Consider the following 55,920-nt stretch of genomic DNA (forward strand, 5'->3'; position numbering starts at 1 on the left):
GATCCGGCCTGCATAGGATCTATTATGATCTCGAGCTTGCCTGGGGCTCACCCGATCCAGCCAATCCCGACGTCACCACTCGGGTTCTGACGATCCTACTCGCCGAAGAATACTGATCGGCACGGCCATCCCCCTGACCGGGGGGATGGCCGTGAAAAGTCTGCTTGAGCAGACTGCGCGCAAAGGATGTCCACGCACCAAGTGCGCTCGGGGAGGGGAGGGTGCACCGGAGCATCGCCCCCGGGCCGGTGCAAAGCCGTGAACCGCCGCGAGATCAGACCATTTGAGGAGTTAACGCCATGTCCGCTTATTTCGCCGCCCATCCCGATCACGCGATCCTCTTTGCGTTCGGCTGTTTTGCGCTCACCGTCTACCTGTTCCGCTATGTCGGTCCGGGCATTGGCGGTGGCGGCGACTGGTCATCGCGTGACCATTATGAGCGCAATCTGCGCGACGGTCCGGAAGACTATTGTTGAGCTGGCCGCCCCGATGAGGACGATCGCTGTGAGCCTTCTCAAGGGCGGGGTAGGCAAGACCTTCCTCGCCACGCATCTCGCCTGGTATCTGGCCGAAGCGGCGGGACGCAGGGTCGTGTTTGTCGACCTGGACCCGCAAGCTAGTTCGTCACGCCGTCTGGCCCGCGAGCGGCCGGGGGGCTTCGCGGCGGATCTCTTCGATCCATCGGCGGCTCTTGCCGCCGATGGCCAGGTCGGGCTCACTTTGCTCGCTGCCGACCAGCGTTTGCAGATGATCAAGGCGGCACAGGATGTGCGCGACTTTCTCGGCCGCTTTCCTGCGCTCGCGCCTCATTTCGACCTGTGCGTGATCGATACCGGTCCCAAATGGGACGAGCTTACCCTGAGCGCTCTCGCGGTCGCCGACGCAGTGATCGCGCCCGTTCAGGTCGCCGAAGATTCGGTCGAGTGCGCCAAGATGCTGCTGACCGCGCTGCGCAAGGCCGAGGCGGCGAGGGCGGGGCGCAAGATCGATTTCCTCGGATTGCTGCCATCGATGGTCAACCCGTTCGACCGGCGCGAAATAGACAATGCCGTCAAGCTCGCCCACGCGGTGGGCGAGCGGCTGATGTTCCCTGCCTTCATCAAGGCGCGACCGACCTATAAGCATGCCGCGGAAAATCATCGACCGGTCTGGATGGAAGGGGGTGGCGGCGCCAAGGCGGCGGCCGAGGAAATTCGGCCGATCCTCGCCGAGATCGAACGGCGACTGGGTTCAGCGCCAGCGGCCGCCGCCTGATGGGTAAGTTCGATGAACGCATCGAGGAGTTTGGCCTGTTGGTCGGCGCGCATGAAATGGCGCGCCGGGTCGAGGATATTCTTTTGGAGCGGGTCATCCCCGACCCCGGCAATCCCCGGCGCAGTTTCGACGACGACGCCCTGGCCGAGCTTGCGGCGTCCATAGCGGCCCGCGGGGTCTTGCAGCCGATCACGGTTGCTCCCGCCGACGCCGCTGGCCTGTATCGCATCCGGTTGGGCGAGCGGCGCTTTCGTGCCTCCGAGCTCGCGGGCCGGGTGACGATCCCGGCGATTATCGTGGCCGAGGGCGAGGGAACCCATCTGCTGGCCGATCAGATCGTTGAAAACGATCAGCGTGCGAACCTGTCTTCGGTCGAGCTCGCTCATGCGATTGCCCGTATGCTCAAGGGCGGCATGAGCCAGGTCGAAATCGCTGCTGCGCTGGGACGCTCCAAGCAGTTCGTCTCGCTCTATGCGGCCTATGGTGACATGCCTGCCTATCTCAGGGAGGCGCTCCCGCGCGCGCCGATCCGGCTGCTCTATGACCTGCATCGCACAGCCAGGGATTATCCTGCGGAAGTCGAGGCCTATGTGGGCGCCTGGGATGAGAGCGGCGCGACATTGGCGGAAGGCGCGCGGTTCATTGCCGGGCTGAAGGGTAAGGCGGACATTCCCAGCATCGAGGCAACGCCGATGCAGGCCGCGGCAGTGACCGTCGCTCGTCCGGAACCGCGGGGAGGGACTGAGCCAGTCGCGCGACCAGGGGAGCAAACGCCAGAGGCCAGCCTTGCCGTTGAAGTTGATGGCCGTCCCGCGCGTCTTGTCCTTGGCCCGCGTGTCGTCGTGATCTTCGGCGATGGTTCTCGGCAAGAGGTGGCGACCGAACGACTTTGCTCCGCGTCTGAGGGACGCCCCGACGCCGCGATGCTCTGACCCTCTTCCTCCGCGTTCGCATATCCTGTTCGTGTGTATGTCGGCCGCGCCCCTTTCGGGGTGCGGCCTTTTGCGCAGGTCCGAGCTGGGGCGGCGCCGTTGGCGCCGCCCTTCGTGGATCAGGCGTGAATGATAGGCGCATTTTCCCAAATATGGTCGAAGTCTGCTCAAGCAGACTATCAGATGAGTTGAGTGAAGGTGAGGGCCGGATAGGCGTGACGCCGGGGATGTATGACAATAGCCTTTGATGCATGCCCGTCTTCACCTTCCGTCTCGACGATGACATCGCCCAGCGCTTCGATGCTGTGGCGGAGAGCGCCGGTGGCCGCTCGGTTTTGCTGCGGCGCCTCGTCATGAATGCAGTGGACGCGGAGGAGGGCGAGAGGTCGGGGCCAGTCCGCCGGCGGGAGCGAGCAACACGGCGGTTTGAGATCCGGCTGACCGAAGCGGAAATTGCCGCGCTGGATGCCGAGGCCGATGCTTTGGGTATGAAGCGAACCGACTGGGTGACGAGGCTGGTGCGCTGCCGGCTGCATTCGGCGGCACCGCTGCCGCTTGAAGAACGGGCGGCAGTGGCCCAGGCGTGGCGCGAGCTCAACCGGATCGGCATCAATCTCAATCAGGCGACGCGGGCGCTCAACGCATCGGTGATGGTCGAATCCGGGCTCGATGTCGCGCGCGAGGCGGCACGGGTGGCAAGCTTTCAGACGGAAATCCGGATGGCGCTTGCCGGTCTCGGCACCGCGCTCAAGGGCGATCTTGCCTATTGGGATAGCCTCGATGCTTGAGGAGGAGGGCATCCTGCCGCTGCCCAGCCTCATGGAGGCATGGCGGCCGCCCACCGGCGGTAAACGGACACTGCGGGGGGCCTATGTCCGCATCGGACGAGGCGCACCGGGCCGGGGAGGGCAGGGGCGGTCCGTGCCGCTGAGCCAGGCCGAGGCTCGGGCCAAGCTCGAGCGGATCGTGCGCAAGGCCCCGGAGGTCATGGTCAAGGTCTCGGGCAAGCAATATGGCGCGCATCATCTATCGGAGCATTTCGGCTATGTTGCGCGGCACGGGAAGCTTGCGGTGCGCTCGAGCGAGGGTGAGATCATCAATGATCCCAAACGGCTGAAGGAGATCGCGCAGGACTGGGCCATGCTCGACGAGGCGATGAACGAGCATGGCCGCGACCGGCCGACCTCGCTGTCGCTGGTCCTTTCCATGCCCGGCGGTTCGACCGATCCCGAGACGCTGCAGGATGCCGCCCAGGCGTTCGCCCGCATCCTGTTTGAGGACAATCACGCCTATATGCTGGCGCTCCACACCGATACCGATCATCCGCACATCCATCTGGCGGTGGCCACCGAAGGTGCGGACGGCACGCGGTTCAATCCGCGCAAGGCCGACCTCCATCATATGCGAGAGACATTCGCGCATGAGCTACGGGCGCGCGGCATCGCGGCTGAGGCGACGCCCAGACGCGCACGCGGTCACGTTCAAAAGCGTGTGCGCTCTGCAGCGCTGCATCTCGATGCTCGGATCGGTCAGGAGGGGCGCCGGCTCAATATGGATGAACTCAACGTGCTGCGCGCCCGGGCCTTTGCGCACGCGCGCGATGAGGAACGGCGGCCGCAAGACGTGATGGCGCTGGTTCGCCAGAAGCAGATACGCGGTGCTTATGCGGAGGCGGCGGTGGCGCTTGCACGTACCGGCGAGGCCGACGACCAGGCGCTTTCCGACGAAATTGCGGGTTTCCTGGCGGCTATGCCGCCGGCGGTCTCCCGACGTCTGGCCCTGGCCCGCGAGATGATGCAGGGGCGGCAAGCGACACAGCCGGCGCGCGAGCTGGAGGGTGGAGCTGGTCCCGAGCGGCCAGTGCCGGAGCGTGGGCGGGAGCGTTGATTCGCATGGGTGGTTGATCTTGCGAAGGGATGCTCCCACTACCATGTGCTAGAATGTCTTGGAAAGTCGAGGGAACTGGCGCTTTCTGTGGTCATGGCTTGTTAGAAAAAACCATGCTATTATCTAACAGACAGGAGCATGGACATGTCTGCGGTGGCTGATCGGATTATGAAGCGTGTGCGCGGCAAGGGCCGTGGCTGGGTGTTTACGCCCAAGCAGTTTGTCGACTTCGGCACGCGCGGCTCGGTCGACATGGCGCTGTCGCGTCTCGCGCATGCCGGTGACATCCGTCGGATCGGCCGTGGTCTCTACGACTATCCCCGCCAGCATGACAAGCTTGGTGCCCTGAGCCCGGATCCCGGGCAGGTGGCCCAGGCGCTCTCCGCGCAGAGCGGCGATGCGCTCGCGCCGTCGGGAGCGGCGGCGGCCAATAGCCTTGGTCTCTCGACGCAGGTGCCCGCCCGGGCGAGCTACGCCACCAGCGGTCGCACCCGCACCGCCAAGGCTGGCGGCCGCAGCGTTACCTTGAAGCACAGCCGCGCGCCGGTGCTCGACGCGCCGGAGTCTGTGAATGCGATCGTTCAGGCGCTCGCGCATCTGGGGAAGGGCAATATCGACGCGGATGCGATCGGGCGCTTCGCCGCGCGGCTCGACGATGCCGGTACGCGTGCGCTCGTCGCGGGCCGCCCGGCCATGCCGGGCTGGATGGGCGACATTGTCCTGAAGATTCAGGCGTCGCGGAGAGATAGGTCATGCAGGGAGAAAGGGTAGCGCCGCTGGCGCCACCAGCAAATCTCCAGATGCAGGGTCGGGCACAAGGATGGGTACGGCCGGATAAAGTGTCGGCCATGTCGAATACTTGGCGATCCATGTCGCGGCGCTTGGAGACAGCCAGCCCGTCAAGGTCGTGATACTCGCATAGCGCTGCGCGAGCGGAAGCGCGATGATGGGTTCATAGTGGGCGACGCGGTTGCGCAATATACGCAGGTCGCGCAAGTCCCGCGCGATCACACCGCGCTGTACGCCTTTGGCCTGAAAGATGGGTCGCAGGCTTTGCCAGAGGTGGTGTGACTTGGGGCCGAAGAGTGACGCCCAGAAGCCGAAGTTCAACTCCGCTACGATCTGCGGACGGGTCGCTGCCTTCCCGTCTTTCTGTAGCGTTTGCCGTGCTTTTGCGATTGCGCCCGTCTGATAGTTCGTCACAAGGATCGCAGGATCGTCGATCCAGGCGGCGCCATGTTGGGCCGCAAGCCGCGCGTCCGCCATGTTACGCAGCACGACCTCGAGCATGTGTAGAGGGCCATAGAGGGCTGCGGAAAGCTGCACATTATAGGTGTACAGGCGCTCTGCGAGCGTCTGATCGGCTCCGGCCCACTTCAGATAAGTGTCGAAGCGGTCAGCGGACAAGGCATGAACGAACGTTGGCACGGGAACCTTTTCACTTGATTTTTAGGCACCCTTGCGCCATATGAACTGGGTATCCCCCGGCGGTCCCTGCTTTGCAAACCGTCGGGGCACTTTATTTCTAGACATCGTCGATTCGATCTTCAATGCCGTTGCTGGAGCAGCGCAGCGTGAATGAACTCGCGCGCCGCCGGCATGCGACGAGATTTTGCGTGATCACAGCGAAATACATCCCGTGGGACCCGATTGGCGCGATGCCCGACGACCGAAAGGACGGTCGCCTCATGCTGCTCTGGGAAGGAGATCGCCCCGTAATCGGCCGATGGGATGACGGGCGTAAGGGATGGGAAGCTCCGGAAGGCATGCACCTTTTCGAGGAGATCACCTATTGGGCGGATATCAATTCACCGGAATGACCCTTGCTCTTTCAGATGATAAATGATTGATATAAAACGATAAAAGTTTGATAATATATCTTATGTTAAATTGCCGTAGTTTGAGCTTCAGTAGTGGGGTGCCCACGTTCGACGGCTGCCAGCTTTCTTGCACGGCCGCGATAACGCAGGGCGTTCACAAGCCTGACATCAATTCTCGCGCGTCGCTTTTGCCATTGCGATAGCAGCTTCAAACCGCTTCCTCGTAGGCTCCCGCAATCGAGCCAAGCTGAAAGTCCGTGCAAAATGGGCAAGGACATCGGCTTCCGCCTTGCCTCTTCGGACAAGAGGCAACGCCAGGCTCGCGAGTTCAATGAGAGGAATGTCGCGGTGAGATCGCCAATCTGATCGGGCCGGTCGATACGCAACCAACTGGCCAGTATCCATCGTTTCGTGGAATACCACGTTCCGGCCATCTTCTTGCACCGATGGATGACGATCGGAAATTGCCTGTGTAACGATATCCTGAATAATCCGGCCTGCTCGCTCCTTTTTGTGAGCGCGGGCGATCCTTTCAATCAGGATGTCTTCATACATTGGCCCCTCGGCCTGAAGTGTGGCGTCGATCAGCCTTTCAAGTCTTGGCTTATACTCTGCCTGATAGATCTGTTCGACCTCTTCCAATGGAACAACCAGAGAGGCGATTTGGTATTCGGTGCCGATTTCGATTGCAGGAGGCGAATAACTTTTCTCGCCATCCTCGGGGCTGGAGGGGCGGACCACGGCGGCTTTGTCGACGGGCCCTGCCATATCGTCATCAGACAGGACATGCAGGCCGCGCCCTGCGCTCTTGACCAAGCCCTTTGAATGAAGCGAATTTCCACGAGAAGGGGAAAGGGCATTGTTTACCAGTTCTTCCCACTTTTCCTCGCCCGGGCGAAAGTTGGCGGGTGCCCGATCAGCATCGGACAGAGCCAAGACGTCCACGAGCGCCCTTTTTAACTCACCATTGGACCAAACGAGCTTATCAGACATCAGATTGAGAATGGCATCCTGAACTTGTGACTCGGTGACACGCGTCAAGTTCATATTGAAATCAGGCGCTTCGGCGGCGCTGAGGACACCCGTATTTTGAGCTGGCGCCGGCCAAGCATCATCGGTTTCACCATCATCAGGCGGTGATTGCCCTACGGCAGGTGCAGGCTCAGCATCTTCAGGCGACGGAAGCCGCCAAGTCCGCAATTCTGTATGGCGGCTTATCCATTCTTCGCCATCGTTGATCGGTTCAATTCCCCGCGCGGCAAGAAATGCGGCAACTTCATCGACTACTACCTGCCGATTGCGAACGAAACGCGAGGCAAAACAACGCCAGATCGTCCAACCGGCACGCTCAAGGATACGCTGGCGCATCATGTCATCTGGCCACTTGTCGGGCCCGTGGTAGCGATCCCCGTCGCATTCGATGGCAATGCGCTGGTCGTTGTCACCCTCGACCACGAGATCGATTCTGAAGTTTCCGACACGAACCTGAGTGTTGACCCGGAAGCCGCGTTCGCAAAGCAAGTCGAACATTTCCCGCTCGAAATCGGATTCGCACCGATCACGCCGATCCTTCAGATCAGAAGTTTCAGCCGGGTAGGGGCATCGAAAATGCTCCAGGAGGGATCGACGCAGTTGATCGCTCGTGCGCAGCTGATCGAGCTCAACCGAGCGAACAAGGTAGGTTCGATCTCGAGCCCGCGACAAGGCGACGTTGAAGCGCTGTTCATATCGATTGCCTGAGAGCGGGCTATCCTCCCGCTGTGCCACCAACGAGACGAACATGATGTCCCGTTCATCACCCTGGAAAGCGGTCGGATCACCAACCCGAATTGTGTGGCGCTCCATCACCTCAGTTCCGAGACGCTGCTCGATCTCCTTGTAAATGTGCGCGGCCTGGTTCTGACCCAGCAATGTGGTGACGCCGATCGTTCGCTTCGACATCCTTTCGTCTTCCGCGATCGCCGCGATCTCAGAGACGATGAATTCCGCCTCGGGAACATTCACGTCTCCCTTGCGGAAGCCGTCCTCCACGAAAACGTCAATCAAAGGCGGATCCAGCCGCTCGGATGCCATCGGCAAAGTCCCATCCCTGAGCGGCTGCAACCGCGCCAGGAGAACACCATCGAGGCTCTGGAAATCGCCGCTCGCGCAGCCCGTGATGAGAACCGGCTCCGCCATGCCCGTGCGCTGGAAGATCTAAGAGACAGCCTGATCACGCGCCTCTCCCCGCGCGACGCGCTGCGCTCGGAAGCCGATGCGGAGGCGGTGCTATCGGCTTTGGGCCAAGTGGCGCGGCCAGGCCCAAAGGTCGCGATGAGACCTGAGGTCACCGACGTTCTGATCGAGGCGCTGCGCGGACCGTTCAAGATGCGCATTGTCTATGGCGACACCGATGCAGAAACCCGGACGGTCGAGCCGCATGGGCTCTTGCTGGGATTGCGCAGCTATCTCGTTGCTCGCCAGGCTGATCGAGGCGAGAATCTCCGCCATTTTCGCCTGGACCGCATTCACAGCGCCGAATGTCTCGATGAGAGTTTTCCCATCCAATCCGGCTTTTCCTTGAACGATCATGCGGCGCAGGCCTTCGGCGCTTATCAGGACCCCGCCCAATATGGCGAGATCGTCTGGCGGTTTCTTCCCGAGGCAGCCTCGCGTGCGGCGGAATTCCAGTTCCACCCCAACCAGTCGGCCGAATATCGGGACGACGGCAGTCTGATTGTCCGGTTTAAAGCCGCAGGCTGGCTGGAAATGGCCTGGCATCTCTATCAATGGGGCGACAAGGTCGAGGTGCTGGAACCGGCGGGGTTGCGGGCGCTGGTCGAAGGCCACGCGCGTCCCGACTTCCCGGCCCTGCCCTGATTGACCGATTTGTATCGCCCTTCGTGGCGGCGGTTTTCAATTGAGCTCGGCGAGGAAGCTGGTCGCCGTCAATTGTGCGTGATCGCTCAGGGGCGAGCGCAGCGTGAAGGCGCTTGGCGCACGGGCGAAATTCCACAGCCGCATGAGGCACCATTCCTCGCGCCTCGTATCGGCGACGGCCAGCTCATTGCGAGAGATATGAAAAGGCGTGCGCTCCCATCCGTTGGTGGTCTTGACCTCGATCAGCTTCTCGCGCCCGTCCGCCTCAAAGCTCCGGATATCGAAGCCAAAACCATCGCCATCCTGCACGGATGTCCAGGGGACTTTGTCCGCGAGATCGTCGCGGCCCGCGGCAGATAAATGACGGCGCTCGTGATGCAGCACACATTCTTCACCCGCCTTGCCAAGCGCCCGGTTGCGCGCGTCGCGCTCGGCGACATCATATTTGCGGCCGATCGCGGCCATGAACGCTGGATCGATCGGCGACGGTTCGTTGCGCACCGTGGGCGGCGGCCCGATCCGCAGTGATCCTTGCGCTTCCGGTACGTTCAGGGCAGCTCGTGAGAGCCTGTCGGGAGCCAGCCATTCGGTCCGCGCCTCCAACCACCGCAGGACGCCATCGACCAGCGCATTCTGGAAATTGGCGGCCGGCTTATAGCCCTCGATCCAAGGCTGACCAAGGCCGAGCAAGACCGCGCTGATGTTCTGATGCTTGAACTCGATTGAGCCCTTGCTACGGTCGATCACGGCTTGAAGATCGCGGTTTCGCGCCGCTTTATTGAAGGAGCGACCAACCAGCTCGTCGGTGAGCATGGCGAAATAGTCGGCGACGATGTGATCAATTTCCTGATCGGACCAGACTTCCGCCACGCCCTACTCCACCACCGGGTAGTTCGGCATCGGCCATTCATGCCCGGCATTGTCCATCATGAGATCGATGAAGATCGGCAGCAAGCAGCCGAGCAGCGCGGCGCCATCCCTGACCTGGGCGCGATTGACATCGCTGTTCCATGTCGAGCCACCATGCACCAGTTGGTTGCGCAGCACATAAAGCCGGTCGAACAGGATCGAGAGTATCCTGGCCGTGTCATGATCGCGCAGTGCGGCGCCTATCGCTGTCCGCGACCGCTCGAGCCTGTCAGCCCAGTCGGCATAGCCGGACGCACCATTGTGATGCTGCCAAAAGGGATGGAAGACATAGCGGTTTGCGAGCAGCACCCGGATTTCCTGAGGGAAGCGCTGCCAGACCATGTCGTAGATGCGATGTTTGCCATCAAAGCCCACAAGGGTTGCGAAAAAGGCCTGGAACAATCCCCGCTCACCCTCGGGGATACCAATCACCCGCGATGCTTCAACGTCGCCGGCATAGGCAGCGTTGAAGCCGATCCAGAGCAGGATGAAACGTACATCCTCATCGGCCTGCTCGGCCTCGGCACGGCGCAGCCACGACAGCGCGCGATGCACCCTGAGCGTCAGCGGCTCCGGAAAATCGCCACGCAGCTCGCGCTGCTTGGCCTTCAAGATCTCATGGTGCAGCGGGCTGCCGGGCGGATAGCGATAGGCCATGACCGATATGGTAAAGCCTTGCTGGTCAGGCTCAATCCCTCTCGATCAACGGCCTCGAGATCGTTGCAGCGGCGCTCGTTCCTTGCCGGGTTCCTGCCGGTTCCGGCCTGACGGCTCAACCGCCCGGACCGAGGTGTCCCGCACCTTGGCTGCCTGAAACTGCCGACCTGCCTGCAGATGCGTTTGCACCTTGTCGTTTGCCACCTTCATTACCCTGGCAACGGCATCGGGATTGTCGAACAAGGCCGCGCGCACCACCGTCTCAATCACGCGAAGCTGGCTCTGGGCCGCCCGCGCATTCTTCACCCGGCTTTGCTCCGACGATGTTTGCCTAGACGCCTCATCGGGCTGGCGTCGATCCCGCCCAGGTTCGCGCGACGCCGGCGCAGTGACGGCAGGGGCGATGCTGTTGCGACTAGCATCGCGCCGCACGCGATCCAGCTCCTGCAAATCCCGTTCGCTCGGCCGATATCCCCGTACTTCCAAACCTTGGCGACTGGCTTCGAGCCACGCTGCCCTTCGGAACGTCTCACTGCCGGTAACATGGACGTGTGACCACCCGCGATGGCGAGCGATGGCAACGAGATCGCGCACAACTTCGTCGCTCTCGCTGGAGGTGATGAGCCGTCTGCCCTGGTCACGGAACGCCGGTTCCTTAGCCTGCGCACTCGTGAAATAAGCAGGCTCGCCCGACCATTTGTTCGTCGTGGAGAAATAGCGCTTTCGCAAGGCATCAGGAATGTCACCAGACGACGCCGCCTGGAGAACGGACGGATCGATCGACTTCCCCTTCTTGGTTGCTTCGGGCGACGATTGCGCCGCGTTCGCCGACTTGGCTGCCGCGTCCTGAGCGATCGTATTGCTACGCTTGCTCATACCGCGTGGCACCACAGGTTTTTCAGCGGCCATGATCTGTCCTTTCCTGGATGAGGGGTGAAGATGACGCCCCTTCCGTCTGCACGAGCGCCCGCTCGATCATCGATGACACAAAAGCGATGGCCGCTGCCTCATCGCCGGGCGGCGGCAAGTCGGTCAGGTTGCCCAGGACCAACATATCATCGGTAATCTTAGCCGCGCCCGCCAGTTCACCATCGGTCATTTCCCGCATCTTGGTCTCTTCCAGCAAGGCCCCGCCCGTGCTCTTCGCCGTTGATTTCTCCGCGTCATTGTAAGGGGACACCACCTGATGCTTGCCTGGCGGCAGAACAGTTGGGGGCTGAGCAGCGGGGATAGGCCGCGACGGCAGAATGGGCGGCGCCAACACGCGCCTTGTGAAGCGCGGCATTCGATAAAAGGCGATCTTCCTGCCACGAACCGGCGCGATCCCGCCGCGCAGCAACAAGAGCTCGGTCTTGGGCATCTGCATCAGCTCCTGCGGCAGCAGGAGGGCGCGGCGCTGATCGGATTCCGATATGCTGCGATTGGCCAACAGCCCATGAATCGTTCGGCTGCGCGATTTTACATTCATCGTGAAGAAGCCGAGCCGCTCTGAAAGCTCGTTCGCGACCTTCAGCTCCTTGGGCGTGAACACCACCTCAAGCCCGCAATTGGCGATGATTTCGTCGGTAACATCGGGACCATAAATGGCCCGCAGCTGCGCCCGGCTCTGGATCACCGGCAGCAGGCGCAAGCCGTATCCAGCGACATAGGAAAAGCCGCCCGCGATGACCGAGGCCTTCCCCAGCCTTGCGAATTCATCGAGCAGGATCAGGACTGGGACATTGCTGGCAGCGTCGGGCAAATCGCGCGTGTTGAGATCCACCAGCTGCTGCAGGAAGAGGCTGTAAACCGGCGCGATCCGGTCGATATTGTCGGGCGAGACACCGAGATAGATCGACATGCGCCGCGCCCGGACTTCGCGCAGGTCGAAATCGCTTGCCGAGGTCGCGGCATCGACCACGGGGTTGAGCCAGAGATTGAGCCGCGCCGTGATCGTCTGCTTGATCCCGGAAAAGGTGTTGTCCGAAGCCGAGGCGAAATCCTGGATTGCCGAGACGCATGCCTGACTTAGGCGCTGTCCTGCCCCCCTCGCCTCTTCCAGGGCCTTGGGAAGATCGCTCTTGGGATCCCCAGTGGTCAGCCGTCGATAGATCTCGCCGATCGTGAAGGGCATGCCAGGATTGGCAGCAACGAGCGCGCCGACGCCGATGAAGGCCGCCCGCGCCGCTTCGGCCCAAAACGGGTCCGATCGTTCCGGCGCGGGGAAGAGCATGACTGCGATTTTCTGAAGCTCGTTGACGACTTCGGTGTCATCGGCTCGCCGGATATGCGCCAGGGGATTGTACCGTGCCGTCCGCCCTTCAGGGTCCAACGGATCGAAGAGGTAAACCGATTGACCGGCACGTTGGCGATAACCGGCGCTGGTACTCCAATTCTCCCGCTTCACATCGAGCACGACGACCGAATCCGGCCAGGTTAGCAGATTGGGGATGACAACACCGACGCCCTTCCCGGCGCGCGTCGGCGCTTCGAGCAGGACATGCTCGTTTCCGCCGAAAATGAGGAAACGCCCTGCTTTGCGTCCAACGACAATGCCAGACGGGGCACGCAGCCCCTCGCGTCGGATTTCGCCCTCGCGTGCAAACCGAGCCCTGCCGTGCAAGGATGGGCCTCGCCGCAGGATCGTGAGGACAAGAAGCGCGATTACGGCGGCGCCGGCCATCGCACCCCGCTTGATCCAATCCCCGAGCAGTGGATCACCACGATAATACCAGAGCCAGGCCGGCAGAGTGCCGAGATCGATATTAGGTCCGATCTGCCCGAGTCCGAACAAGGCAACGAACAGGGTAATGACAGCCCACAACAGAATTGCGCCGATCACGCACAGGCCAATCGCCCAGGGACTACGCTGCGCCAGCATCGCCCATCCTCGGCTCGAAATAGATCTCGTCGACCTCAAACCGCCCGCCGTGACGGCGTGTCTGCACAACGACGTCGACGAGCATGCGAAGGAGTCCGCGAATATCGTCGCGGGCGAGATCGCGGCCGCCTTCCGATTCCTTGACGAGCAGCGTCAGCTGTTCGAACGCGCCGGCGGGTGAACCGGCGTGGACGGTCGTGATCGATCCGGGATGCCCGGAATTGACGTTCCTTAGATAGAAGAAGGCGGTGCCGTCACGCAGCTCCTGGAGCAGGATGCGGTCGGGCCGCATGCGCAGCGCGCTTTCGAGCAGCTGCTTGGCGCCAACCTTGGCCAGGCCCTGCCCCTCGCTCGAATAGACCATATGGACGACATTGCGATGAGGCACGACCAGCTCACGGGTGTCTTCGATGGTGAGCAACCGCTCCTCCGGTGGGATAAGCTGGATGAGCGCTTTCGCGAGGGTCGTCTTTCCCGAACCCGTGGCGCCACTGACCAGAATGTTCTTGCGTGCCGGAACGGCGACCTTGAAGAATTCCGGCCAGTCGCCCGCGTCGCGCAGCGCCACTAACCGCGCATCGACATCGGTGAGACCCTTGGCGCTGGCGCGCGTCATCCGGAACAGCCCGGCCCCAGCCAGTTGGTCGATCGGCAGGGTCACGGTCGACGGTTTGCGGATCGTGAAGGAAGGGCAACCGCTTGGGGTGACCGACGGTATGACGATCTGGCAGCGCTCGCCGCCCGGCAGGACTGTCGAACAGATCGGAGACTGACCATCGATATCCTGGTGCGTGAAGCTCGCCGCGGCAACAGCCAGGGTAGAAAGCCAGTCGCTGTCCAGCTCCGGCATCTCCTGCCAGCGCCACCCTTGGCGGTCCTCGATCCCCGCTTCTCCCGGGCGGTTGACCACCAGCTCCGTGACATCCTCCGGTTCCAGGAGGGGCAGGAGCGGCGCGAGATAGTGGCGCAGGACGGCGGTATCGCGCATGGCTTACCGCCGCAGTTCCAGATTGTAGACGTCGGCGAAGTTGAAATCCTTGGCGACGAAGATGCCGACCTCCTCGCCCTGATTCTTCTTCAGGACCGGCCGGATATTGATATTGTTCTGCAAGGCAATCGCCGCGCCTTCGCTGGGCGCCCGGGTCACATTGTTGAAATTGCCATTGCCGCTCGAGGCGGCCTGTCCGGCGATATAGGCGGCATCATCGACGAGTGAGAGGAGCAGGGCGCCGCCAAAACGCGCCCAGAAGAAGCTGTCGACCGCGCCTGCAAGCCCGGCTCGGCCGAGTGCATCGGAGCCAGGCGAGGCAAGATCGATCCGCACGCCCTGGGGCGTTACCGCTCGCGTCCAGAGGACGAACAGGCGATTTTGCCCTTGCTGGATGCCGCCGCGATATTCGCCGAGAACGCGCGTGCCCTTTTCCATGAGTACGACCCGGCCATTCTCGGAATAGACGTCTCGCGGGATCAGGCAGGACGTGTAACCGGGCTGCGCGGAATTGATGGCGGTTTGCAGAATGCAGGGGATCAATGTGCCCGCCGTAATCAGAAAATTGCGGTTCGGCAGCATCGAGGCCCGCGCTTCCCCGGTCGAGGAGCTTTGCCGCAAAAGATCGAGCGCGTTGGGCGCCCTGCCCTCGCCGCTCTCTGGCGCTCCGGCAGCGTTGTCGGGCGCTTCCCCGGCAGCCCCTGCAGCTGTGGGCGCGCCGGCCTCGCGGCCAAGATCGCGACCTCCATAGGCGATCAGCGTGGACCGCCGCGCCTGCTCGGCAAGCGTTGGCCGAGCGGCACTGGTCCCGCTCGGTGCCGCGCCCGGCTGCATGGCGGGCACAATTTGGCCTTCAGGTCCGGGAACGCCAGCGGCAGGATTGAGCACCGGCGCGTTGGGGTCCGCGCGGGCAGCCCCGAGCGGTCGGCGTTGAGGGGCGACCGCGGCATAATCGACTGTTTCCCGAGCGACGATATCGGGTCGTTCCCGGGCTGCACCTGCCGGCGCGGTGAGGTCACGAGACGAGGATTGCTGGCCCGTGCCGGAATTCACCCAGAGAATGCCCAGGACCATTGCCGTGCCGGCGAAGATCAGCGCGGTGTTGCGCCGCGCGGGCGTCGTGCCGCCGATCGGCTCGATTCCACGCTCGTGAAGAATTTCGTGCCTTTCGGGCGTTGGATCGGCACCGGGCAGCGGGCGCACGACAGGGGACGGTTCATCGGCCATGGTTCATTCCTGCGGATGGGAGATGGTGCGCTCGACGTGAGACGATCCGGTATTCGTTCCATGATCGACGCCATAAGGTTCGGGCGCCTGGTTATAGATGCACAGCACCTCGCCGCCCCGGCGCAGGCGCAGTTGGCGCGCCACCAAATGAACGACGACGAATTCATCGCGAACGTCGAAGGGAACCAGGGTTTCGGACCCGTCTGGCCTCACCAGATAAATGGCAGGAACTTCCCGGTTCGCCGGAAACCGCAAAACCGTGAATTGGCCATTGTCGGAGACCTCCGACGGCTGCAAATCGCTCGAACCCTGCACCTTATAATTCATGTTGCGCGGACCCTCGATCACCGCATGGTCGAGGGCACCGCGAACAGCCTGGGCCTCCAGCGCCGCCGCTTGCATCGCGATCTGTGCCGCTCTCAGGCGTTCGGCCCGCGCCACCTCGTCCCGCGGATAGCGGAAGCGGACCTGGAAATAGGCCTGGCCGTTGCGGCCGATGATCGGACCACTACGAGCCGTGAGTTCAAAGGCATAGCTTCTTAAGGTTCCGCCGCGAGACGTGGTGACGATAAGGTTGGTCGGTCCAGCGCGTTCGCGCGGCTTGAGGAACAAGATGTGGCCGGCCACCGCCACCTCCCAGGAGACGGTGTCGCCCAGCGCTACGTGCTGAATCGTTTCGTCCTCGCTGAGGACAATCTGGGTTGCTGTCCGGAAGGTCCCGACGATGCGATAGACCTGCGCTTCCTCATAATCGACGAACTTGACGCGTGGGTCAGACGCAGCGCCACGCGGGACCTCAACCGCATGGGCAGCAGAAAGGGATGCAAACGCGATGAAAACCGCAGCGACCAATGTTTTCATCGGACTACCTCCGGGTCGGAGCGGTAATTCTCGACCTGGAAGCCGAGCGGGTTCCGAAAGCGATCACCTTCGGCCATCGGCGCGTTGGCATAGGCGAAAGTGACCGTGGCGATCCAATCGCTGCTCTGCGTATCCGTCTCGGTCTGGACGATCCGTGTGAATCGCACATTGGCAACCCGATCATTGATGAAGGCGATGTTGCGCACCCGCGCCTGGACGACTGCGTTTTTCCCCCAGGCGTTCTGGGGACTGGCAGCATTGTTGTTGCTGAAGAAGCGTGCCCAGCGCTGCTGCTCCGCCGGCTGCGACAGGATTGTCACGAAGCGGAAATTCTCCTCGGCAGCCGCCGGTATCCAGCTTTCACGCGTCCGGACATATTGCGCGAGAAAGTATTTGGTGACCGCTTCATCATAGCGCATCGGCCGCTGGGTCAGCGCCGTCTGGACATCCACCGCGCCCGTAGTCTGATTGACCCGAATGACATAGGGCACGACGGTCTTGAGCGGGGCCAGCGCGGCGACAGCAAAAATGGATGCGGCCGCAAGGATCGAGGTTACCGTCGCCACGGTCCAAGCAATACGCGTCGATCGCAATGCCGATCGAACCCTGTCCTGGTCCCAGCTTCGCGCTTCCTGGAAATAGCGTTTGAGCCCGGAAGTAGGCACCGCCTCCGCGTCATCGTCAGCAACTCGCATAACGAATGTCCTTTGGCGCAAAGGAAACCTTGTCGTCCGGAGGCGCTGGCACTGCGGGCGGAGGCGGTGGATCGCCCACCTGCGGATGAGACAAGGGAGGAATGGGCGGCGCAGGGCGCGGCGCTGTAGTCGCCCGCACCGGCGATCCGGGCAGAACGCTCCCATAGATGTTCACGTCACGCAGATGGTGCCCGTTGCAAACGGCCAGCTTCTTGGGTCCGGACGCGCATGCCGCGAGGCCCAGCAGTGGAAGGCTGCCGATCAGGCAGAAAGTAACCTGGCGGATGGTGAACGTCGATTTTTGAGGACAGGGCAAGGTCATGGTGATGTCTCACTATGCCGCTTCGATGGAGCCGCCCCGACGAGCGGCGCGCTCCAGATTGCGGCTGTTGCGCGCAATGCGGCGTTGTCGGAGGGGAGATGCCATCGTCCCCCAGGCGGTCCCGGCGAAGGCACCAACCCCCGCAGCGGCGCCGCCCGCAATGCCGGTGGCAATGGCCGGAGCCTGGAAAAAGAAAATGGTCCCGAGGAAGAGATAAACGGCGAAAAGAACCGCACCGATTGTCACATCAGCTTTTGATTCTGCAGCCGCGATTGCGATGCTGCCCAAATCAGAAATGAGCGTCGTGATCGCGATGATCACTCCCATGAGGACTATGTAGTTGAAGACCTGCCCGAGCCATCCATGAAAGAAGCGGCGCGTAGGTTCGAACAATGCAAGTGCAATGAAAATTGGCCCGAGAGCTATAATAATGGCCAGCGCTATTTTGGCAAAAATAGTAATTGAAAAACCGATCGCGGCAGACAATCCTGCCAGCGCGTAGAGGCAAACGGCTAGAGCGATCAGCACCAAACGCATCGGATTAATTTCAATATACGTCGCAGCTTTGGCGCGAATTATGAGAACTATGCTGTCGACTTGATTGAAGTAGTCATCAAATGCAGCGCCCACGCTGGTGATGGTCCGCCCGGAGAGTGCCTGCGAGAGTGCGTCCGGCATCCCATGAAAAAGAGGCGTGGTGATCCACTCGGAATAGGCGACCGTCGTTGCGGCAATATACAGCAGGCAGAGCTTGACCATTCGGTAGAATAGTTCGCCCCAGGGTTCGCTAATAATGCCGCGCATCACCATGTAGCCGAACAAAGCGATATAAATAACAAGCCCAACGGCGAGCGGCCCGCGAACAACCTCAACGACGTTTTGAAGACGCTCGTTGAGGAACAGGTCTAACTGATTGTCGACCTGCATATAGAAATCGTTGAACAGTGTAGAGGCCATTGCGGGTCAGCTCGCCGTCAAAGTGACCGCTTCAGGTCATCGAGATCTTTAACGTCCTGAGCATTGACGCACTCGCGGGAACTTGGATGGGTTCCGTTCGCGCAATCCCTGAGCGTTTGATTCCGCAGATCGGAGTTACTGCGATACTCATCTTTTCCGGTCGGCGGTTTGCACCCGAGCAAGCCAACCAAAGTAACGCTTACGACAATGGCCCGGAGCATTACGAGCCTCCCAAACTTGCCGATAGGTCGGCTAAATCCTGCTCATCGTCGCGCTGCATCTGAAGACGACGTCCTGACTCCTGCCGCATCCGCAGCGCCTGCAACTGCAGGGCATCATTTTGGATATGGGCGTTTTCGACCCCTACCCTTGCCTGGATGTCCATGACCTGTTTGGCGTCCGAAGCCGTATCGAGCGAGGTGCGCAGTTCTTCCAAGCCTGCGGTGCGCTGGGCCGAGACGCGGTAGGCCGACTCCGCTATCGCAGCATCGCGGGCGGCCAGATCGCCGTTTCGCAACAGGTTGTCGCGCGACGCCCGTTCATAAGCGGATGCGCCAGGCCGCAGCTCCGGCAGTGCAATGCGGTTGGCATCGCGAATGCGGGTCGCGGCACTGCCAAGCGATCCCAGGCTGGCATTTTCCGACGACATCAGCCTGCCGAGGTCGCGGGCCTCAGGCGGCAGAAGATGGCGCATGGCATCGGTCGATAGCGACGGGGCAATGCCATTGACGTCGGTGACCTGATTGAAGCTACCGTAGAGCTGCTTGGCCTCGGCGATCTGCTCCTTGCCCTGGTCGATCATGGACAGGGTGTTCTTGACCGTGGCGAGCGCCTGCAAATAGCCGGAGCTGTCATAGACCGGTATGCCCTGGGCGGCGGCCGGACCCGCCGTTCCCAGGATAATCGCACCGATCGCTGCGAATCCGCCTTTACGCATAGCTCATCCTTTCCTGCTCGATGGAGATCGACGCTGCTGGTGAAAGAGGGGCAGCCAGTATTCGGGATCGTCGCCGACCTCGGCGCGGATGGCATCGAGCAGCGTCACCGTTTCCGTGGTGCCCGAGAGAACTGCCAGCTCGTCGGAGAGACCGCCAAGATCGAGCTCGACGACGATTGAGTCATGGCCTTGCTTGACCAGGAACCGGCGGGATTCCGGATTCAGATCGTGGCGGATGAGCTTGAATTCCGCCTGGGTCAGACCCAGTCCATCGACATAGTCCGTTTCGCGGCCATAGGGGTTGGGAAGCAGTATCTTGGTCGCAACCTGCTCCATGATGCTGTGCGAAATGTCCGAACGCAGCGCATCCGCAGGGCTTTGCGTGCCGAAGACAAGAAAGGCATTCTGCTTGCGGTAGGTCTTGAGGCCGTCCTGCGCGAAGGCGCGGAACGCATCGTCCCCCAAGGCTTTCCAGAATTCGTCGATATCGATCACAAGCCGCCGGCCGTCGAGGAGACCGTCGATCCGGTGGAACATGTACATCATGAGCGGCGTGCGCACTTCGGGGTTGTCGAGAAAATCGGTCATGTCGAAGCCGACGAACGGCGCCTCCAGCGACAAAGCGTCGATCTCATTGTCGAACACCCAGCCGAGCGAACCGCCCCGCGCCCATTTCTCCAGCCGGGCACCGATGCCTTCCGGGTCGCGCTGACCGAGCAGCTGGCGAAGCGCGAGAATGGAGCGGTCCTCCGGCGCAAGGCGTCCGAGCGAGGCCAGCCCCTCATCGATCATGCGCTCCTGCGTGACGCCGAGTTGGCCTCCAACCGGCGTCACCAGCTGCCGGATCAGGCGCCCCAGGAAGACAAGATTGCGCGGACCATAGTCGAGTGCCCGCAGCGGAGCGAAACCCGTAGGCTCACCATTCTTCAGCGTCAGATAGATCCCGCCCGCGGATCGGACATAGATCTCCGCGCCGCGGTCCTTGTCGATGAAGATCTGCTGCGCGCCCGTCTTCTCGAGCTGCGCCATCAGAAAATTCTGGACGACGGTCTTGCCCGCGCCGGAAGGACCGATGATCAGTGTGTGACCCAAGTCGCCAACATGGAAGTTGAAATAATAGGGCGATTGCGCGGCCGTCTTCATCATGGCGATCGCAGGCCCCCAATGGTTCCCCTTGGCCCGGCCTGCGGGATAGGTATGGAACGGCGCCAAGGCAGCAAAATTGCGCGAGGTGATCGCCGCTGGCCGCGCCCGCCATGCGAAATTTCCGGGCAGCTGCGCCCAAAACGCTGCTTCGAGCGCTGGTCCTTCGCGCGCCGCCACCAAACCAGCATCGGCCAGTGCCGCGCGCGCGGCCGAGAGATTGTCGGCAAGTCGCCTTTGGCTGTCGGCGAAGACCGCCAGCGAGAAATGATGCTCCCCGAGCACGAACCGGTTGCTTTGCAGATCGTCGGCTGCATCGGCGAGATCGAGCGCCTGGCTCGCTGCGGCATCCTCGGTCGAGGCCATCTGGTTTTGCCGGCGGCGCAGACGTTCGGCTGCCCGCGCTTTGCCCATGAAGGTGAAGGATTGCGAGACGACGAAGGCGAAATCCTGGCCGAGCAAGGCATTCATCTGTCCCGGGCGCGTCAGCGCGGGATATTCCCTGATGCCGAAGATTCCCTGCCAGCGGCTCGTGTCATGGGCACGGATCTCGACCGTCTCACGTCCGAAGATCACGCGCTCGCCGTAAAGCGCGGATCCCAGATGCCCGCGGACGAGCGGAACCCTGGATCGCGCACCCATCATCACTTGCTCGAGCACCTCAAGCGGGGCGGAGAAGATCAGGCCATTATGCTCGTAGAGAGCAAGGCGCGCCGGACTGCAGCGGCGGAGCAGCTTCTCGATGTCGCGCGCCTTCTCCTCGAAGCGCGCCAGTTCATCGGGATCGACCTCCTCCTCTGCGGCCTTGGCTTTCGCGATCCGCTTGAGCAGCAGCCCGGTCCGGTCGGCCGATCCGACTGCCGGACGCATGAGAAGCGTCAGATAATGCTCATTGACGAACATCCGCTTGGCGGTGACGCGCGCCCGATATTTAGCGTCGAGCTCGGCGGCGAACTTTGAGCGGAACTGCCCTTCGGGATAGTCCCCTACGGCTGAGCGGACGATGTGGGTCCAGATCGCAAGCCGATCGTCGGCGATGTTGCGCCAAGTGCCGTTGAGCTTCTCGTGCCAATCATTGAGGTGGATCGGATCAGCCGTCTCGAAAGCCATGCCTTCGAGGCGGAACATCATCATGAGATCGCCGCTATCAAGCGCAATCACATCGGGCGTCACATGGCGGGCATAGGGAAGATAGCGCCCGGGCTCCGCTTCTCGGGTCAGAACCCGCCAAGGCGTCTTGCGCGGCGGCAGCTGGGCGGCGGCGCTAGCCACGCGCGAAACCCTTGCGCTTCATCCCCGCGACCGGCAGCGGCGAATAGGAACTGCCGCCCCACCAGCCGCGGTTCCGGCAGCGCGCCTTGGTCAAAGTCCATAACCATAGCAGGCGAAAGGCATTGGCGTCGTGGCGCACGATGAGGCGCGCCACCGCGAGGCACGCGCCGCCGATCGCCCCCGCGTAAAGCGGATTGCCGCTGACGATCAGGGTGAGACAGGCAGCAAGCGCAATCGGCAAGGATGCTTCGAGCGGCACGCCCAGCCACATCGTCGGCCGGGTCACCGCAAGGAAAAGCGTTTCCTCGCGCAGCCGCTCGTTCGAGGGCGCGGCCTCCTTCACGCGCCACCGGTGATGGTATCGACGATCCACTGCGCGCTGAAGACGATGAAAATGCCGACGATGACCGTCACCAAAAGGCCGAGGCTCGCCCGTCCGGTGAAGAACATGAAGCCGACGATGACGACGGCGATCACCGCAATCGTCTTGGCAAAGGTTCCCGTTAGCCAGGTCTTGATGTTCTCGGCCATGGAGGTGATGCCGTCCGCACCTTGCGCATGAGCAGGATCACTCAGCAGCAACGAGAGAAGCATCGCCAGGCCGACGATGCCGGCGATGCGCAGCAGAAGACGCGCCCATTGGGGCTGGGAGCCCAGGCGGGCGGTGATCGCTGTCATGGATGCTGTCCTTTCTGAGAAGTTGTCCCGTCCCCGAAGACCATGAGCGAGGCTTGCCGGGCATCTGCGGCGATGTTCCAACCAGCGGCCTGCGTCGCAGCGAGCGCAGTGGGTTGCGGTTTGGCGATCACCGCATCGGCAAGCCGGACAGGCGCGGTCATCACCGACGCTGGGTGCCTGCCGCGGATCAGGGGAATGACGGTTGACGCGCTGGCATAGACCCGGGCGACATAACCATTGCGAAAGCCGCGCCGCCGATCGCCAGTATTGTAGAGCGAGAGCGCTGTTGCGATCGCATGGTCCGAACTCTGGGCGGAGTGCGCCACCGACTGATAGTTGGTCGTCAACACCCGCGCGGCGGCGGCAAGGTTGCGGCACGGCTCGAAGGCATCCTCCACCGACAGACCCAGCCATCCGAGGTTGGCGCTGTTGATCTGCCCCAAGCCCAAATCGATGTTGTAGCCTTGGCGAATGAGGCGACGCGCGGCGGCAATCGCCTGTGCCCTCGTCGCCGGCACCGGCTTGCGCGCACCCGGACTGTTGACCCCGATCGCCAGCGTGTTGAATCGGCTTTCCGTGTGAACGATCGAGATCAGCGTCTCAGGCGCCACGCTTGGCGCGCATGAGCCTGCAAGGGCGAGAAGACTGGCGACGTCGAGGATCATCGAGCGAGATCCTGCAGCCGCTCGATATGGGCCAGCGAGTAGGTCTCGCGGCGTCCATCGCTGAAAGTCATGACAACCCGGCGCCGCGTTGCGGAATCGCGATCGTGGACCTTGGTACGAGCAACACCGCCGCCGCTACAGCCGGGAAAAGAGCCGCCGGTGGCCAAGCGCTGCCACAACTTGGTCATGGGCGCGACGCACTGGGCATATTGCGTCGCGCCACCAGGATTAGAAAGGCACAGGAGAACCTGGCAGCCCAAGTCATTCGCTCGCGCGGGAGTCGGTTGAAGGGCGGTGCCCATGGCGAGCACCGCCAGGCTGAGAGTCACGCGTTGCATCGGGTCATTCCCCCGTGAGAGACACCTCCCGCGTCGGGAATTGGCGTCAGCTATCCGTTGGATTTCACCTCTCTTTTGTTCCGCCCGGCCCCGATTTCGGCAATCCCCCCAGCCGGGGGGAGTAGGCTCGTGCGTTGCTGGTCCAGAAATTCGGCCAGCGCACTTTCCTGATCGGGTCGCAGAGCATCGGTGGCAGCCAGATATTCCGGCGGTTCGCCCCGAAGCAGGACGGACGGACACTGGCCATCATAATTGCCGAGATTGGGACGGTGCTGCTGGTAGCCGACCAGCGCGGCAAGGTCTGGATCGAACGCACGGGCCGCATTGGGCGGATAGGTCAGCCATTGATTTTCGTAGGGCTTCAGCCAGCCCAGGCAATAGCTGACGATGATGCCACGCCGGATCGCGCCGGTCATGTTGGCGCCGGCACCATGCAGCGTAGAACCGAGGAAGAGGATCGCCGAGCCCGGCTCCGCCTCAACCGCCATGGGCTGCGCGTCCTTGACCATGGAGCCGGCATTATGGCTCCCGGACCAGATCAATGTGGCGCCGTTTTCAGCCTTGAACGGAGAAATCGGCCACATCACGTTGACGAGATATTCGAGCTCGCCGGCCGGGCCGCGCCACATATCCTGGTCCCTGTGAGGAAACTGCGCCGGCGCTCCTGGATGCAGTTCGAGCGCCTGCGTGAGGTTGAGCTGGATGGTATCGCACCAGGGGTCGAGAACCGACCGCACCAGGCGCATGATCGCAGGATGGCGCACGAGTCGCTCGACAGTGGGTACGCGTTTCAAAAGGCCGCCAAAGCGCTTGGTGAGCGGACCGTAGAAGCCGCCCTGGCAAAAGGGTGTGGCGGCAAACCGCGGATCGAGGGCCTGATCGATCTCCGCGACCTCTGTCTTGGATGCGATGTCCCGCAACACGCAGAAGCCGTGCCGCTGTAAATCGTCATCGACCGCAGGTTCGGCAGCTGGGCGATAGGGGGAGAGATTTGTCATGGTGCCCTCTTCAAGCAGCCTTGGCAAGATCGGCAAGGCCGACCGAGCGCCAGATGCCGCTGGCCTGCAGCTGCTCGCGGGTGCTGCCATTGATGTCGATCTGTAAGGCGATAAGGCAGCGGCTGCTTGTTGAGGCGGGCAGGCCGAGGGGACGGCATGCCCAGCCAAAGCTCAGGATCTGTTGGAACCAGAACCACTCAGCAACGCCGGTGTAACTGTCGATATGATTGCCGAGCGCATATTCGACGAGCGCGGACACCAGCCGATTGCGCACCTCCAGGCGCTCTCGTGCGCGCAATCGTCGTGCAAGACAAAAGCGCGTGATCTCGAGGATCGCACCACCCCGGGGAGGCACTTGTTCGCACAGCTCGGGGAAAATGGTGCCGAGAATATGGTCACCGGTCGTCGGAAGCAGCCGCGCCGAGGCAAGATGCTCGCCCTCGGCGTCGGCTATCACGATGTAGACGGCACGGTCATTGTCGAACTGGTCGATTTCATAACGACCGGCAAAGACCGGCACGTCCCAGCGCAGAAGATCGACGAATACCCGTTTGCGTTCCTCGAACATCGAACAGAACAGGCGGTTTTCCATGGCGCGGGCAGCGCCGGTTGCGATATGCATGACAGCCTCCTTTGGTGAGGCGGTCAGTCGATCAGGCCCGCGTTCTTTCGGTTATCCCCTGTCCTGGGGAGATCATCGCCCGAAAACATCTGCGAAGCTGATCTGTCCATCGAACAATGCGCGGATCGCCAGCAGCGTGCGCTTCGTCACGCCGTAGCGGTCGCGTGCATCCTTGACATGCTGGATCACCGTTTCCTGCCCAATGCCGAGGATTTGGCTAATCTCCCAGTCGGTTTTCCCGCGTGCTACCAGCGCCACACATTCGGCCTGCCGCTCAGTCAGGCACGGGCCTTCGCATGGAGCTGGGGTTTGACGGGAAAGCCTGCGCGCGGCTTCGAATGCGAAGCTGCCGATCAGCTGGACGAGCGGGAGCTGTCGTTGATCGAGCACGTCGCCTGACCCCATGGCGAATGAGCAGGACCCATTCACTTCCCCCGGAATATGGGCAGGAACCGTGAAACCATCGCCCAGCCCGGCGTCGTGCGCCTCCGCCAGGATCGACCGATCAGCAGCACTAAGCGTGATAAGGGATTGCACCGCCGACCAGGCAAAGCCGATATTAGTGCGATGGCTGGCCCGGTGGATCGGATCACTGGCATAGAGGCGACGCGCCTGGAAACGCTCCACCCATTCTGGTGGATAATCGACGATATGGACAGAGCTCACCGCTGGCTTGAGGTCGATATGGTGGACCAGAGAAACGTACCGAAAGCCCATCGCACGCGTAATTTCGGCCATCAGGCCGGCCAGTGCTTGGCTGTCCTTGATTATCGCGGCGACCGCGCAGAAGTCCTGAACTTGCCCAAGCCCGATCATCACGGCCCGAGCGAGATCACAGGAGCGCGTCCATATTGAGATGACCGTCGCGAACCGCGCGCAGCACCAGCTGCGTTCGGCGCCGCACACCGTAGCGCCGACGCGCGGATTCAACATATTCATGCACGGTGTCGCGGCTAAGCCCGAGAATCTGGGCAATCTCCCAATCGCTCTTACCCTGGGCCACGAACGCGATGCACTCGACCTGGCGCGGACTGAGGGAAACGAACGCCAAGGTCCTTATCTCTTCGCCGAGCAGTTCGCGCGCCCGGTCATAAGCGACCGATCCCAGCAACCGGGCGGTGAGAATTTCCGCCGCATCCAGCGGTTCATCACGCGGTCGGGCGACGGTGAAAATCGCCTCAGGCTCACCCGGCGTCCTGATCGGCAAGCTATAGCCCGCTGCAAGGTCATGATCCCTGGCGCGTTTCAGGATGCTTCGCTGGCGCGACGAAAGCTCAAGCACGTCGCCCACCCGATCCCAGGCGAGCCCCGATGGCGTGCGGGCGCAGGCCGCGTGGATGGGGTCCTCGATATAGTGGCGCTCCTCGAGCACCTCTTCGAGCCAGGCCGGCGGATAGGTGGTGAGGAACAGGCGCTGCCCGCCTCCGTGCCGAAGATCGACATTGTGGAGCAGCGTGAACCAGCGGAAGCCGAGTTCGCGCACGGCCGCATCGATCGTGCCTTGCAAATCGCCGAGGTTTCCAGCACGCGCACATTCCTGTGCGAAACGCGTGAGGTCGTCCAGGCGGCCGCAGTCTCTTATCCTGTTCGCCATAGACGGTCGAAGCTCGTCGCCAAAAGAACTTCTCGTCCAGCGTTAAGCGGCCAGCTCCGCGATTATCACGGTGAGTTGAGAACGATTCGCAACAAACCTGCTTGGATGAATCGCCTATGACACTTTGCCTGCTGGTAAAGTGTCATAGGCGACAAAGGACGCTCCACGGTGCGAATTTCGGATTCACATTGATCCTTGTCTGTGCTTGATTCAGTCGCGTTATGTTTCATCCCGGCGCTCCTCTCCAATCTTCCAGCAGCTGCGATATCGCAGCCGTGCTCGAGAGATTGGCGCAGGTCTCAAGCCGTCCCCGCTATGCCTTCATGCTGCTCAACTTGATTGCGCAGGTCGCCGGCCCCGACGGGAGCGCCGGTCCCTGGATCAAGCGGGACAACGAGCTTGTTTCGCTGCGCGACTGGCTCTGCGACGCGCTCACACCGATGTCTCATCGAGTATCCCGCAGCGCAGCGTTGGCAGATCGCGTTCGTAGGGATCTGGACAGAAGTGGAATGCTCACCGGCGATGCACAGGAAACGCAACGAACGATCGCAGAGGAAATGCGCGCACGCATGCGAACCACCGGGAAGAGTAACCTCAGCCGCGCCGTCTCCGAATTGGTGAACGCCGATCTCATGCGCCGTCATTATCAGGGCTATCACGTCGACCATCGAAACCGCGGCGGGCAGCGCCACGCCGTCTATACCTTGATCGGCGACGCCCGGGGCCTCGTGTCTGCGACCAGTCTCACGAAACATGCCGCACAGGGCGAACTCGCTCTTATGAGGTGAGGATACGCCAGTCCGCCCTGCACCACCGGCAGAGATCCTGCCGATGGCTTGGAGTTTTCAGAGCTAACTGTCGTCGTGCTGTTACAACGGCAATCCGCGAAGCAAAGCGCGCCCGCTTCATTAGAAAAGCCAAGATTGCTTTGCTCATGCCGAGTTGGCTTGCCTGAAAACAAGCGGACGGTTAGTGACTCAATGTGCAAACCAGCGAAACCTCCATCGTAAAGCGGTTGACCGCGATGCTCTGCATCGCGCTCGTCTTCGTGTTTGCGGGGATGTCGCTGTCTAACTCCATGGACCGAATCCAGCATGCGCCGGGCGCGCCGATCGCCCATGAGCACATGCTCCTGGGCGATCTTTCGCTCGAGCTGGATCATGCCGACGATCATCACAGCCCGCAGCCGGACGACAGCGACGACGATCCTGTCGGGCATCTTGCCGGCGGTCATCACCACCATGCCGATGGCGGCTCCGGCCTGATCGTCCCCGATCAGGCGCCGGCGGCGATACTCGCGCTGGCCGCCAGCGCGGGCACTTTCGAGCCGCAGCGACGGCCGCTCGGCGTGAAGGCGCGCGGCCCCGAACGACCTCCCAAGGATCTCGGCCCAAACGCCTGAGCCCCGCGTCGCAGGTTCGGCGCGGATGTGTCGTGCCGTCTTGCGAGGCCTTTCATGTTTTCATTCGATCGCGCGCGTGCCCACGCGCGCCTTGCCAAGATGCCGGTGCTCTGCGCCGTGCTTCCACTTTTCCTCTACGCGCAGGCGGCTTCGGCCCAAAACCTGACGCTTTCCGATGCGCTGGCCCGGGTGGCGAGCGGCGATCCCGTCGTCGCGGCCACTGCGGCCCAACTCCAGGCGGCGAACGCCGCTATTGCCCAGGCCGATGTCCGTCCCCGCGACGTGATCGGCGTCGACGTCGAGGATTTCGCCGGCACAGGCCCCTATTCGCCGATCGACCGTTCGCAGACCACGGCCTGGTACGAGCGCACCTGGGAACGCGGCGGCAAGCGCGAAGCCCGCATCGGCGCCGCCCGCTCGTCGGTAGGCGTGACGTCGGCGCGTACGCGGCTACGGATGCTCGACCTTCTCGCCCAGGTGCAGGCGGCATGGGTCGAGGCGCTTTCCGCCGAGGCGGCGGTGGCGGTCGCCGGACAGCGGCTCGCCGAGGCCGAGCGGGTTGAAACCGAAGTCCGTCGCCGGGTCGCCGCTGCGCTCGATCCGCTGTTCGCGGCCGAGCGCGCGAAAACGTCGGTGGCGCAGGCGCGGATCGCGCTCGACCAGGCCCAGGCGGCCGCCCGCATCGCCCGCGCCTATCTCGCCGCCTGGTGGGGCGGCACGGCGGACTATCGGCTCGACACCGCGCCGTTCACCAATCTCGCCGCCGCTCCCGCCGCCGAGGGCGATCTTCCCGATCTCGCCTTGCTCGACGCCGAGCGCGCCGCAGCTGATGCGCGCGTTCGCCTTGCCGAGACCGGCAATGCGGGGGATCCGACCGCGCGGGTCGGCGTGCGGCATTTCGGCCAGGGCAACGACGTCGCGCTGGTGGTCGGCGGCTCTATCCCGCTCGGCAACCGTTCCGCCAATCGCGGCAATGTCGAGCGCGCACGTGCCGATGCCCAAGCGGCCGAAGCCGAGATCGCGGTGGCACGGGTCGAACGGCGACGCGAGATCGACCGGCTCACGGCCGAACGCGCCGCGCTCGCGACCGAAATCGTTCGGCTCGACCGCGAAGTGCTGCCGGGCGCCGAACGTGCGGTGGTCATGGTGCGCGACGGCTTCCGGCGCGGCGGCACCGCCTTCACCTTTCTCGAGGTGAGCCAGGCGAGCCAGGCGGTGATCGAGCTGCGCTCGCGCCGCATCGACCTGCTGCGCCGCTTCCATCTCATCGGCGCCCGGCTCGACCGGCTAACCGGCCGCCATCTTCCCCTCATCGCCAGCGCGGAGAACCGCTGATGAAGACCTCCTTCCTTGTACGCGGCGGCATCCTCGCCGCTTGCGCCTTGCTGGCCGCCTGCAGCGGCAGCCCCGCCGCCAACGAAACCGGGGAAGAACCCGCCGCCAAGGCCGCCGACTATGAGCGCGGCCCGCATCGCGGACGAATGCTGCGCGATGGCGATTTCGCGGTCGAGATGACCATCTTCGAGGATGGCGTCGAACCCGAGTTCCACGTCTACGCCTATCGCGGCGGCAAGCCCGTGACGCCGGGCGAAGTGCAACTCGGCGTCGAACTCACGCGGCTCGGCGGCCGGATCGACCGCTTCGCCTTCACGCCGCGCGAGGACTATCTGCTGGGAGGCGGCGTCGTGCATGAGCCGCATTCGTTCGACGTCAAGGTGCGCGCGGTCGAGGGCGGGCGCACACATAGCTGGTCCTATGCCTCCTACGAGGGCCGCACGACGATTTCCGCCGAGGCGGCGCGCGCCGGCGGTGTGAAGTCCGAACGGGCAGGACCCGTCGCCATCGCCGAGCTCATCGACATGGCCGGACGGATCGAGATCACGCCCGAAGGCAAGGCCGATGTCCGGGCGCGGCTGCCGGGGCAGATCGTCTGGATGAGCGGGCAGCTCGGCCAGCAGGTCCGCAAGGGTCAGGCCCTGCTCCGCGTCGAATCCAGCCACTCGCTCCAGACCTACGCGGTGCCGGCGCCGATCAGCGGCACGATCATCGAAAAGAACGCCAATGTCGGCGACGTAACCGGCGATCGCGCGCTGTTCGTGATCGCCGACCCGGCGAAGCTCCACGCCGAGTTCTTCGTGTATCCGCGCGATGCCGAGCGCGTCCGTGTCGGGCAGACGGTGCGCGTGCGCAGTCTTTCCGGAGAGGCGCGGATCGAGGCCGCGGTCGAGGCGGTCCTGCCGACCGCCGATCTCGCCAGCCAGACGCTGATGGCCCATGTCCACCTACCGGAATCGGCGGCGCGCATGTTCCGTCCCGGCATGGGCGTCGAGGGACAGTTCGCAGTCGCGTCGGCGAATGTCCCGCTCGCGGTCAGGACCAAGGCGATCCAGCGCTTCCGCGACTTCGAGGTGGTCTATGCCAAAGTCGGCAACACCTATGAGGTGCGGATGCTCGAGATCGGGCGGCGCACGCCCGAGTGGACCGAGATCCTCGGCGGGCTCGAACCCGGCACCGAATATGTGACCGACGGCGCCTTCCTGATCCGCGCGGATGTCGAGAAGTCGGGGGCGAGCCATGACCATTGAGGCTCCCGCCCGTCCGCCGCTGTTCGAACGCCCACCGATTCTGGAAAGGCTCGTCGCCGGCGCGATCCGGTTCCGCTGGGCGGTACTGGCCGCCGTCGCGCTGCTCTGCGCCATCGGCATCTGGGCGTTCCAGCGCCTGCCCATCGACGCGACTCCGGACATCACCAACGTCCAGGTCCAGATCAACAGCGAAGCGGCGGGCTTCTCGCCGCTCGAGGCCGAGCAGCGCGTGACCTTCCCGGTCGAGACCGCAATTGCGGGTCTGCCGGGGCTGCAATATACCCGCTCGGTCTCGCGTTACGGGCTCTCCCAGGTGACTGCGGTCTTCGCCGATGGCACCGACATCTATTTCGCGCGGCAACTCGTCAACGAACGGCTGCAGAACGCGCGCGACCAGTTGCCCGAAGGGGTGGTGCCCGAGATGGGGCCGATCGCGACGGGCCTGGGCGAGATTTTCATGTACACGCTGGAGGCGCAGCCGGGTGCGCGCAAACCCGACGGCAGCGCCTACAGTCCCGAGGATCTACGCACGCTCCAGGACTGGGTGATCCGCCCGCAGCTCAGGAACACGCCCGGCGTCACCGAGGTCAACAGCATTGGAGGCTACGAGCGGCAATATCATGTGACGCCGCTGCCCGAGCGGCTCTCCGCCTACGGCCTCACCCTGAACGATGTCGTGCAGGCGCTTGGACGCAACAACGCCAATGTCGGTGCTGGTTATGTCGAGCGCTATGGCGAGCAGTATCTCATCCGCGTGCCCGGCCAGGCGTCGGGTATCGACGATCTGAAGTCGATCATCGTCACCAATCGCGGCGGCGTGCCGATCCGCATCGCTGATGTCGCCGACGTGGGCCTGGGAGAGGAGCTGCGCACGGGCGCCGCCACCGAGAACGGCCGCGAGGTTGTGCTCGGCACCGTGTTCATGCTCGCGGGCGAGAACAGCCGGATCGTTGCCCGCGCAGCAGCCGAACGGCTTGCCGAGGCGGCCAAAGCGCTGCCGGCCGGCGTCAAAGCCGAGGCGATCTACGACCGCACCGAGCTCGTCGAGCGCGCGATCGGCACGGTCGAGAAGAACCTCGCCGAGGGCGCGCTGCTCGTCATCGTCGTACTGTTCCTGCTGCTCGGCAATATCCGCGCGGCGCTGATCACCGCCGCGGTCATCCCGATCACGATGCTGATGACGATCACCGGGATGCTCCAGGCGGGCGTGTCGGGGAACCTGATGAGCCTCGGTGCGCTGGACTTCGGCCTGATCGTCGATGGCGCGGTCATCATCGTCGAGAATTGCCTGCGCCGATTCGGCGAGGCGCAGCATGGGCATGGCCGGCTGCTGACGCGCACGGAGCGGTTCGATCTCGCGGCATCCGCCACATCCGAGGTGATCCGCCCGTCTTTGTTCGGCGTGCTGATCATCGCGCTCGTCTATGTGCCGATCTTCGCGCTGACCGGCGTCGAGGGAAAGATGTTCCATCCCATGGCAATCACCGTGGTCATGGCGCTCAGCGCCGCCTTGATCCTGTCGCTGTCCTTCGTGCCGGCGGCGGTCGCGCTGTTCGTCACGGGCAGGGTCGAGGAGAAGGAAAGCCGGCTCATGGTTCTCGCGCGCAAGGCCTATGCCCCCGCGCTCGACATGGCGCTCCGGCTGCGCGTCGCGGTCGTGGTCGGCGCGGTGGCGCTGGTCGCGCTCGCCGGCCTCGCCGCCAGCCGCATGGGATCGGAGTTCGTGCCCAATCTCGATGAAGGCGACATCGCGCTCCATGCGCTGCGTATTCCCGGCACCAGCCTCAGCCAGGCAATCGAGATGCAGAGAGCGCTGGAGGCGCGGCTCAAGCGCTTCCCCGAGGTCGAGCGGATCGTCGCCAAGATCGGCACCGCCGAGGTCGCGACCGACCCGATGCCGCCTTCGGTCGCCGATACCTTCGTGATGCTAAAGCCTCGCGACGAATGGCCCGACCCGCGCAAGCCCCGGACCCAGCTCGTCACCGAGATGCACGCGGCGGCCCGGACCATCCCCGGCAACAACTACGAGTTCACCCAGCCCATCCAGATGCGGTTCAACGAGCTCCTGTCGGGGGTGCGCGCCGATGTCGCGGTCAAGGTGTTCGGCGACGATCTCGACCAGCTGCACGAAATCGGCCAGGCGATCGAGAAGGTCGTGGCGGGCATCGATGGCGCGCAGGACGTGAGCGTCGAGCAGGTCACAGGCCTTCCAGTGCTGCAGATCACGCCCGACCGAGCCGCGCTCGCCCGGCTCGGTCTCAATGTCGGCGACGTGCAGGACGTGGTCGCGGTGTCGATCGGCGGCGCGCCCGCCGGACAGATTTTCGAGGGCGACCGCCGCTTCGCGATTATCGTCCGCCTGCCCGAAGATCTTCGCACGCGGGTCGACGAGATCGGCCGGCTGCGCATCCCGCTGGGAGCCGGCGGCGGCGAACCACGCGGCTTCGTGCCGCTCGAGGACGTCGCCAAGGTCGAGGTGGTCATCGGCCCCAACCAGGTCAGCCGCGAAGACGGCAAGCGCCGCGTCGTCGTCACCGCCAATGTCCGCGGCCGCGACCTCGGTTCGTTCGTCGAGGAGCTCCGCAGCAAGGTCGGGGCGCAGGTCGAGATGCCCGCCGGCTACTGGGTGAGCTACGGCGGCACCTTCGAACAGCTGATCTCCGCTGCCAAGCGGCTGCAGCTGGTGGTGCCGGCGGCGATGCTGTTGATCTTCGGCCTGCTCTATGCGCTGTTCCGCTCGGGTCGGGACGCCGCGATCGTCTTCTCCGGGGTGCCGCTGGCACTCACCGGCGGCGTTGCGGCGCTGTTGATCCGGGGGCTGCCGCTCTCCATCTCGGCAGGCATCGGGTTCATCGCGCTCTCGGGCGTGGCGGTGCTGAACGGAGTGGTGATGCTGAGCTTCATCCGGTCGCTGCTGGCCGAAGGCCGCAGCCTTGAGGACGCGATCCGCGAGGGCGCGCTGACGCGCCTGCGGCCGGTGCTGATGACCGCGCTGGTTGCGAGCCTCGGCTTCGTGCCGATGGCGTTCAACGTCGGCGCGGGGGCCGAGGTGCAACGGCCGCTGGCGACGGTGGTCATCGGCGGTGTCATCTCGTCGACGCTGCTCACCCTGTTGGTGCTGCCCGCGCTCTATCGGCTCGTCCGCCGCAAGGAAGGCGAAGCGGATCGGCCTTTGGTGACGGAGGCGACAGCATGAGCCTCAGATCCTGGGTCGCCTGGCCGGGCGCGCCGTTCGGCATTGCCTCGGCGGCATTGTTCGGGGCGAGCACGCCGCTCGCCAAGGCGCTCCTGGGCGAAGGCGTGAACCCCTGGCTGCTGGCGAGCCTGCTCTATCTGGGATCGGGGTTAGGGCTGGCGTTCGTCTGGGTGCTGCGAAGACGGGTGAGCAACGAAGCGCCGCTCGTTCGTGGCGACTGGGGCTGGATGGCACTCGTGGTGCTTGCCGGGGGCGTTGCCGGCCCGCTGCTGCTGATGCTTGGCCTGACGACCACGCCAGCCTCCTCGGCCGCACTACTTCTCAACCTCGAGGGCCTCGCGACGATGGGCATTGCCTGGGCGGTGTTCCGCGAGAATGTTGATCGCCGACTGCTGCTCGGGGCGTTAGCGATCCTGGCGGGCGCGGCGCTGCTGGCCTGGCAGGGCACCGGCAGCGGATTCGGACTGGGCGCGGTCGCCATCGCCGGCGCCTGCCTCGCCTGGGGGATCGACAACAACCTCACACGCGGCAAGGGTACGAAACTCACGCTCACCGCTGGGCGCATGACGCTCAACCTGGGATCGCGCCGGCTGGTCGCGGCTGACGACTATCGCAACACGACCAATGGCTACACCGGCCTGCGCGCCGACATCGCCGCGCCGCAGGGCTGGAAGACGACGCTGATCTACACTCTGCCGCAAGTCCGTCTGCCCGACGACACCCAAGGCATTCGCGATGCCAAAGTGCGACTCGACAGGGAAAGCTTCGATCTCGTGCTGTGGGGCGGGCAGGTCAGCAAGGCCAAGGCGATCGGGGCAGCAATGGCGGAGCTAAGCTATTTCCATCTCGGCGAGCGCGATGCACCCGGGCGGCCCACACGGGACCGCTCGCTCGACACGTTCGGTGGGCGGATCATTGCCGAGCCGCGGGCCAGCAAGTTCGACTACGAGATCGAGGCCTTCTACCAGACCGGCCATGTCAGCGCGTCACCGGCGCCCACTGCGGCGCGGCAAAGCGTCGGCGCGAGCTTCATCCATGCCGACGTCGGCTACAGCTTCGCCGGCCCTTGGAAGCCGCGCCTATCGGTCGAGTTCGACCGGGCCAGCGGCGACAAACCCGGCGGCAGGTTCGGCCGCTTCGACACACTGTTCGGCATGCGCCGCGCCGATCTCGCGCCGGCCGGGCTCTACAATGCCATCGCCCGGACCAATATCATGACGCCCGGCATTCGCATCGAAGCGACACCGAGCAAGCGGCTCGACTGGTTCGCCTTATCGGCCGATGTGGCTGGCAGCGGATCAGGACAGCTTCTCCTCCACCAGCGTGCGCGACGCCTCGGGGCGCTCCGGTGATTTTGCCGGTCACCAGATCGAGGCACGCATTCGCTACTGGCTCGTGCCCACGCGGCTGCGCTTCGAACTCGACGGCCTGCTGCTCGCCAAGGGGCGCTTCCTCCGCGACGCACCCAATGCGCCGCCGGGAGAATGGACGCGCTATGGTTCGTTCAACTTGACGGCGAGCTTCTGACGGGCGGTCGGCTTGCGATCGCGTGTATTGGACGCCCACCCAACCTGACGAAGGTCATTTTGAGAGCAGGCAAATAGGGTTCTGTCAGCTCATCTTGGAAACGGACTTCCTGGAAAGTTCGCGCAGCGATGCTCACGGTAGCCGACGGCGGTCCCGCAACCTGTAGTAACGATGTACTGCCCAAAAGACTAAGCCGCGAGTGCGTCATCCGCCAAAGAGAAGTCCTCAGGACTTAATTTTCGGCCCACTTCATCAAAGGCGTAGACGGCCGAAATACGCGATCCGTCCCATGCAAAACGATAGTGAACCGTCTGGATGGTTCGCCCCAGCCTGTCGCCTCGCAAAACCGCGTAGCAGCGGTGCGACGGTCGCTCAGGGGGGCAGTAGATGATGCCATCCGCCGCTTCTGGCAAATCTCTTGCTATCTCCCAGCGTTTTTCCCGCTCCAGGTTGGGCGAAACTTCCGAGAGGTCCGCAAACTTTCCCGCCACCGGGGTCTTGAGCATCCGCATGTCCAAGCCAAGGGCGGCCTCACTCGTTCGCCGCAGGAATCCTTCGCGCCGAGCGACCGCTACAGCAAGCGCCGTCTGTTGATCGTCGGAAAGTTCCAACGCTGGCCAGGTAGACGGGAAGAAGCGGCTCCCCTCAGGGTTGAGGTATTTGAACGGAGCGAGATTCCAGTTTTGAAGCTGCGGCGACCCGCTATCACCATATAAGGCTCGTAGCCGCTCATCTGACTGTAAACGCGGATTGGTGCGCGCCTCGATCTCCGCGAGTTGATCGAGCCTGTCGTTTGCCACGAGGCCGTCGAAAACTGAAACGGGCGGGAAACGCGAGGGAATAAGCCTGTAAAGCTCACATTCGATGTCGACCAACTCCATTGCGATCAACCCCCGCGCTGAGCATCCAAATATTGCCGAACTCGATATATGTCTGCGACTCCCCCTCGCAACATGATAGCCAGGGCAGACTGACCATCAAAAAATTCGTTGGGCTTTTGCATCCACGCGTCGCCGCGTTCGTCGACCGTGAACAGGATACGCAGGGCCTTCCAGATGGCCAAGATGTGAGAGAGGCGTTCTGTCGTATCATTCGGAAGCGTTCCGCCCTCTTTCTTCCATTTGAAGAATGTCGACCTGCCCGGTGAGCCCAAGAGCCTGATCTGATCGTCAGTGGTCAACTCCCAGCGTTCCGCGATCTGGAAAAAGGCCTCTAGCTCCACCGGAATCCGGGTCGTTCCCATGCCCGCGCGAGCATCGGCTTGCGAATTGCCCATAAAAAGCTCCCCGGTCCATTTCTGGACTTGATTTTCAAATCAGTCCTAATGCATACAGTTCAAATCAGGACTCGAACGCGATTCTAGTCCATGATGACACGGCGTCAAGAGTCCTCTCAGGAGATCATGATGAACAGCAACAATGGAAATCCGCCGGGCCACCCGGATCATCCGCAGCACCCCGATGTGCCCAAAGGCCCGCCGAGCCATACACCCGGCCGTCCGGATGGTCCGCCGGTGCCGTCCAACCCGCCACCCCACCGCCCGGTTGGTTGAACAGATGACCGCAACCGAGGGCTGGTGGGACTCGTGGGACGGCCTGTACCGGGCCGAATTGGCCGCGTTTGAACGCCACGGCGCTGCGGTTTTGGTTAAGCACAAGTCAGATGGCTTCCTCCTGTTGGAAGCTATCTGGCCGGCCAAGGAGCGAGGAGATATTCGGCTACTTGTCGGGTTCTCCTCGTTACACCCCTATTGCCGCCCCGAAGTGACGGCACCCGATCTTGAACTCGAGCGCCATCAAAATCCGCACAGCAAGGCCCTTTGCCTTTTGATCCAAGGCAATGACCAGTGGGACCCGAACGAACTTGTGGCTGACATGATCGACCGCCAGTTGCAGCAGCTGTTCGATGCCATCGGCCACCGCAATGCTGGTTCTTGGGAAGAAGCGGCCAAGGCGGAGGAGCCTTATCCAGATCCGCTCTCGACCTATTTTAACGGCCAGGGTGAAACCAACTCTGCCGTGTACTTTGGACAGGGGCGCACCGCTCCAACCGGCAAATTCGGCCCAGCGACCGCCGTCAGCCAGGAACGCCCGATAGCCGGCCCTAAGAAGGACGGCGCAGCTTTCGAAGCGATCATGACGCAGACGAGACCTGCTAAAGGGGTTTGGCTCGCAGAGCCATTTGAACTGCCGCAGCGAACAGGAAAGTGGTCGCCACTGCCAGCCCGATGGGTGCGCATGAAACCGACCCTTGGACGGGACGCGGCAGCCCTCCTAGCCGAAGCGGAAGCACTGGTCGCAGCTGAGGCGAACCTGTTCCAAGGGGAAGCAAGCGGCTGGACGAAGATCGGGAAAGCCCCCTTGAGCATCACGGCGATTCTCATCGAGGAGGAGGTCGCTTATGGGCCGAATGGTCTTGGTGACGGATGGATTTTCCTGGCTAATCGTTGGGTCGGCAAGCGTCGCCATGTCAGCTTCATCCGGGGCTACGGCATTTCCGACGACATGTTCAGTCGATTGCCGGTCGCCAGCGCACTGCGCGGTAAGAAGGCCCTGCTCATAGGATGTGGTGCGATCGGAAGCTTCGCCGCTATTGAGCTGGCGCGAGCCGGTTTCAAGGAAATCAGCCTGTTCGATCCCGACCTGGTCGAGCCCGGCAATTATGTTCGCTGGCCGCTCGGTCGCGCGGTATGGGGTGTTTCCAAGTCCGAAGTGCTCGCAGCGTTCATCCAGCAAAACTACCCGTGGACGCAGGCGTCCAGCGGCCAAACCAAAGTCGGCGCGGCGCTTTCTGACTCGCAAGACCTTGGACAACTCAAAGGGAACCCGTTGCAGCAATTGCGATCGCTGATCGGCTCAGTTGACGTCGTGATCGACACGTCGGCGTCAACCGAATGCCAGCAGGCGCTGGCGTTTCATTGCAAAGATATCGGAACCCCTCTTGTGATCGGCTATGCAACCCTGGGCGCCGCAGGCGGCGTGGTCGCGAAGTTCGCGACCGATCATCCAGCATGCTTCCTATGCGTCCAATCTCAATGGCTTGACGGCACGTTACCGCAGCCCGCGGAAGACACCGGCGGCACCGTACTTCCTGTCGGATGCAATGCGCCGACATTCACGGGGGGCTCGTTCGATCTGCAGGAAGTGTCGCTACAAGTTGTTCGCGGTGTGCTTGCCGTCACCATTCCGGATGTTTTCGACGCGGGGGATTGGGACGTTGCCGTCCTCTCGCACTTCAAGGACGGGAGGCGGATCCTACCGACCTGGGAGGTCGGGCATGCCCGCGCGCACCCCGTCTGCTGTGGCCGGGAGGTTGCGTGACTCTCTGGCTCAGCGCCGCCGCAAATCGTCGAATTCTTCAACTGGGCACCGCATTCCATCCGCTGGAAACAGGCGGCGTGATGCTCGGTTGGCACGATGGCGACGATCGGATCGTGGCCCGGGTCATCGGTCCCGGACCACGCGCAATGCACGGGCGGCACGCCTTCATACCGGATCATGTTTGGCAACTGGAGCAAATAGGTCAGGCATTTTCGGCCAGCGCTGGCGATTTGGATTATCTTGGAGACTGGCACACGCATCCGGATACCCCGGCAGTGATGAGCAATGAGGACCATATGACCCTGCGCCGCATCGGCAAGCGGGTCCCCAGGGCCGCGATGCTCATCGCCTCGCTGAGTGAGAAACGCTACGAGAGCCGGGCCTGGACCTATAACAAGCCGGGCCTGCTGGCACGGGCGCGGTCCGTCGAGACTGACGTCCGGATCTTTGAACCGCCTGAAGAGTGGGGTTTGGAGAAGATCGGCGGACCTTCTGCAATTCAGGGGGCTCAGCCTGATTTCTAATGTGATTGTATCATGCCGTTTCGCCGCGACAGACCTAGCCCCGTCACCCAATCTTCGCCATTAGTCGGCCAGCCGCGCCCTGCTCGGCCGCGAGATTCCGGTTGTAAGCGAGAGGCATGCGCGGGCTCTTCCAGCGCAGGGCGTCCATGATCCCGGCGAGATCCTCCCCGACGACGAACAAGTCCTGATTGAGGCCCACTCGAGTCGAATGCGCGCTGATCCCCTTGAGCAGCCGTTCCAGATCGTCCTTGGTCAAATCCGGTAGTGCGCCGCGCTCGAAAGCTTGATTGATGATGGCGCGCCAGATCGGCCCGATCGAGCCGGGATGCAGCGCCGCCGTGCCGATATCATATTCCACACGCGCCGCCACAGCTGGCTTCGGTAGCGTCTTGCGCAAGTCCCAGGTCTCGCGACTCGAGATGCTATCGATGCGCCGCCCCGGGACCGCCTTGCGGGCCTTGTAGCGCCGTACCTGCACCCGGCGGAACAAGGGGCCGGCCTCAATGCCCGAGGCAGCACGCCAGGCCGCAATGGCGCGCACGGATCGCGGCGACAGATAAGCGGTCGCCCCCTCTCCTTCCGGATCTCCCTTGCTGCGCGCAATAGTCAGTAGCCGCGCCTCCGGGTCAAGCGCCTCCGTGATGTCCGTGACGTCGATCACCACCAGCTCGGAGGCGCGAACGCGCCGCTCGCGAACCACAAAAGAAGCTGCGCGCCGACAATGATCGCGAGCCACTTGTGAGTGCGGCTCGCGAGAAGGTGCAGCCGAAGTTTGGTGCTTCTCAGGGTCGAATCTCCATCCTTGCGTGTCTCATTTCGTGCCTGCCAGATTCTTCATCATCCCGCGTGGCCGACAGGTGCGCCCGCGACCAGCGCTTGTACGGCTCAGCCGTCATCCCCGAGAGTTAGCGCACGAACGCCACCGTGTCCCAGACAGGGGATCCGGTGCGTCTTGCCCCCCGCCGGCTCGGCCGTCAGCTTACACCATGCTTGATAATCCAGGGCTGCTGAGCGGGCGTGAGGCGTTGCGCCACCCCTCGCCAGTTCGGGGCTTGCCGTTAAGGGCCTTGGCTCACCTCCGATTCCTCCGCGCCGGGGCGATAGATGACAGCCGCTGCACATCTCTCCGTAGAGGCCGACACCGACTGACACCCGTTGCGCCGACGCAAAATCCGGCCGCGCCCTTGGCAATCAGCCCGCTGGCACGGCGGTCGAACAGGTCAGTTGCTTGTCCGGCTTACAGATAGCGCCCGATCGCACTGCCCGGGCTCGGTCACGTCCTGAACTTCGGTGACGTTCAGGACGTGGCTGCGATCTCGATCGGTGGGCGGCCCAGCTTTTCGAGGGCGATCGCGTGACGGGCTAACCAACGACGGGATCTTTGACCCACCCCAAGGTATCGTGCAGCTCTGATATGTCGGCGTCGATGATCGCGTACAGGTCTTTATCTTCCTCGCGAAAGAACATGCGCGCCTTCGCTTCGTCTTCGGCAGGGGGAAGCATCGCTCCCAGGCGCTCCGGCCATTTCGCGTCTATGAATCTCATGAGCCGCTTCCAGGCCGCGGATCGGGTCTGATGGAGGCTCAGGACGGGAACGCCGTTTACTACAATCGCAAGGATCGTCACCTGCATGGTCACATACGCCCCCTCGATTTCGTCATGTTCGTGATGATCTTGCGGAGGAGGACAACGTCTAACCTCCTGGCAGCATGTTGTCGTGTTCTCGAGAACCCTCGCTAACCGGCCCGTCCGTCTGATGGCCTGCCATTCGAGCATTTCCTGTGAAGGCCAGTCCTGCAATCTCCCGCTTCCAACGCAAGCTGGGGAAGAAGGCGGGAACATGGGCCATGTACTGGCGGTAGCTATCGCCGTAGGTCGCGAGCGCGTATCTCTCCTCATGCTTAGCCAAACGAATGTACATCACCACCAGCACCGGAAACATGGCAAGCGTCAGAAGCGTCGGCCATTGTAGCAAGAAACCGAGCATGACGAGGATGAACCCTACGTATTGAGGGTGCCGCACCCGGGCGTAGACCCCCGTCATTGCCAATTCGTGTTTGCGCTGACTCGTGTGAAGCGCCGTCCACGCGATCGAGATTAGCCAAAAGCCTACACCAATCAGCACAAAGCTGGCGATGTGGAACGGGCCGAAATGCGGATTGATGCGCCAGCCGAACATCATTTCCAGGATGTGGCCAGCATCGTGGCTCCACCAGTCGACGCCGGGGAAATGCGACTGGAGCCACCCCGACAGCAGGAAGATGGTGAGCGGGAAGCCATACATTTCGGCGAAGAGCGCGACGATGAACGCACTGAACGCGCCGAAGCTGCGCCAGTCGCGCCGCGTTGCCGGCTTGAAGAAGCTGAACGCAAAGAGGATGAAAACGGCGGCATTGACCAGCGCGAGCCCCCACAGACCATAGCCATAGTCGGCGTGCGTCATCGCGACTCTCCTTCGATGCGGCCGTTGGGATTGGCCGGCAAGCCGGCGGGTGCCTGGCCGGGCTCATGGCCATGCTGATGCCCACCTTGGCCGTGGTGCATGAACAGGTGCATGAGCGGGCAGGCGAGCAGGATGAGATAGGGCAGCACACCCAGGAAGTGCGCGGTATGCTCGGTAATGAGGAAGAAGCTGGCGACGAGCAGGAAGCCGATCAGAACGATCTTGCCGCGCTTGCGCATGCGATGGTCATGTTCGCCCATATGCCGTTCTCTTCTAGTCAACGTCCAGCCTGCATAGGCTCGAGTCCAAGGAGCAAGGTATAAGTAGAGACCGAAGTCCGAAGGGCATCGCGCAAGCATGGGTAAGGTGATCGATCGGATCGGCCACCGGTGTTCGCGCGACGCAACTGTCGGGAGCAGCAGTCGTGCTGCGGCTTTTGCGTATAGGCGTGCGGCGTCCGCGAATCAAAGCTGCGCTCACGGACATAATCGTGAGAGGCAGGCCCGCGTCCATGCACAAGAGAAAGAAACGGCACCATTCCCGCAACCAGTCCGGCGTGACCGTCCTCGAGCGCGAAGCAAGGATCGATCTGGCTAAGCGCCCGGCCGATGGTCTCGGCGTCGCCTTTCTCGGCGCATCGGGAACGGTCACAGGGTCGCGTTATCTGGTGGACGATGGTGAAACTCAGATCGTTGTCGATTCCGGCCTGTTTCAGGGACCCAGGGATCTGCGCCGCCTTAATTGGGCGCCAATTCCACCCGAAGTCGCCGATGTCGGCCAAGTCCTGCTGACCCACGCTCATCTCGATCACTCGGGCGCGCTACCGCGCATGGCGCGCCTGGGCTGGGACGGTACCGTCCTTGCCACCCGGGCGACCGCGGCCCTGTGCGAGCTCCTTCTTCCCGACAGCGGTCATCTGCAGGAAAAGGATGCGGAGTTCGCCAACCGGCACGGCTTCTCCAGGCACCAGCCGGCGCTGCCGCTCTACACCCAGGCTGACGCGCGTCTGGCATTGCAGCTCTTCCGGCCGATCGAGTTCGGAGCGTGGCATGCAGTCACGGACGGCATCAGGGTGCGCTATCATCGCGCCGGCCACATCCTCGGCGCGGCGTCGATCGAGATCGACTGGAAGGGGCGGACAATCCTCTTCTCAGGCGACATCGGCCGTTACGGCGATTCGGTGATGAAAGATCCCGAGCCGCCCGCGCGCGCCGACTATGTCCTGGTGGAATCGACCTATGGCGATCGGCGCCACGAGCAGGTCGATCCGACAAAGACGCTTGGAGATCATGTCGAACGATGCGTCGAGAGAGGAGGGACGGTGGTGATCCCGGCCTTCGCCGTGGGACGGGTCCAGTCGCTTCTCTATCATTTCTCGCGTCTGCGCGCGCAGGGACGCCTCCGCGACATCCCGATCTTCCTCGACAGCCCGATGGCGATCAACGCGAGCGGGCTGATGTGCGATTTCATGGACGAGCATCGCCTGGCCCGCGCCGAGTGCGAAGCGGCGTGCAGCGTCGCGCACTATGTGCGCGAAGTGGAGGAATCCAAGGAACTCACCGCCAACCCCGCCCCAAAGGTCATCATCTCGGCCAGCGGAATGGCAACGGGCGGCCGCGTGCTCCACCATCTCAAGCGCTTCGCGCCGGATGGGAAGAACCTCATCCTCTTCTCAGGCTTCCAGGCGGCGGGCACCCGCGGCGCCGCCATGATCGGGGGCGCCCGGACGATCAAGATCCACGGCGAGTATATCCCGGTCGAAGCCGATGTCGCCAACCTGACGATGCTTTCGGCGCATGCCGACAGCGACGAGCTCATGCGCTGGCTCGGGTCGCTGCAAGAGCCCCCGCGCCATGTCTATGTCACGCATGGCGAGCCGACCGGCGCCCAGGTCCTGGCGAAGCGTGTCTCGGAGGATCTGGGCTGGGCATGCAGCGTACCGGCGCTGGGTAGCTGGGGCATGCTCGCGTGAAGCCCGGGATCATCGAGGACGCCGAAGTAGAGCCTGTCGCGACGACGCTGCGGGCACACCGCCTCGGCCTGTCGGCTGCCGGAGGTGATCTGATCGCGGTCATGCGCCAAGACTGTCCCGTCTGCCGCTCGGAAGGTCTCGCGTCGCGCGCGCAGGTCGCGCTGCACGCCGGCGGGCGGGAAATCGTCGTCTCGCTGCTGCACAGTTCCGCGGAGGCTCCAGCGCCCGGCGAGATCGGCCTGTCCGAATCCGCATGGCGGCGGCTCGGCGTCAGCGAGGGCGATCCGGTCGAGATCGCGCACGCCCAGCCTCTCGCCTCGCTCGCCGAAGTGCGTCGGCGCATCTATGGCAATCGTCTCAGTGAAGGGGCTTTTTCAGCGATCATGACCGACATCGCCGAGCGACGCTATAGCGATGTCCATCTCTCGGCGTTCATCACGGCATGCTCAGCGGTCCCGCTCGATACGGACGAAACGATCAGCCTGACCAGGGCGATGGTCGATGTCGGCGAGCGATTGCAGTGGTCCGGAGCGGTCATCGTCGACAAGCATAGCGTCGGTGGATTGCCGGGCAATCGCACCACGCCGATCATCGTCTCGATCATGGCCGCGGAGGGCCTGATCATGCCCAAGACATCGTCGCGGGCGATCACCTCGCCGGCCGGCACGGCGGACACGATGGAGGTGCTTGCACCTGTCGACCTCGACGTTTCCGCCATCCGCAAGGTGGTCGAGCGCGAAGGCGGCTGCATCGCCTGGGGCGGCGCCGTCAATCTCAGCCCGGCCGACGATGTGATCATCGGCGTTGAACGAGTGCTCGATATCGATGCCGTAGGGCAGATGGTCGCCTCGGTGCTGTCCAAGAAAATCGCGGCCGGTGCGACCCATCTGGTCATCGATATCCCGGTCGGGCCGACCGCCAAGGTACGCGGAACCGATGCCGCCGATACGCTCGAGCGCGCGCTGAGCTCGGTCGCCCAAGCCTTCGGGCTTCGCACGCGCGTGATGCGCGGCCCCGGCGCGGAGCCGATCGGACGGGGCATCGGCCCGGCGCTCGAGGCGCAGGATATCCTTGCCGTCCTCCAGGGGCAGCCGGGCGCCGAGGATCTCGCCCACCGGGCCTGCGAGCTGGCGGGAGGACTGCTTGAGCTCGCTGACGCGGCCCCGGCCGGCGAAGGCTATGCGCGTGCGCGGGCGTGTCTCGAAAGCGGCGGGGCCTGGGCCAAGTTCCAACGTATCTGCGAAGCGCAGGGCGGCATGCGGGCTCCACCGGTCGCCCGGTTTCAGCAGGATATGATCGCTCCCTATAGCGGCCGCCTGGTGAGTATCGACAATCGCAAGCTCGCGACGGTCGCGAAGCTCGCCGGCGCGCCGGTGGCCAAGGCCGCTGGCGTCGCACTGCAGTGTCGGCTGAACCAGATGGTGGATGCCGGGGCTCCCTTGTGTAGCATTCATGCCGAGAGCCCGGGCGAGCTCGACTATGCGGCGGCCTATGCCGTGAGCGACGGGCCGATCTTCGGGATTGAAGCGCTATGAACCGTACCGTCCTGTTCGCGCTGCCTGGCAGCGAGGCCCTGGCACAGCCGCTATCCGCCGCGCTCGATGCAGAGGTCGGCACGATCGAGCATCGTCAGTTTCCTGACGGGGAAACCTATCTCAGGGTCGGAAACGACGTCAGCGACCGCGAGGTCATCCTGCTGTCCAGTCTCGATCATCCGGACGCCAAGCTGTTGCCGCTGCTGTTCGCAGCCGACACCGCGCGCGATCTTGGCGCTCGCAGGATCGGGCTCGTCGCCCCTTACCTCGCTTACATGCGCCAGGACATACGCTTCCATGCCGGCGAGGCGGTGACGTCGCGAACCTTTGCTGCGATCCTGTCTCGCCATCTCGACTGGCTGGTGACGGTCGATCCGCATCTCCATCGCTACCATGAATTGTCGGAAATCTACCGCATCCCAACCCAGGTTGTTCATGCCGCGCCGTTTTTGGCCTCGTGGATCAAGCGCAATGTCGCTCGCCCGCTGATCATCGGTCCGGACCTGGAAAGCGAACAGTGGGTCTCGCAGGTGGCGGCCGATGCCGATGCTCCGTTTCTCGTGTGCGAGAAAATCCGATCCGGCGACCGTCACGTCACCATCTCGATTCCGAATGCCCCAGCGTTTCTCGATCGCCAGCCGGTGCTGGTCGACGATATCGCCTCATCCGGTCGGACCCTCACCGAGGCGGCGCGCCAACTGGTCGGCATGGGGTTCGCGCGACCGGATTGCGTGGTCGTGCATCCGCTTTTTGCCGGCGATGCAGCGCAGGTTCTGGGTGGGCTTGTCGAAAGGATCGTCAGCACGAACGCGGTTGCACATGCGTCGAATGATATAGACGTCATGCCAGCGATCGCGGAGGCCGTTCGCCACCGGATTGAATGGCGTGCTGCGCGTCAGTTCTAAGACGGAAATGAACGCCCGGCAAACGCTGTGCGCGTCCTCATCCATTGACCCTAAACGAGTCCGAACCAATCTCCTGAGATCTCCCTTTCGGAGAAAATCGCGGCAGGGAAGGAGGATATGTCGTGTCGCACACACGCTCGTTCATCGATCCCCTCGACGTTGCTGGGCACCTGAAGCTTGAGCCCGAAGTAAAGCGCGCCACCCTGCTATCCTGGGCGTCCGATCGCGCAGCCGTCAAGGGCCAACCCGCCCCCCTCGCCCGCCGGGCGCCAGTAACCCGCTGCCGGTCGACGATGTGATGGAAGCGTAGCGATGGCTCGATCGCGCCGAGGGCGGCGCGGGCAACTCGCATGCATCGTCCGGAGCAGAGACCCGGCAATGAGCCGCAGCGACCGCGGCATTGGTGTGAGCGGAGTAGCCGAACCCTCACAGTTTCGCTGTCCTTCGCCGTTTTGCCTCGCCAAATTTTTACTCTTGACCTGGGACCATAGTCCAACGTGCAGAGAAGTATCCCTTGAAGCGCTGCCCTCGCGGCACTGCGTATTGATCGATCTCGGGGGCTATGGGGAACAAGCGCGTCGTGCATATCGTCGATGACGAAGAGACAATACGAAAAGCACTAAGTTTCACGTTGCGGACCGCAGGGTTTGCCGTAGAAGCCTACGCTTCGGGGCCGGAGTTTCTGTTGAGCGCAGAGGACGCCGAGAAAGGCTGCGTGGTTCTCGACATGCACATGCCCGACATGGACGGCCTGCAGGTTCAGGCGGAGCTGACGCGACGCGGTATCGACATGCCCGTCGTGGTGCTGACGGGCAATGGCGATCCTACGCTCGCCGTACAGGCGATGAAGGCGGGCGCTGCCGACTTTCTCGCCAAACCGGTCGAGAAGGCCGCATTGCTCGGCGCGATCGACCGCGGCTTCAGCTGGCTTGAGAGTATAGCCCGTCGTGCCTCCGAACAGGCCGACGCTCTTTCGAAAGCCGCGAGACTGACGCAGCGCGAACGGGCCGTTCTGAGAGGAATTTCGCGAGGCTATCCAAATAGCCTTATCGCAGATGAACTCGGCGTCACGTCGCGCACGGTCGAGCTGCATCGGGCCAGTCTGATGATCAAACTCAACGCGCAAAGCCTGCCCGACCTGTTGCGGATCGCTTTCGCCGTCGACCTGCACGAATCGACCGAAAACGGGCACCCCTAAAATTCTCGGCCGTGCGATGCCGGATGCTATGCGGATCGGGCCGCGGCCAGTTCGGCGATGATCGGACAATCCGGCCGCTCGTCGCCTTGGCAGCGCTCGGCCAGGTCGATTAGCGTGTCGCGCAGCGCCGTCAACGCCTCGGCTTTGCGCTGAAACTCATCGGCGCGGGCAAGGGCAAGCCGCTTCACCTCCGCGCTGGCACGGCCGGTATCGGCCCAAAGGCTGAGCAACGTGCGGATCTCCTCGATCGGGAAGCCGAGATCGCGGGCATTGGCGATAAACCGGAGGCGATGGAGGTCGCGCTCGCCATAGTCACGATAGCCAGCACCCCGACGCGCCGGCGCCGGGATGAGGCCGATCTTTTCATAATGGCGGATCATCCGCTCAGAGACGCCGCTCTGCCGTGACGTCTCGCCGATGTTCACAGTGCTTTCCGGTTGAGGCGCAGCGCGTTGGTGACCACGCTCACCGAAGAGAGCGCCATCGCCGCCGCCGCGATAATGGGCGAGAGCAGAATACCGAACAGCGGATAGAGCGCACCCGCCGCTACGGGCACGCCCGCGACATTGTAGATGAAGGCGAAGACGAGATTCTGGCGGATGTTCGACATGGTCGCTTGGCTGAGCCGCCGCGCCCGGACGATGCCAGTCAGGTCGCCCTTGAGCAGCGTGACGCCAGCGCTCTCGATCGCGACGTCGGTGCCGGAACCCATGGCGATGCCGACGTCGGCGGCGGCCAACGCGGGGGCGTCGTTGACACCGTCGCCGGCCATGGCGACCACCCGCCCCTCGCGCTTGAACTTCGCGACCACGGCGCTCTTCTGATCGGGCAGCACCTCGGCCTCCACCTCGTCGATGCCCAGACGCCGGGCGACCGCTTCCGCCGTCGTGCGGTTGTCGCCTGTCAGCATGACCACGCGAATGCCCTCCGCCTTGAGCGTGGCGAGCGCTTCTGGTGTCGTGGCCTTCACCGGATCGGCGATCGCGAAGGCGCCGCCGACTGTGCCGTCGACCCCGATGAAGATCGCGGTGGCGCCATCCCGGCGCAGCGCGTCGGCCTGGTCGGCGAGCGCCTCGGTGGCGACGCCCTCGTCACCGAGGAACCGCGCGTTGCCGAGAACGATCCTGCAGCCATCGACAGTGCCGAGCGCGCCGCGCCCGGTCGGCGAGTCGAAGTCGGTGACGTCGCTCGTGGCGATGCCGCGATCCTTGGCGGCCTCGACGATCGCCAGCGCGAGCGGATGCTCGGACGCCCGCTCGACCGAGGCGGCAAGACGCAGCAGCTCGGCTTCGTCGAAGCCGGGCGCCGGCACGACCTGGGTGACGGCAGGCCGGCCTTCGGTCAGCGTGCCTGTCTTGTCGACGACGAGAGTGTCGACCTTCTCCATATGCTCGAGTGCTTCGGCATTTTTGATGAGGACACCGAGCCCGGCGCCGCGGCCGACCCCGACCATGATCGACATCGGCGTTGCCAGCCCCAGTGCGCAGGGACAGGCGATGATCAGCACGGCGACCGCCGCCACCAGCCCATAGGCGAAGCGCGGCTCGGGACCCCAGATGCCCCAGGCGATGAACGCGACGGCCGCGACCGCGATGACCACGGGCACAAACCAGCCCGACACCTGATCGGCCATGCGCTGGATCGGCGCGCGCGAGCGCTGCGCCTCAGCGACCATCTGGACGATGCGTGCGAGCATGGTATCGCGGCCGACCTTGTCGGCGACGATCACCAGCGCACCGGTCTGGTTGAGCGTGCCGCCGATCACTGTGTCGGCCTTTGCCTTGGTGACGGGCATGGATTCGCCGGTGACCATCGACTCGTCGAGCGAGGAGCGGCCGTCCTCGACTACGCCGTCGACCGGCACCTTCTCGCCCGGCCGCACCCGCAGGCGGTCGCCCACCGCAACCAGATCAAGGCTGATTTCCTCTTCGTTCCCATCAGAACCGATCCGGCGCGCGGTCTTTGGTGCAAGGTTGAGCAGCGCCTTGATCGCGCCCGAGGTGCGTTCCCGCGCGCGCAGTTCGAGCATCTGGCCGAGCAGCACGAGGACGGTGATCACCGCGGCCGCCTCGAAATAGACGGCAACCATGCCGTCCTCGCCGCGGAAGGCCGGCGGGAACAGCTGAGGCGCGAGCGTCGCGATGACGCTGTAGATCCAGGCGACCCCGGTCCCCATCGCGATCAGGGTGAACATGTTGAAGTTGCGGGTCTTGAGCGAGGCCCAGCCACGCTCGAAGAACGGCCAGCCCGCCCACAGCACGACGGGTGTCGCCAGCACGAACTGGATCCATACCGAGATAGACATCGGCACGAGGCGATGGATCGCGGGAAAGACATGCGCGCCCATCTCGAGGATCAGCACCGGGAGAGCCAGCACGAGGCCGACCCAGAAGCGCCGCGTGAAATCGACTAGCTCGTGGCTGGGGCCGCTGTCGGCGGTCACGGTCGCGGGTTCGAGCGCCATGCCGCAGATCGGACAGGACCCGGGATGGTCCTGGCGGATCTCGGGATGCATCGGGCAGGTCCAGATCGTGCCTTCGGGCGCCGCGACCGGCGGCGTCGGCGGGCCGAGATAGCGCTCGGGATCGGCGATGAATTTGGTCCGGCAGCCCGCGCTGCAGAAATGATAGCTTTCACCGCTATGCTCGGCGTGATGCGCCGTGGTCGCCGGGTCGACGGTCATGCCGCAGACCGGGTCCTTGACGCCGGTCGCCGCTTTAGCGGTGCCGTGGCCGCCGCAGCAACCGCCGCCATGCGCCGCTCCATGTGTCTCGTTCATCGCCTCGCTCCTTTCGACGCCTGACGATCTAGGGTCTGACACCGTGTCAGGGTCAATACGTAATCGCCTAAGCGGCCAAATCGGCGGGCCCGTTCGCTTGGCCGCCATCAGGCCGGGGAGCACGCCGTCGGCATTGGGCTGGGTATCGTCGATGCCATCGAGCCGCTGCACGGTCAGGCGGAAGGCGAGCCGCATGAGACCCGTGCTGGCGGCCATAATCGGCGATTACCAGGCGCCAATCCGGGCGCAGCATGGCAAGCATGGCGGCACGCCACCGCTTCTCCCGCGCCCACAGGCGGATCGCGCGATCATAGTCTTTCGTCGATCCAGTCCCGCGCGGCGGGGTGTACGATTGCATTGGCTTCTCCCAACGCGAGGCGTTCGAAACGATAAACTACATCGACATGGGTGGCGACAGTGTCCCCAGCCAGGCGACCAGCCCGAGAATGACGATCGCAAGACCGCCTTCGACGACGAGGCTCGCCCGCAACAGCGCCTGCGCCCGGGGCGCGTCCTCTTCCTCGATCGCCTGCGCCAGTGCCGGGGTCAGGCGGTAACGGTTGAGCGCGGCCAGGCCCAGCATGCCGGCGAAGAGCAGCAGCTTGGCGATGAGCAGCAGGCCGTAGGTCGACTGCCCGAGAGACGCGATGTTGCCCGGGCCGACCAGGAACCAGCCGTTCACCGTCCCGGTCAGGATCAGCAGGGCGACGATGATCGTGCCGACGAGGGAGAAGCCCCGCAGCGCTTCCTCGGCGAGCATGACCCGGTCCATGTCTTCAGTGGCGAGATCATCGGTTGCGAGCCTGGTAAGAACCAGCGCAAGGAATGCGGCAAGCGCGCCGACCCAGGCGCCCGCGGCGAGCAGATGGATGAGATCGGCCCCCAGTTGCAGCCAGCCCGCCTCGCCTTCGCCGGCCGCGCCATGCCCGCTCCAGGCGAGGGTCGCGAGCGCGACCGCGCCTGCCAGAGTGGACGCGATAAAGACAGGACGGGATTGCCGGCGATAGAAGGGGATGCAGAGCAGAAGAACAAGAAGCGCGACAAGACGCGCCTTCAGCGCCGTTCCCATGGACGTGCCGTTGATGAGGTCTGCGACCATGGATAGATCAGGCTGGGTGAGCGGCAGGCCGGTCATGGCCGCAGCCTGCAACGCGAACCCCAGCGCCGACAGCAAGAGGGCGAGACAGGCGAGACAGGCCACCATTGCCGCCATCGGCATATGCCGCTGAACGATCCGGCCGCCGCCAGGCGCATAGAGCGCGAACAGCGGCAGGCCGAACAGCAGGCCGAGATCGACGTAGAGTGCCCAGCGGACGGCGACGAGTGCCACGTCGTTCATGGCTTCACTTGACGGTAAAGGCGAGATTTCCCTGGATGCGGTGCGTGTCGGTCGAGACGACGTGCCAGGCGACCTGATAGCTGCCTGCCATGAGCGGCTTGTCGAGCGCCAGCACGAGCGTCTTGCCGCCTTCGACGGCCGTCTTGAAGCCGGTAACCGCCATGCGGTGGTTGGGCATGCCGGGCATGCCGGTCATCACGATCTCGGCGCCCGACAGCTTCGGCATCAGACCTTCACTGAAGGTGAGCGTGATACGCGAAGGCGCCGAGACGCTGGCGTTCGCGGCGGGCGTCGAGGACACAAGCTTGGGATGCGCGTAGGCCGGAGCAGAAACACTCAGGCCGACGGCGGCGATAACTGCGAGAGGCGAAAAGAAACGCATTGGAACATTCTCCTGTAGATCCCATGAGACAATACGCAGCCCGAGCCCCCACCCCTCGCAATTATTCTTTTCAATCTACAGCAAGGGTTCCTGGACCATCGTGCGTATTGAAGGATGAAGACGGAGAAGCACCATGGATGAACTTGACCACCTGCTCTCGCGGTTGCGCGATGCGCCTCTCGATCCCAGGCTCGGCGGCCTGGAAAGCCGGGTCATGGCGGAAATAGCGCGCATCCGGGCCATACCAAGCCTTGGCGCTATGACGTTCGGCATCGCGGCCGCAACCGCGCTGTTCATCGGAATTGCCGGCTCGGCAGTTCCGACACGGTCTGCTGATGCCAAACCGCTATCGCCCTTCGATGCTCGGCTCGCGCTTGCGCCCTCGACGCTGCTGAGCTCGCAGTGATGCGCGACCGCCGCCGGCTCCTGCTCCTCGTCCTGGTGACCTTCGCCGCGGCGATCGCTGGCGTTGTCATTGGCCGCGTCTATGTGGTTCCAGTGCGCCCGGTCGAAAATGAGCTGCACGAGCTGCTCCATCGCGATCTGAAGCTGAATTCAGCGCAACACAGCCGACTCGAGACAATCGAGAAGAACTACGCGATCCGGCGTCAAGCGCTGGAGGCCGAATTGCGCGCCGACAATGCGCGTCTCGCGGAAGCGATCGAAGCGGAGCATGGCTATGGCCCGCAAGTCGCAACTGCGGTGGATCGCTCGCACCAGGCCATGGGCGCGCTGCAGAAAGAAACACTTGAGCATATCTTCGCGATGCGGGCCGTGCTGCGCCCGGATCAGACGGACAAATTCGACGACGCCGTGGTGAAAGCGCTGACGGCCAAATCCGAATGACCGCGTGCCTCCCCGACTGCTCGGACGGGGAGCTCGCGGCTCTGGCGCTTGGAGGCCGGCAAGCGGCCTATGGCGAGCTGGTCCGCCGGCATCAAGGTTGGGTTCACCGGCTCGTGCGCAGCCATGTCGGATCTATGGATGAGGCATTGGATGTCACCCAGGCGAGCTTCGTCGCGGCCTTTGCCGCACTCAACCGCTATGACGTAACCCGACCCTTCCAGGTCTGGATGTCCCGGATTGTCATCAACAAATGCCATGACTGGCGGCGTCGGCGAGCGGTTCGAAATTTCTTTGCCCTAGCCCTACCGCTCGGCGAGGCGGACGGCGTCGCCGACGACGCACCGCTGCCCGATCAGGCGATCGGGGCCGAACAGCAGCTCGCGCAAGCAATGAAAGCGATTGCTGCCCTGCCGTCTTCCCTCAAGGACACGCTTATTTTGCGTACGATCGACGAGAAATCGGAAGCTGAAACCGCCGAAATTCTCGGGATCAGCCAGAAGGCGGTCGAAACGCGCCTCTATCGAGCTAGGGCACGCCTTTCGGAAATATTAAAGAAAGTTTGAGGGGGATGAGGCCATGCTGCGTATTCCCAATAGGTACGCCCTCTTTCTTAAAGCTGAGACAACCGAATGATTTCTGCTCTCGACCGCCGCCAGTTCCTCCGCGGCGCGGCCCTCGCCGGCGGCGGCGCAGCATTGTCAGCCTGGCTGCCGGCCTGGGCGCAGACGATCTCGCCGGGGATGCGACCGACGCTGCCGACCGTGTCGGGCGAAGACATTACGCTCACCATCGCCCGGCAGTCGATGACCATCGACGGGCGCAAGTTCCGGGCAATCGGCCTCAACGGCACGGTCCCCGCCCCGCTGATCCGGCTGCGCGAGGGCCAGCGCGTGCGGCTCAACGTCATCAATCAGCTGGAGGAGGACAGCTCGATCCACTGGCACGGGCTGATCCTGCCGGCCAATATGGACGGTGTGCCGGGCGTGTCTTTTCCGGGCATCAAGCCGGGCTCGAACTACCTCTACCAGTTCTCCGTCGTGCAAAGCGGCACCTACTGGTACCACAGCCATTCAGGCCTGCAGGAACAGGAAGGCCATTACGGCCCGATCATCATCGATCCCGCCGGTGCCGATCCGGTCGCCTATGACCGCGAGCATGTCATCGTGCTCGCCGATCACAGCGCGCTCTCGCCGCAGGCGATCTTCCGGCGCCTCAAGGTCAACCCCGGCCATTTCAATTTCCAGCGCCAGACCCTGGCCGGGCTCCTGTCGGGCAAGGATCAGCCGCTCAAGGACCGGCTCGACTGGGGCCAGATGCGGATGGACCCGGCCGACATCTCCGATGTGACCGGATCCACCTACACCTATCTCGTCAACGGCCATGGTCCGATGGACAACTGGACCGCGCTCTTCACCCCGGGCGAACGGGTGCGGCTGCGGGTCATCAATGCGTCGGCGATGACCACCTTCAACGTCCGCATCCCCGGCCTGCCGCTGACCATCGTCCAGGCCGACGGGCAGAATGTGGTGCCGGTCACCGTCGACGAGTTCCAGGTTGGTGTTGCCGAGACCTACGACGTCGTTGTCAGCCCAGGCGATGACAAGGCCTACACCCTTGTCGGCGAGGCGATCGACCGCTCGGGCATGGCGCGTGCCACGCTCGCGCCGCGCGCCGGCATGGCCGGCGAGGTTCCCCCCTTACGCAAACGGCCGCTCGCCGACATGAAGGACATGGGCATGGACATGTCCTCGATGCCGGGCATGGAAGGCATGGACATGTCGGGCGGCGCTATGCGGGGCGTCGATCCGACGGCCGAGAAGAACGCGTCCGCGCGCCTCGCGACCGGCGCGGCGGCAGCGATGGCGACCATGGACAATAGCGCCATGGCAGGCATGGATCATTCGGGGATGGATCATTCCGCGATGAGCGGGATGGACCACGGCGCGATGGGCGCCGATGGCCAGATGGCGGGCATGGACCATGGCGGGCACGCGATGGGGTCGATGAAGATGCGAGACTTCTCGAACGCGCCGCAGGTGAAGCGCGACCCGAGCGTCCAGACCATCTCGCCGATGCCCGTCGACCGCACCGGCGAGCCCGGCCAGGGCCTCGCCGACGTCGGCCACAAGGTGCTTGTCTACAGGGACCTGATGGCGCTCGATCGCAATCCGGACGTGCGCGCGCCGAGCCGCAGCATCGACATTCACCTCACCGGCAACATGGAGCGGTTCATGTGGTCGTTCGACGGCGAAAAAATGTCGGACCATCACGAGCCGATCCCCTTCATCGAAGGCGAGCGGGTGCGCGTCAATCTCATCAACGACACGATGATGGGGCATCCGATCCATATTCACGGGCATTTTTTCGAGCTGGTGACGGGGCATGGCGATCATGCGCCACGCAAGCATACGGTAATCGTCCAGCCCGGCGGCAAGGTGACCTGGGACTTCACCGCCGACGCGGTCGGCGACTGGGCCTTCCACTGTCATCTCCTCTACCACATGCATGCCGGGATGATGCGGGTCGTGAGCGTCCGTCCGAAGGGAGACGCGTAATGACCCGCATCCTCACGCCGCTGGTGAGCGCGATCGCCCTTTTCGCTGCCGCGCCCGCCTTTGCCCAGGATCATTCAATGCACGGCATGCCCGGCATGGCGCCGCCGGGCGAGGTGCCGCCGGCGCAGGAGAAGAAGAAGGACAAGGCCGCCGCCAGGCCGCGCGCTCAGACACCAGCGCCAGACGCCACCTCGGCGATGGACCATTCGCAGCACCAGGCCAGTCCTGCGCCGCAGGGAGATGCGGCCGGTCAGCCGCAACCCGCGTCTCCCGCGATGCCGGACATGCCCGGGATGGACCATTCGCAGCATGGCCAGACCGCCATGCCCGGCATGCAAATGACCGGCACGGCGCTTCCGGCCGGCAATGCGCCCCCGCCGCCTCCCCCCAGCGACCACTTCGCCGATCGTGATTTTCCCGGCGCCGAGATGGCGCGCTCACGCGACATCATGATGAAGGACAGCGGCGGCAACAATTTCGGGCAGGTGCTGCTCAACCTGTTCGAGTATCAAGCGCATAGCGGTCGCGATGGCTATCGCTGGGATGGCGAAGGCTTTTACGGCGGCGATATCAACCGGCTCTGGCTCAAGAGCGAGGGCGAAGGCGAGTTCGGCCGCGGCATCGACAGCGCGGAGGTGCAGGTGCTCTACAGCCGGGCCATCGACCCCTATTTCAATCTTCAGGGCGGTATCCGCCAGGACTTCGGCCGCGGGCCCGACCGCACTTACGCGACGGTCGGCGTCGAGGGCCTGGCTCCCGGCATGTTCGAAGTCGAAGGCGCGCTGTTCCTCTCGACCAAGGGCGATGTTCTGGGCCGGGTCGAGGGCTATTACGACCAGCGCATTACCCAGCGCCTGATCTTGCAGCCGCGCGCCGAGGTCAATTTCGCCGCGCAGGATATTCCGGAGAACGACATCGGTTCGGGGCTGGTCAACAT

The 55,920-nt window shown here is 63.6% G+C and carries 58 protein-coding genes and 1 pseudogene (1 of these 59 only partly in view); 27 read left to right on the top strand and 32 right to left on the bottom strand.

The window, feature by feature from the left end:
- The 7 genes from L858_RS21765 to L858_RS0116455 form a co-directional block, all read left to right on the top strand.
- Positions 1-116: DUF3768 domain-containing protein (locus L858_RS21765; protein WP_022684241.1), on the top strand; the 116-nt coding region annotated here is incomplete at its 5' end.
- Between the two features lie 183 nt (positions 117-299).
- Positions 300-476, top strand: a complete 177-nt coding sequence (locus L858_RS22060) for a hypothetical protein (protein ID WP_017182162.1) — start codon at positions 300-302, stop codon at positions 474-476.
- Between the two features lie 13 nt (positions 477-489).
- Positions 490-1,254: a ParA family protein gene (locus L858_RS0116435; RefSeq protein ID WP_022684242.1), complete on the top strand. Its 765-nt coding sequence runs from the start codon at positions 490-492 to the stop codon at positions 1,252-1,254.
- Positions 1,254-2,186, top strand: a complete 933-nt coding sequence (locus tag L858_RS20410; RefSeq protein ID WP_022684243.1) for a ParB/RepB/Spo0J family partition protein — start codon at positions 1,254-1,256, stop codon at positions 2,184-2,186. Before L858_RS0116435 ends, L858_RS20410 begins: the two co-directional genes overlap by 1 nt.
- Positions 2,187-2,437: 251 nt before the next feature.
- Positions 2,438-2,974, top strand: a complete 537-nt coding sequence (locus L858_RS0116445) for a plasmid mobilization protein (RefSeq protein WP_017182164.1) — start codon at positions 2,438-2,440, stop codon at positions 2,972-2,974.
- Complete coding sequence (locus tag L858_RS0116450; RefSeq protein ID WP_017182165.1) at positions 2,967-4,073, top strand: relaxase/mobilization nuclease domain-containing protein; 1,107 nt, start codon at positions 2,967-2,969, stop codon at positions 4,071-4,073. Before L858_RS0116445 ends, L858_RS0116450 begins: the two co-directional genes overlap by 8 nt.
- Positions 4,074-4,211: 138 nt before the next feature.
- The gene (locus L858_RS0116455) at positions 4,212-4,844 is read left to right on the top strand and encodes a DUF6088 family protein (RefSeq protein WP_017182166.1); all 633 of its coding nucleotides are present in this window, start codon (positions 4,212-4,214) and stop codon (positions 4,842-4,844) included.
- Here the strand turns inward: L858_RS0116455 and L858_RS0116460 are convergent.
- Positions 4,824-5,501: a hypothetical protein gene (locus tag L858_RS0116460; protein WP_007684587.1), complete on the bottom strand. Its 678-nt coding sequence runs from the start codon at positions 5,499-5,501 to the stop codon at positions 4,824-4,826. The genes L858_RS0116455 and L858_RS0116460 overlap by 21 nt on opposite strands.
- Positions 5,502-5,623: 122 nt before the next feature.
- On the opposite strand from L858_RS0116460, the gene L858_RS0116465 reads away from it, so the two are divergent.
- A complete protein-coding gene (locus L858_RS0116465) occupies positions 5,624-5,893 on the top strand; it encodes a hypothetical protein (protein WP_017182168.1) in 270 nt (89 codons plus the stop codon).
- A gap of 168 nt (positions 5,894-6,061) precedes the next feature.
- Here the strand turns inward: L858_RS0116465 and L858_RS21770 are convergent, their stop codons facing one another.
- Complete coding sequence (locus tag L858_RS21770; protein WP_193742883.1) at positions 6,062-8,071, bottom strand: DUF3320 domain-containing protein; 2,010 nt, start codon at positions 8,069-8,071, stop codon at positions 6,062-6,064.
- A gap of 135 nt (positions 8,072-8,206) precedes the next feature.
- On the opposite strand from L858_RS21770, the gene L858_RS20420 reads away from it, so the two are divergent.
- Positions 8,207-8,752, top strand: a complete 546-nt coding sequence (locus tag L858_RS20420; protein ID WP_200887597.1) for a helix-turn-helix transcriptional regulator — start codon at positions 8,207-8,209, stop codon at positions 8,750-8,752.
- Positions 8,753-8,788: 36 nt separating this feature from the next.
- Here the strand turns inward: L858_RS20420 and L858_RS0116485 are convergent, their stop codons facing one another.
- The 20 genes from L858_RS0116485 to L858_RS0116575 all read right to left on the bottom strand — a co-directional run bounded on the left by L858_RS0116485 (position 8,789) and on the right by L858_RS0116575 (position 26,475).
- Positions 8,789-9,622, bottom strand: coding sequence for a protein NO VEIN domain-containing protein (locus tag L858_RS0116485; RefSeq protein ID WP_022684246.1), 834 nt, complete (start codon positions 9,620-9,622; stop codon positions 8,789-8,791).
- Positions 9,623-9,625: 3 nt separating this feature from the next.
- The gene (locus L858_RS0116490) at positions 9,626-10,318 is read right to left on the bottom strand and encodes a HEPN domain-containing protein (RefSeq protein WP_015449349.1); all 693 of its coding nucleotides are present in this window, start codon (positions 10,316-10,318) and stop codon (positions 9,626-9,628) included.
- Positions 10,319-10,363: 45 nt separating this feature from the next.
- Entirely contained in the window at positions 10,364-11,227 is an 864-nt protein-coding gene (locus tag L858_RS0116495; protein ID WP_015449348.1) for an LPD7 domain-containing protein, read from the bottom strand.
- Complete coding sequence (locus tag L858_RS0116500) at positions 11,217-13,178, bottom strand: type IV secretory system conjugative DNA transfer family protein (RefSeq protein WP_021245267.1); 1,962 nt, start codon at positions 13,176-13,178, stop codon at positions 11,217-11,219. The genes L858_RS0116495 and L858_RS0116500 overlap by 11 nt, the downstream gene beginning before the upstream one ends.
- Positions 13,162-14,166 (bottom strand): P-type DNA transfer ATPase VirB11, encoded by a 1,005-nt coding sequence (virB11, locus tag L858_RS0116505; protein ID WP_007684605.1) that lies wholly within the window; start codon positions 14,164-14,166, stop codon positions 13,162-13,164. The genes L858_RS0116500 and virB11 overlap by 17 nt, the downstream gene beginning before the upstream one ends.
- Positions 14,167-14,169: 3 nt before the next feature.
- Entirely contained in the window at positions 14,170-15,393 is a 1,224-nt protein-coding gene (virB10, locus tag L858_RS0116510; protein WP_021245266.1) for a type IV secretion system protein VirB10, read from the bottom strand.
- A gap of 3 nt (positions 15,394-15,396) precedes the next feature.
- Positions 15,397-16,254 carry a P-type conjugative transfer protein VirB9 gene (gene virB9 / locus L858_RS0116515; RefSeq protein WP_021245265.1) on the bottom strand — a complete coding sequence of 286 codons (858 nt, stop codon included), beginning with the start codon at positions 16,252-16,254 and terminating at the stop codon, positions 15,397-15,399.
- Positions 16,251-16,949: a VirB8 family type IV secretion system protein gene (locus L858_RS0116520; protein ID WP_022684247.1), complete on the bottom strand. Its 699-nt coding sequence runs from the start codon at positions 16,947-16,949 to the stop codon at positions 16,251-16,253. Before L858_RS0116520 ends, virB9 begins: the two co-directional genes overlap by 4 nt.
- Before the next feature lie 334 nt (positions 16,950-17,283).
- Positions 17,284-18,228 (bottom strand): TrbL/VirB6 family protein, encoded by a 945-nt coding sequence (locus L858_RS0116525; protein WP_021245263.1) that lies wholly within the window; start codon positions 18,226-18,228, stop codon positions 17,284-17,286.
- A 17-nt stretch (positions 18,229-18,245) separates the two neighbouring features.
- Positions 18,246-18,449, bottom strand: a complete 204-nt coding sequence (locus tag L858_RS21775; RefSeq protein WP_076605730.1) for an EexN family lipoprotein — start codon at positions 18,447-18,449, stop codon at positions 18,246-18,248.
- Positions 18,449-19,165: a TrbJ/VirB5 family protein gene (locus L858_RS0116530; RefSeq protein WP_022684248.1), complete on the bottom strand. Its 717-nt coding sequence runs from the start codon at positions 19,163-19,165 to the stop codon at positions 18,449-18,451. Before L858_RS0116530 ends, L858_RS21775 begins: the two co-directional genes overlap by 1 nt.
- A gap of 3 nt (positions 19,166-19,168) precedes the next feature.
- Positions 19,169-21,580: a VirB4 family type IV secretion/conjugal transfer ATPase gene (locus L858_RS0116535; protein ID WP_021245261.1), complete on the bottom strand. Its 2,412-nt coding sequence runs from the start codon at positions 21,578-21,580 to the stop codon at positions 19,169-19,171.
- Entirely contained in the window at positions 21,573-21,923 is a 351-nt protein-coding gene (locus L858_RS0116540; protein WP_021245260.1) for a VirB3 family type IV secretion system protein, read from the bottom strand. Before L858_RS0116540 ends, L858_RS0116535 begins: the two co-directional genes overlap by 8 nt.
- Positions 21,920-22,258, bottom strand: coding sequence for a TrbC/VirB2 family protein (locus tag L858_RS0116545; protein WP_021245259.1), 339 nt, complete (start codon positions 22,256-22,258; stop codon positions 21,920-21,922). Before L858_RS0116545 ends, L858_RS0116540 begins: the two co-directional genes overlap by 4 nt.
- Entirely contained in the window at positions 22,255-22,923 is a 669-nt protein-coding gene (locus tag L858_RS0116550) for a lytic transglycosylase domain-containing protein (RefSeq protein ID WP_021245258.1), read from the bottom strand. The genes L858_RS0116545 and L858_RS0116550 overlap by 4 nt, the downstream gene beginning before the upstream one ends.
- Positions 22,920-23,261, bottom strand: a complete 342-nt coding sequence (locus L858_RS0116555) for a hypothetical protein (protein ID WP_021245257.1) — start codon at positions 23,259-23,261, stop codon at positions 22,920-22,922. The genes L858_RS0116550 and L858_RS0116555 overlap by 4 nt, the downstream gene beginning before the upstream one ends.
- 50 nt (positions 23,262-23,311) lie before the next feature.
- Positions 23,312-24,259 (bottom strand): phytanoyl-CoA dioxygenase family protein, encoded by a 948-nt coding sequence (locus L858_RS20425; protein WP_021245256.1) that lies wholly within the window; start codon positions 24,257-24,259, stop codon positions 23,312-23,314.
- 10 nt (positions 24,260-24,269) lie between these two features.
- A complete protein-coding gene (locus tag L858_RS0116565) occupies positions 24,270-24,881 on the bottom strand; it encodes an acyl-homoserine-lactone synthase (RefSeq protein ID WP_021245255.1) in 612 nt (203 codons plus the stop codon).
- Between the two features lie 72 nt (positions 24,882-24,953).
- Complete coding sequence (locus L858_RS0116570) at positions 24,954-25,697, bottom strand: LuxR family transcriptional regulator (protein ID WP_021245254.1); 744 nt, start codon at positions 25,695-25,697, stop codon at positions 24,954-24,956.
- Between the two features lie 16 nt (positions 25,698-25,713).
- A complete protein-coding gene (locus L858_RS0116575) occupies positions 25,714-26,475 on the bottom strand; it encodes a helix-turn-helix transcriptional regulator (protein ID WP_022684250.1) in 762 nt (253 codons plus the stop codon).
- Positions 26,476-26,696: 221 nt separating this feature from the next.
- On the opposite strand from L858_RS0116575, the gene L858_RS0116580 reads away from it, so the two are divergent.
- The 7 genes from L858_RS0116580 to L858_RS22330 all read left to right on the top strand — a co-directional run bounded on the left by L858_RS0116580 (position 26,697) and on the right by L858_RS22330 (position 35,185).
- Complete coding sequence (locus tag L858_RS0116580; protein ID WP_021245252.1) at positions 26,697-27,263, top strand: hypothetical protein; 567 nt, start codon at positions 26,697-26,699, stop codon at positions 27,261-27,263.
- 236 nt (positions 27,264-27,499) lie between these two features.
- Complete coding sequence (locus L858_RS20430; RefSeq protein WP_059140321.1) at positions 27,500-27,877, top strand: hypothetical protein; 378 nt, start codon at positions 27,500-27,502, stop codon at positions 27,875-27,877.
- A 54-nt stretch (positions 27,878-27,931) separates the two neighbouring features.
- Positions 27,932-29,212, top strand: a complete 1,281-nt coding sequence (locus tag L858_RS0116590; RefSeq protein WP_021245250.1) for a TolC family protein — start codon at positions 27,932-27,934, stop codon at positions 29,210-29,212.
- Entirely contained in the window at positions 29,212-30,462 is a 1,251-nt protein-coding gene (locus L858_RS0116595; protein WP_021245249.1) for an efflux RND transporter periplasmic adaptor subunit, read from the top strand. The genes L858_RS0116590 and L858_RS0116595 overlap by 1 nt, the downstream gene beginning before the upstream one ends.
- The gene (locus tag L858_RS0116600; protein WP_022684251.1) at positions 30,452-33,658 is read left to right on the top strand and encodes an efflux RND transporter permease subunit; all 3,207 of its coding nucleotides are present in this window, start codon (positions 30,452-30,454) and stop codon (positions 33,656-33,658) included. The genes L858_RS0116595 and L858_RS0116600 overlap by 11 nt, the downstream gene beginning before the upstream one ends.
- Positions 33,655-35,010, top strand: coding sequence for an alginate export family protein (locus L858_RS21360; RefSeq protein WP_081643379.1), 1,356 nt, complete (start codon positions 33,655-33,657; stop codon positions 35,008-35,010). The genes L858_RS0116600 and L858_RS21360 overlap by 4 nt, the downstream gene beginning before the upstream one ends.
- Entirely contained in the window at positions 34,982-35,185 is a 204-nt protein-coding gene (locus tag L858_RS22330; RefSeq protein WP_238564986.1) for an alginate export family protein, read from the top strand. The genes L858_RS21360 and L858_RS22330 overlap by 29 nt, the downstream gene beginning before the upstream one ends.
- A gap of 188 nt (positions 35,186-35,373) precedes the next feature.
- Here the strand turns inward: L858_RS22330 and L858_RS0116610 are convergent, their stop codons facing one another.
- Positions 35,374-36,066 carry an RES family NAD+ phosphorylase gene (locus tag L858_RS0116610; protein ID WP_021245246.1) on the bottom strand — a complete coding sequence of 231 codons (693 nt, stop codon included), beginning with the start codon at positions 36,064-36,066 and terminating at the stop codon, positions 35,374-35,376.
- 5 nt (positions 36,067-36,071) lie between these two features.
- Positions 36,072-36,461, bottom strand: a complete 390-nt coding sequence (locus L858_RS0116615) for an MbcA/ParS/Xre antitoxin family protein (RefSeq protein WP_020818070.1) — start codon at positions 36,459-36,461, stop codon at positions 36,072-36,074.
- A gap of 280 nt (positions 36,462-36,741) precedes the next feature.
- Between L858_RS0116615 and L858_RS0116620 the strand changes: the two genes are divergently transcribed.
- Both L858_RS0116620 and L858_RS21370 read left to right on the top strand, forming a co-directional pair.
- A complete protein-coding gene (locus L858_RS0116620; RefSeq protein ID WP_193742884.1) occupies positions 36,742-38,505 on the top strand; it encodes a ThiF family adenylyltransferase in 1,764 nt (587 codons plus the stop codon).
- Positions 38,502-39,029: a M67 family metallopeptidase gene (locus L858_RS21370; RefSeq protein WP_021245243.1), complete on the top strand. Its 528-nt coding sequence runs from the start codon at positions 38,502-38,504 to the stop codon at positions 39,027-39,029. The genes L858_RS0116620 and L858_RS21370 overlap by 4 nt, the downstream gene beginning before the upstream one ends.
- Positions 39,030-39,072: 43 nt before the next feature.
- Here L858_RS21370 and L858_RS20440 read toward each other — a convergent pair.
- The 4 genes and pseudogenes from L858_RS20440 to L858_RS0116645 all read right to left on the bottom strand — a co-directional run.
- Positions 39,073-39,711: pseudogene (locus L858_RS20440) on the bottom strand (site-specific integrase); the annotation flags it as partial.
- 680 nt (positions 39,712-40,391) lie between these two features.
- Positions 40,392-40,667, bottom strand: coding sequence for a hypothetical protein (locus L858_RS0116635; RefSeq protein ID WP_152639866.1), 276 nt, complete (start codon positions 40,665-40,667; stop codon positions 40,392-40,394).
- A 55-nt stretch (positions 40,668-40,722) separates the two neighbouring features.
- A complete protein-coding gene (locus tag L858_RS20445) occupies positions 40,723-41,472 on the bottom strand; it encodes a methyltransferase family protein (protein ID WP_021245240.1) in 750 nt (249 codons plus the stop codon).
- Entirely contained in the window at positions 41,469-41,732 is a 264-nt protein-coding gene (locus L858_RS0116645) for a DUF2933 domain-containing protein (protein ID WP_013039078.1), read from the bottom strand. The genes L858_RS20445 and L858_RS0116645 overlap by 4 nt, the downstream gene beginning before the upstream one ends.
- Positions 41,733-41,983: 251 nt before the next feature.
- Here L858_RS0116645 and L858_RS0116650 point away from each other — a divergent pair, with 251 nt between their 5' ends.
- The 4 genes from L858_RS0116650 to L858_RS0116665 all read left to right on the top strand — a co-directional run bounded on the left by L858_RS0116650 (position 41,984) and on the right by L858_RS0116665 (position 47,082).
- The gene (locus L858_RS0116650; protein WP_193742885.1) at positions 41,984-43,444 is read left to right on the top strand and encodes an MBL fold metallo-hydrolase RNA specificity domain-containing protein; all 1,461 of its coding nucleotides are present in this window, start codon (positions 41,984-41,986) and stop codon (positions 43,442-43,444) included.
- Complete coding sequence (locus tag L858_RS0116655) at positions 43,441-44,979, top strand: thymidine phosphorylase family protein (RefSeq protein WP_004212749.1); 1,539 nt, start codon at positions 43,441-43,443, stop codon at positions 44,977-44,979. The genes L858_RS0116650 and L858_RS0116655 overlap by 4 nt, the downstream gene beginning before the upstream one ends.
- Positions 44,976-45,884, top strand: a complete 909-nt coding sequence (locus L858_RS0116660; RefSeq protein ID WP_022684256.1) for a ribose-phosphate pyrophosphokinase — start codon at positions 44,976-44,978, stop codon at positions 45,882-45,884. Before L858_RS0116655 ends, L858_RS0116660 begins: the two co-directional genes overlap by 4 nt.
- A 562-nt stretch (positions 45,885-46,446) precedes the next feature.
- Entirely contained in the window at positions 46,447-47,082 is a 636-nt protein-coding gene (locus tag L858_RS0116665) for a response regulator transcription factor (protein ID WP_007683376.1), read from the top strand.
- 26 nt (positions 47,083-47,108) lie between these two features.
- Here L858_RS0116665 and cueR read toward each other — a convergent pair whose 3' ends face one another.
- From cueR to copC, 4 genes are all read right to left on the bottom strand, one after another.
- Positions 47,109-47,507, bottom strand: coding sequence for a Cu(I)-responsive transcriptional regulator (gene cueR / locus L858_RS0116670; RefSeq protein WP_022684257.1), 399 nt, complete (start codon positions 47,505-47,507; stop codon positions 47,109-47,111).
- On the bottom strand, positions 47,504-49,861 hold the full coding sequence (locus tag L858_RS0116675; protein WP_028056237.1) for a heavy metal translocating P-type ATPase: 2,358 nt from the start codon (positions 49,859-49,861) through the stop codon (positions 47,504-47,506). The genes cueR and L858_RS0116675 overlap by 4 nt, the downstream gene beginning before the upstream one ends.
- Before the next feature lie 394 nt (positions 49,862-50,255).
- Positions 50,256-51,200, bottom strand: a complete 945-nt coding sequence (gene copD / locus L858_RS0116680; protein ID WP_022684259.1) for a copper homeostasis membrane protein CopD — start codon at positions 51,198-51,200, stop codon at positions 50,256-50,258.
- A 4-nt stretch (positions 51,201-51,204) separates the two neighbouring features.
- Positions 51,205-51,582, bottom strand: a complete 378-nt coding sequence (gene copC / locus L858_RS0116685; RefSeq protein ID WP_022684260.1) for a copper homeostasis periplasmic binding protein CopC — start codon at positions 51,580-51,582, stop codon at positions 51,205-51,207.
- Between the two features lie 133 nt (positions 51,583-51,715).
- On the opposite strand from copC, the gene L858_RS0116690 reads away from it, so the two are divergent.
- From L858_RS0116690 to L858_RS0116710, 5 genes are all read left to right on the top strand, one after another.
- Positions 51,716-51,988 (top strand): hypothetical protein, encoded by a 273-nt coding sequence (locus L858_RS0116690; RefSeq protein WP_004212738.1) that lies wholly within the window; start codon positions 51,716-51,718, stop codon positions 51,986-51,988.
- Positions 51,988-52,428 carry a periplasmic heavy metal sensor gene (locus tag L858_RS0116695; protein WP_007683368.1) on the top strand — a complete coding sequence of 147 codons (441 nt, stop codon included), beginning with the start codon at positions 51,988-51,990 and terminating at the stop codon, positions 52,426-52,428. Before L858_RS0116690 ends, L858_RS0116695 begins: the two co-directional genes overlap by 1 nt.
- A complete protein-coding gene (locus tag L858_RS0116700) occupies positions 52,425-52,991 on the top strand; it encodes an RNA polymerase sigma factor (protein ID WP_007683367.1) in 567 nt (188 codons plus the stop codon). Before L858_RS0116695 ends, L858_RS0116700 begins: the two co-directional genes overlap by 4 nt.
- A 66-nt stretch (positions 52,992-53,057) precedes the next feature.
- Positions 53,058-54,983 carry a copper resistance system multicopper oxidase gene (locus L858_RS0116705; protein WP_007683365.1) on the top strand — a complete coding sequence of 642 codons (1,926 nt, stop codon included), beginning with the start codon at positions 53,058-53,060 and terminating at the stop codon, positions 54,981-54,983.
- Positions 54,983-55,920: the 5' portion of a copper resistance protein B gene (locus L858_RS0116710; protein ID WP_022684261.1), read on the top strand. The gene runs 163 nt beyond the window's last position; the window shows 938 of its 1,101 coding nt (coding positions 1-938); it begins with the start codon at positions 54,983-54,985; its stop codon lies off the right edge, out of view. Before L858_RS0116705 ends, L858_RS0116710 begins: the two co-directional genes overlap by 1 nt.

It is taken from the genome of Sphingobium bisphenolivorans, assembly GCF_000412635.1.
GTDB classification, from domain to species: Bacteria; Pseudomonadota; Alphaproteobacteria; order Sphingomonadales; family Sphingomonadaceae; genus Sphingobium; species Sphingobium bisphenolivorans.

Coding starts and splice junctions, on each gene's coding strand:
- L858_RS0116555 (WP_021245257.1), bottom strand. CDS start 23,261: ATGCAACGCGTGACTCTCAGCCTGGCGGTGCTCGCCATGGGCACCGCC.
- L858_RS0116660 (WP_022684256.1), top strand. CDS start 44,976: ATGAACCGTACCGTCCTGTTCGCGCTGCCTGGCAGCGAGGCCCTGGCA.
- L858_RS0116590 (WP_021245250.1), top strand. CDS start 27,932: ATGTTTTCATTCGATCGCGCGCGTGCCCACGCGCGCCTTGCCAAGATG.
- L858_RS20410 (WP_022684243.1), top strand. CDS start 1,254: ATGGGTAAGTTCGATGAACGCATCGAGGAGTTTGGCCTGTTGGTCGGC.
- L858_RS0116565 (WP_021245255.1), bottom strand. CDS start 24,881: ATGCATATCGCAACCGGCGCTGCCCGCGCCATGGAAAACCGCCTGTTC.
- L858_RS0116705 (WP_007683365.1), top strand. CDS start 53,058: ATGATTTCTGCTCTCGACCGCCGCCAGTTCCTCCGCGGCGCGGCCCTC.
- L858_RS0116700 (WP_007683367.1), top strand. CDS start 52,425: ATGACCGCGTGCCTCCCCGACTGCTCGGACGGGGAGCTCGCGGCTCTG.
- L858_RS0116575 (WP_022684250.1), bottom strand. CDS start 26,475: ATGGCGAACAGGATAAGAGACTGCGGCCGCCTGGACGACCTCACGCGT.
- L858_RS20445 (WP_021245240.1), bottom strand. CDS start 41,472: ATGACGCACGCCGACTATGGCTATGGTCTGTGGGGGCTCGCGCTGGTC.
- L858_RS0116615 (WP_020818070.1), bottom strand. CDS start 36,461: ATGGGCAATTCGCAAGCCGATGCTCGCGCGGGCATGGGAACGACCCGG.
- virB9 (WP_021245265.1), bottom strand. CDS start 16,254: ATGAAAACATTGGTCGCTGCGGTTTTCATCGCGTTTGCATCCCTTTCT.
- virB11 (WP_007684605.1), bottom strand. CDS start 14,166: ATGCGCGATACCGCCGTCCTGCGCCACTATCTCGCGCCGCTCCTGCCC.
- L858_RS0116530 (WP_022684248.1), bottom strand. CDS start 19,165: ATGCGTAAAGGCGGATTCGCAGCGATCGGTGCGATTATCCTGGGAACG.
- L858_RS0116550 (WP_021245258.1), bottom strand. CDS start 22,923: ATGATCCTCGACGTCGCCAGTCTTCTCGCCCTTGCAGGCTCATGCGCG.
- L858_RS0116525 (WP_021245263.1), bottom strand. CDS start 18,228: ATGGCCTCTACACTGTTCAACGATTTCTATATGCAGGTCGACAATCAG.
- copC (WP_022684260.1), bottom strand. CDS start 51,582: ATGCGTTTCTTTTCGCCTCTCGCAGTTATCGCCGCCGTCGGCCTGAGT.
- L858_RS0116645 (WP_013039078.1), bottom strand. CDS start 41,732: ATGGGCGAACATGACCATCGCATGCGCAAGCGCGGCAAGATCGTTCTG.
- L858_RS0116445 (WP_017182164.1), top strand. CDS start 2,438: ATGCCCGTCTTCACCTTCCGTCTCGACGATGACATCGCCCAGCGCTTC.
- L858_RS0116675 (WP_028056237.1), bottom strand. CDS start 49,861: ATGAACGAGACACATGGAGCGGCGCATGGCGGCGGTTGCTGCGGCGGC.
- L858_RS0116650 (WP_193742885.1), top strand. CDS start 41,984: ATGCACAAGAGAAAGAAACGGCACCATTCCCGCAACCAGTCCGGCGTG.
- L858_RS21770 (WP_193742883.1), bottom strand. CDS start 8,071: ATGGCGGAGCCGGTTCTCATCACGGGCTGCGCGAGCGGCGATTTCCAG.
- L858_RS0116545 (WP_021245259.1), bottom strand. CDS start 22,258: ATGACAGCGATCACCGCCCGCCTGGGCTCCCAGCCCCAATGGGCGCGT.
- L858_RS0116435 (WP_022684242.1), top strand. CDS start 490: ATGAGGACGATCGCTGTGAGCCTTCTCAAGGGCGGGGTAGGCAAGACC.
- L858_RS21775 (WP_076605730.1), bottom strand. CDS start 18,449: ATGCTCCGGGCCATTGTCGTAAGCGTTACTTTGGTTGGCTTGCTCGGG.
- L858_RS20425 (WP_021245256.1), bottom strand. CDS start 24,259: ATGACAAATCTCTCCCCCTATCGCCCAGCTGCCGAACCTGCGGTCGAT.
- L858_RS0116490 (WP_015449349.1), bottom strand. CDS start 10,318: ATGGCCTATCGCTATCCGCCCGGCAGCCCGCTGCACCATGAGATCTTG.
- L858_RS0116690 (WP_004212738.1), top strand. CDS start 51,716: ATGGATGAACTTGACCACCTGCTCTCGCGGTTGCGCGATGCGCCTCTC.
- L858_RS0116695 (WP_007683368.1), top strand. CDS start 51,988: ATGCGCGACCGCCGCCGGCTCCTGCTCCTCGTCCTGGTGACCTTCGCC.
- L858_RS0116500 (WP_021245267.1), bottom strand. CDS start 13,178: ATGCTGGCGCAGCGTAGTCCCTGGGCGATTGGCCTGTGCGTGATCGGC.
- L858_RS0116465 (WP_017182168.1), top strand. CDS start 5,624: ATGCCGTTGCTGGAGCAGCGCAGCGTGAATGAACTCGCGCGCCGCCGG.
- L858_RS21360 (WP_081643379.1), top strand. CDS start 33,655: ATGAGCCTCAGATCCTGGGTCGCCTGGCCGGGCGCGCCGTTCGGCATT.
- L858_RS0116595 (WP_021245249.1), top strand. CDS start 29,212: ATGAAGACCTCCTTCCTTGTACGCGGCGGCATCCTCGCCGCTTGCGCC.
- L858_RS0116620 (WP_193742884.1), top strand. CDS start 36,742: ATGACCGCAACCGAGGGCTGGTGGGACTCGTGGGACGGCCTGTACCGG.
- L858_RS0116495 (WP_015449348.1), bottom strand. CDS start 11,227: ATGGCCGCTGAAAAACCTGTGGTGCCACGCGGTATGAGCAAGCGTAGC.
- L858_RS22060 (WP_017182162.1), top strand. CDS start 300: ATGTCCGCTTATTTCGCCGCCCATCCCGATCACGCGATCCTCTTTGCG.
- L858_RS0116520 (WP_022684247.1), bottom strand. CDS start 16,949: ATGCGAGTTGCTGACGATGACGCGGAGGCGGTGCCTACTTCCGGGCTC.
- L858_RS0116610 (WP_021245246.1), bottom strand. CDS start 36,066: ATGGAGTTGGTCGACATCGAATGTGAGCTTTACAGGCTTATTCCCTCG.
- virB10 (WP_021245266.1), bottom strand. CDS start 15,393: ATGGCCGATGAACCGTCCCCTGTCGTGCGCCCGCTGCCCGGTGCCGAT.
- L858_RS0116455 (WP_017182166.1), top strand. CDS start 4,212: ATGGACATGTCTGCGGTGGCTGATCGGATTATGAAGCGTGTGCGCGGC.
- copD (WP_022684259.1), bottom strand. CDS start 51,200: ATGAACGACGTGGCACTCGTCGCCGTCCGCTGGGCACTCTACGTCGAT.
- L858_RS0116580 (WP_021245252.1), top strand. CDS start 26,697: ATGTTTCATCCCGGCGCTCCTCTCCAATCTTCCAGCAGCTGCGATATC.
- L858_RS0116450 (WP_017182165.1), top strand. CDS start 2,967: ATGCTTGAGGAGGAGGGCATCCTGCCGCTGCCCAGCCTCATGGAGGCA.
- L858_RS0116600 (WP_022684251.1), top strand. CDS start 30,452: ATGACCATTGAGGCTCCCGCCCGTCCGCCGCTGTTCGAACGCCCACCG.
- L858_RS20430 (WP_059140321.1), top strand. CDS start 27,500: ATGCTCTGCATCGCGCTCGTCTTCGTGTTTGCGGGGATGTCGCTGTCT.
- L858_RS0116665 (WP_007683376.1), top strand. CDS start 46,447: ATGGGGAACAAGCGCGTCGTGCATATCGTCGATGACGAAGAGACAATA.
- L858_RS20420 (WP_200887597.1), top strand. CDS start 8,207: ATGAGACCTGAGGTCACCGACGTTCTGATCGAGGCGCTGCGCGGACCG.
- L858_RS0116570 (WP_021245254.1), bottom strand. CDS start 25,697: ATGATCGGGCTTGGGCAAGTTCAGGACTTCTGCGCGGTCGCCGCGATA.